General features: G+C 27.8%; 46 protein-coding genes, 3 pseudogenes and 2 riboswitches. Of the genes and pseudogenes, 9 read left to right on the top strand and 40 right to left on the bottom strand.

Going from position 1 to position 57,671, the window contains the following annotated elements; genetic code table 11:
- Positions 1 to 14 precede the first annotated feature (14 nt).
- The gene (locus tag BM027_RS13015; RefSeq protein WP_090092592.1) at positions 15 to 617 is read left to right on the top strand and encodes a hypothetical protein; all 603 of its coding nucleotides are present in this window, start codon (positions 15 to 17) and stop codon (positions 615 to 617) included.
- A gap of 253 nt (positions 618 to 870) precedes the next feature.
- On the opposite strand, the gene BM027_RS13010 is transcribed toward BM027_RS13015, so the two are convergent.
- The 11 genes and pseudogenes from BM027_RS13010 to BM027_RS12960 all read right to left on the bottom strand — a co-directional run bounded on the left by BM027_RS13010 (position 871) and on the right by BM027_RS12960 (position 16,710).
- Positions 871 to 1,101, bottom strand: coding sequence for a hypothetical protein (locus BM027_RS13010; RefSeq protein ID WP_090092590.1), 231 nt, complete (start codon positions 1,099 to 1,101; stop codon positions 871 to 873).
- Positions 1,102 to 1,293: 192 nt separating this feature from the next.
- Positions 1,294 to 2,331 (bottom strand): sensor histidine kinase, encoded by a 1,038-nt coding sequence (locus BM027_RS13005; RefSeq protein ID WP_090092588.1) that lies wholly within the window; start codon positions 2,329 to 2,331, stop codon positions 1,294 to 1,296.
- Complete coding sequence (locus BM027_RS13000) at positions 2,328 to 2,999, bottom strand: response regulator transcription factor (RefSeq protein ID WP_090092586.1); 672 nt, start codon at positions 2,997 to 2,999, stop codon at positions 2,328 to 2,330. The genes BM027_RS13005 and BM027_RS13000 overlap by 4 nt, the downstream gene beginning before the upstream one ends.
- A 345-nt stretch (positions 3,000 to 3,344) precedes the next feature.
- Positions 3,345 to 6,887 carry an SbcC/MukB-like Walker B domain-containing protein gene (locus tag BM027_RS12995; protein WP_090092582.1) on the bottom strand — a complete coding sequence of 1,181 codons (3,543 nt, stop codon included), beginning with the start codon at positions 6,885 to 6,887 and terminating at the stop codon, positions 3,345 to 3,347.
- Positions 6,874 to 8,097 carry an exonuclease SbcCD subunit D gene (locus BM027_RS12990; RefSeq protein WP_090092580.1) on the bottom strand — a complete coding sequence of 408 codons (1,224 nt, stop codon included), beginning with the start codon at positions 8,095 to 8,097 and terminating at the stop codon, positions 6,874 to 6,876. The genes BM027_RS12995 and BM027_RS12990 overlap by 14 nt, the downstream gene beginning before the upstream one ends.
- A 272-nt stretch (positions 8,098 to 8,369) precedes the next feature.
- A complete protein-coding gene (locus tag BM027_RS12985; protein WP_090092578.1) occupies positions 8,370 to 8,930 on the bottom strand; it encodes a GNAT family N-acetyltransferase in 561 nt (186 codons plus the stop codon).
- Between the two features lie 528 nt (positions 8,931 to 9,458).
- Positions 9,459 to 11,573: a methyl-accepting chemotaxis protein gene (locus BM027_RS12980; RefSeq protein ID WP_090092575.1), complete on the bottom strand. Its 2,115-nt coding sequence runs from the start codon at positions 11,571 to 11,573 to the stop codon at positions 9,459 to 9,461.
- Positions 11,574 to 12,034: 461 nt separating this feature from the next.
- On the bottom strand, positions 12,035 to 12,520 hold the full coding sequence (locus BM027_RS12975; RefSeq protein WP_090092573.1) for a flavodoxin family protein: 486 nt from the start codon (positions 12,518 to 12,520) through the stop codon (positions 12,035 to 12,037).
- A 404-nt stretch (positions 12,521 to 12,924) separates the two neighbouring features.
- Positions 12,925 to 13,767 carry a TraX family protein gene (locus BM027_RS12970; protein WP_090092571.1) on the bottom strand — a complete coding sequence of 281 codons (843 nt, stop codon included), beginning with the start codon at positions 13,765 to 13,767 and terminating at the stop codon, positions 12,925 to 12,927.
- 420 nt (positions 13,768 to 14,187) lie between these two features.
- Positions 14,188 to 14,346, bottom strand: coding sequence for a DUF1540 domain-containing protein (locus tag BM027_RS12965; protein ID WP_090092569.1), 159 nt, complete (start codon positions 14,344 to 14,346; stop codon positions 14,188 to 14,190).
- 349 nt (positions 14,347 to 14,695) lie between these two features.
- A pseudogene (locus BM027_RS12960) lies at positions 14,696 to 16,710 on the bottom strand (methyl-accepting chemotaxis protein).
- Between the two features lie 555 nt (positions 16,711 to 17,265).
- On the opposite strand from BM027_RS12960, the pseudogene BM027_RS19000 reads away from it, so the two are divergent.
- A pseudogene (locus BM027_RS19000) lies at positions 17,266 to 17,862 on the top strand (DUF2238 domain-containing protein).
- 209 nt (positions 17,863 to 18,071) lie between these two features.
- Here the strand turns inward: BM027_RS19000 and BM027_RS18010 are convergent.
- The 14 genes and pseudogenes from BM027_RS18010 to BM027_RS12890 all read right to left on the bottom strand — a co-directional run.
- Positions 18,072 to 18,173 (bottom strand): annotated as a pseudogene (locus BM027_RS18010) (sulfide/dihydroorotate dehydrogenase-like FAD/NAD-binding protein); the annotation flags it as partial.
- 249 nt (positions 18,174 to 18,422) lie between these two features.
- Positions 18,423 to 19,589: an iron-containing alcohol dehydrogenase gene (locus BM027_RS12950; RefSeq protein WP_090092567.1), complete on the bottom strand. Its 1,167-nt coding sequence runs from the start codon at positions 19,587 to 19,589 to the stop codon at positions 18,423 to 18,425.
- Positions 19,590 to 19,820: 231 nt separating this feature from the next.
- Positions 19,821 to 21,731: a sigma-54-dependent Fis family transcriptional regulator gene (locus BM027_RS12945; protein ID WP_090092565.1), complete on the bottom strand. Its 1,911-nt coding sequence runs from the start codon at positions 21,729 to 21,731 to the stop codon at positions 19,821 to 19,823.
- Between the two features lie 764 nt (positions 21,732 to 22,495).
- Positions 22,496 to 23,392 (bottom strand): N-acetylmuramoyl-L-alanine amidase, encoded by an 897-nt coding sequence (locus BM027_RS12940; RefSeq protein ID WP_090092562.1) that lies wholly within the window; start codon positions 23,390 to 23,392, stop codon positions 22,496 to 22,498.
- Between the two features lie 328 nt (positions 23,393 to 23,720).
- Complete coding sequence (locus BM027_RS12935) at positions 23,721 to 25,724, bottom strand: oxidoreductase (RefSeq protein WP_090092561.1); 2,004 nt, start codon at positions 25,722 to 25,724, stop codon at positions 23,721 to 23,723.
- A 704-nt stretch (positions 25,725 to 26,428) separates the two neighbouring features.
- On the bottom strand, positions 26,429 to 28,096 hold the full coding sequence (locus BM027_RS12930; RefSeq protein WP_090092559.1) for a family 14 glycosylhydrolase: 1,668 nt from the start codon (positions 28,094 to 28,096) through the stop codon (positions 26,429 to 26,431).
- A 647-nt stretch (positions 28,097 to 28,743) separates the two neighbouring features.
- Positions 28,744 to 29,712: a hypothetical protein gene (locus tag BM027_RS12925; RefSeq protein WP_175559989.1), complete on the bottom strand. Its 969-nt coding sequence runs from the start codon at positions 29,710 to 29,712 to the stop codon at positions 28,744 to 28,746.
- 132 nt (positions 29,713 to 29,844) lie between these two features.
- Positions 29,845 to 30,453, bottom strand: a complete 609-nt coding sequence (locus BM027_RS12920; RefSeq protein ID WP_090092552.1) for an HD domain-containing protein — start codon at positions 30,451 to 30,453, stop codon at positions 29,845 to 29,847.
- Positions 30,454 to 31,040: 587 nt separating this feature from the next.
- Positions 31,041 to 31,730, bottom strand: coding sequence for a radical SAM protein (locus BM027_RS12915; protein ID WP_090092549.1), 690 nt, complete (start codon positions 31,728 to 31,730; stop codon positions 31,041 to 31,043).
- A gap of 66 nt (positions 31,731 to 31,796) precedes the next feature.
- Positions 31,797 to 32,360: an ECF transporter S component gene (locus tag BM027_RS12910; RefSeq protein ID WP_090092542.1), complete on the bottom strand. Its 564-nt coding sequence runs from the start codon at positions 32,358 to 32,360 to the stop codon at positions 31,797 to 31,799.
- Positions 32,361 to 32,636: 276 nt separating this feature from the next.
- Positions 32,637 to 33,638: a nucleoside hydrolase gene (locus BM027_RS12905; protein ID WP_090092540.1), complete on the bottom strand. Its 1,002-nt coding sequence runs from the start codon at positions 33,636 to 33,638 to the stop codon at positions 32,637 to 32,639.
- Between the two features lie 364 nt (positions 33,639 to 34,002).
- A riboswitch (PreQ1 riboswitch) is annotated at positions 34,003 to 34,047 on the bottom strand.
- A gap of 120 nt (positions 34,048 to 34,167) precedes the next feature.
- Positions 34,168 to 34,341: a hypothetical protein gene (locus BM027_RS18270; protein WP_175559988.1), complete on the bottom strand. Its 174-nt coding sequence runs from the start codon at positions 34,339 to 34,341 to the stop codon at positions 34,168 to 34,170.
- 159 nt (positions 34,342 to 34,500) lie between these two features.
- The gene (locus BM027_RS12895; RefSeq protein WP_090092534.1) at positions 34,501 to 35,664 is read right to left on the bottom strand and encodes an RNA-guided endonuclease InsQ/TnpB family protein; all 1,164 of its coding nucleotides are present in this window, start codon (positions 35,662 to 35,664) and stop codon (positions 34,501 to 34,503) included.
- Positions 35,636 to 36,256 (bottom strand): IS607 family transposase, encoded by a 621-nt coding sequence (locus tag BM027_RS12890; protein WP_090092532.1) that lies wholly within the window; start codon positions 36,254 to 36,256, stop codon positions 35,636 to 35,638. Before BM027_RS12890 ends, BM027_RS12895 begins: the two co-directional genes overlap by 29 nt.
- 580 nt (positions 36,257 to 36,836) lie before the next feature.
- Here BM027_RS12890 and BM027_RS12885 point away from each other — a divergent pair.
- On the top strand, positions 36,837 to 37,283 hold the full coding sequence (locus BM027_RS12885; RefSeq protein WP_090092530.1) for an RrF2 family transcriptional regulator: 447 nt from the start codon (positions 36,837 to 36,839) through the stop codon (positions 37,281 to 37,283).
- Positions 37,284 to 37,676: 393 nt separating this feature from the next.
- Here BM027_RS12885 and BM027_RS12880 read toward each other — a convergent pair whose 3' ends face one another.
- The 6 genes from BM027_RS12880 to nadA all read right to left on the bottom strand — a co-directional run bounded on the left by BM027_RS12880 (position 37,677) and on the right by nadA (position 43,900).
- Complete coding sequence (locus BM027_RS12880) at positions 37,677 to 38,558, bottom strand: DMT family transporter (protein ID WP_090092529.1); 882 nt, start codon at positions 38,556 to 38,558, stop codon at positions 37,677 to 37,679.
- A 295-nt stretch (positions 38,559 to 38,853) separates the two neighbouring features.
- Positions 38,854 to 39,477, bottom strand: coding sequence for a DUF3793 family protein (locus BM027_RS12875; RefSeq protein ID WP_090092527.1), 624 nt, complete (start codon positions 39,475 to 39,477; stop codon positions 38,854 to 38,856).
- A 20-nt stretch (positions 39,478 to 39,497) separates the two neighbouring features.
- Positions 39,498 to 39,911 carry a flavodoxin gene (locus BM027_RS12870; RefSeq protein WP_090092526.1) on the bottom strand — a complete coding sequence of 138 codons (414 nt, stop codon included), beginning with the start codon at positions 39,909 to 39,911 and terminating at the stop codon, positions 39,498 to 39,500.
- Positions 39,912 to 40,698: 787 nt separating this feature from the next.
- Positions 40,699 to 41,538, bottom strand: coding sequence for a carboxylating nicotinate-nucleotide diphosphorylase (gene nadC / locus BM027_RS12865; RefSeq protein ID WP_090092524.1), 840 nt, complete (start codon positions 41,536 to 41,538; stop codon positions 40,699 to 40,701).
- 164 nt (positions 41,539 to 41,702) lie between these two features.
- On the bottom strand, positions 41,703 to 42,986 hold the full coding sequence (locus BM027_RS12860) for an L-aspartate oxidase (RefSeq protein WP_090092511.1): 1,284 nt from the start codon (positions 42,984 to 42,986) through the stop codon (positions 41,703 to 41,705).
- Between the two features lie 2 nt (positions 42,987 to 42,988).
- Complete coding sequence (nadA, locus tag BM027_RS12855) at positions 42,989 to 43,900, bottom strand: quinolinate synthase NadA (RefSeq protein ID WP_090092507.1); 912 nt, start codon at positions 43,898 to 43,900, stop codon at positions 42,989 to 42,991.
- A gap of 462 nt (positions 43,901 to 44,362) precedes the next feature.
- Between nadA and BM027_RS12850 the strand changes: the two genes are divergently transcribed.
- The 3 genes from BM027_RS12850 to BM027_RS12840 all read left to right on the top strand — a co-directional run bounded on the left by BM027_RS12850 (position 44,363) and on the right by BM027_RS12840 (position 46,537).
- Entirely contained in the window at positions 44,363 to 44,905 is a 543-nt protein-coding gene (locus tag BM027_RS12850; protein WP_090092505.1) for an NADH peroxidase, read from the top strand.
- Positions 44,906 to 45,050: 145 nt separating this feature from the next.
- Positions 45,051 to 45,374 carry a DUF1540 domain-containing protein gene (locus tag BM027_RS12845; RefSeq protein WP_090092503.1) on the top strand — a complete coding sequence of 108 codons (324 nt, stop codon included), beginning with the start codon at positions 45,051 to 45,053 and terminating at the stop codon, positions 45,372 to 45,374.
- Between the two features lie 536 nt (positions 45,375 to 45,910).
- Positions 45,911 to 46,537, top strand: coding sequence for a hypothetical protein (locus BM027_RS12840; RefSeq protein WP_090092629.1), 627 nt, complete (start codon positions 45,911 to 45,913; stop codon positions 46,535 to 46,537).
- 263 nt (positions 46,538 to 46,800) lie between these two features.
- Here the strand turns inward: BM027_RS12840 and BM027_RS12835 are convergent, their stop codons facing one another.
- The 4 genes from BM027_RS12835 to BM027_RS12820 form a co-directional block, all read right to left on the bottom strand.
- Positions 46,801 to 46,965 (bottom strand): FeoB-associated Cys-rich membrane protein, encoded by a 165-nt coding sequence (locus tag BM027_RS12835; protein WP_090092500.1) that lies wholly within the window; start codon positions 46,963 to 46,965, stop codon positions 46,801 to 46,803.
- Between the two features lie 118 nt (positions 46,966 to 47,083).
- Entirely contained in the window at positions 47,084 to 49,243 is a 2,160-nt protein-coding gene (gene feoB, locus BM027_RS12830; RefSeq protein ID WP_090092497.1) for a ferrous iron transport protein B, read from the bottom strand.
- Between the two features lie 88 nt (positions 49,244 to 49,331).
- Positions 49,332 to 49,553: a FeoA family protein gene (locus tag BM027_RS12825; RefSeq protein ID WP_090092494.1), complete on the bottom strand. Its 222-nt coding sequence runs from the start codon at positions 49,551 to 49,553 to the stop codon at positions 49,332 to 49,334.
- Positions 49,554 to 49,568: 15 nt separating this feature from the next.
- Positions 49,569 to 49,778 carry a FeoA family protein gene (locus BM027_RS12820; RefSeq protein ID WP_090092490.1) on the bottom strand — a complete coding sequence of 70 codons (210 nt, stop codon included), beginning with the start codon at positions 49,776 to 49,778 and terminating at the stop codon, positions 49,569 to 49,571.
- Between the two features lie 1,083 nt (positions 49,779 to 50,861).
- Between BM027_RS12820 and BM027_RS12815 the strand changes: the two genes are divergently transcribed.
- Genes BM027_RS12815 through BM027_RS12805 form a run of 3 tightly spaced genes read left to right on the top strand, consistent with a single transcriptional unit; the run spans position 50,862 to position 51,881 of the window.
- Entirely contained in the window at positions 50,862 to 51,029 is a 168-nt protein-coding gene (locus BM027_RS12815; RefSeq protein WP_090092488.1) for a spore coat associated protein CotJA, read from the top strand.
- A 12-nt stretch (positions 51,030 to 51,041) separates the two neighbouring features.
- A complete protein-coding gene (locus tag BM027_RS12810) occupies positions 51,042 to 51,302 on the top strand; it encodes a spore coat protein CotJB (protein ID WP_090092484.1) in 261 nt (86 codons plus the stop codon).
- 6 nt (positions 51,303 to 51,308) lie between these two features.
- The gene (locus BM027_RS12805; RefSeq protein ID WP_090092482.1) at positions 51,309 to 51,881 is read left to right on the top strand and encodes a manganese catalase family protein; all 573 of its coding nucleotides are present in this window, start codon (positions 51,309 to 51,311) and stop codon (positions 51,879 to 51,881) included.
- Between the two features lie 176 nt (positions 51,882 to 52,057).
- On the opposite strand, the gene BM027_RS12800 is transcribed toward BM027_RS12805, so the two are convergent.
- The 5 genes from BM027_RS12800 to BM027_RS12780 form a co-directional block, all read right to left on the bottom strand.
- Positions 52,058 to 52,525: a chemotaxis protein CheX gene (locus BM027_RS12800; protein ID WP_090092479.1), complete on the bottom strand. Its 468-nt coding sequence runs from the start codon at positions 52,523 to 52,525 to the stop codon at positions 52,058 to 52,060.
- Entirely contained in the window at positions 52,507 to 53,382 is an 876-nt protein-coding gene (locus BM027_RS12795; protein WP_090092476.1) for a response regulator, read from the bottom strand. The genes BM027_RS12800 and BM027_RS12795 overlap by 19 nt, the downstream gene beginning before the upstream one ends.
- A 297-nt stretch (positions 53,383 to 53,679) precedes the next feature.
- A complete protein-coding gene (locus tag BM027_RS12790; protein WP_090092473.1) occupies positions 53,680 to 54,438 on the bottom strand; it encodes an ABC transporter ATP-binding protein in 759 nt (252 codons plus the stop codon).
- Positions 54,439 to 54,443: 5 nt separating this feature from the next.
- Complete coding sequence (locus tag BM027_RS12785; protein ID WP_090092470.1) at positions 54,444 to 55,511, bottom strand: FecCD family ABC transporter permease; 1,068 nt, start codon at positions 55,509 to 55,511, stop codon at positions 54,444 to 54,446.
- A gap of 6 nt (positions 55,512 to 55,517) precedes the next feature.
- The gene (locus BM027_RS12780; RefSeq protein ID WP_090092467.1) at positions 55,518 to 56,561 is read right to left on the bottom strand and encodes an ABC transporter substrate-binding protein; all 1,044 of its coding nucleotides are present in this window, start codon (positions 56,559 to 56,561) and stop codon (positions 55,518 to 55,520) included.
- A 531-nt stretch (positions 56,562 to 57,092) separates the two neighbouring features.
- A riboswitch (cobalamin riboswitch) is annotated at positions 57,093 to 57,290 on the bottom strand.
- Positions 57,291 to 57,671: the final 381 nt, after the last annotated feature.

The following is a 57,671-nucleotide window of genomic DNA, read 5'->3' as shown; positions in this document are numbered from 1 at the left end:
GGGGAGAATTATATTTGGCAAATAAATATTCAGAATTTAATGAAATTAAGCCTATAATTTGTAGTGAGAATAATGTGAAAAATTTGTTAGAAGAAATGAGAGAAAAAAAGTCTGAAAAGAAATGTGAAAAATTGCATAATATCTCTATAGCTATCTTATTCATATTTTCAACAATTATTCTCTATATATGGAAAAGGGACATGCAACCATTAGAGTATGCTTCTTATGAAATAAATTATAACTATTCATTCCAACGCATTTTCATTCCAGGTTTTACTATGTCTCAATTACTACCTATTGGATTAATTAAGGCAATAAAATCAAAGACAGCATGCATTATATTTTCTTTAATTACCATTTTTGTATTGTATTTAAGTGGAAATTATCTATTCTTAACTTTAGGAAATTCTAAATTAACGCTTATATTCTATAGCATCTGTCTAGTAATGTATTTTTTGTTTGGACTTATTATTTTGTTTAACAAAGAATTATACAATTACATGAAAAACCTAAAATGGCCTAAATGGTTTATTTTATATTCATCTGATGAAGCAAAAGATAAAAAACTAATAATAGGAACTATAATATATTTTGCTATTTTTCTGATTTTGCTTTAGGCACATTCAAAAAAATAATATAGCAAAATATACTTTATGATTAAACTAATTATTAAATGATGCATACTTCTATAGAAATGTACACTTGTCTTATATTTCAATTTAAATTTTATTTCAAATATAAATATTATTAAAAAACATAGATAAAAACAGCATTAATAATTATAAATATTAACGCTGTTTTCATTATTATCTATGATATTTTATTGTTTTGTACCTCAAAACAGAACCCATTGATTATTACACGCCACCTTTAATTCTTTTTACTAAAATTAGTATTGTTTTTTATAAGTAATATTGAACAAATTAATATTACCATTAATCCTATAAATGATATTATAGCTACAATTACACTTATTATCATAAATGGTAACCCTGATTTTAAATCAGAAAGTACAATCATAACTGAACCACTGAAAAGTGGAATTAAATTAAGTAGTATCCCACCTAATAAGCAAAATAATAATCTGAAATTTTTCTCCACATTAATCCACCCCTTTTATTTTATACCATAATTTTACTATTTACTGTAGTTTAACGCAAATGAAAAACATTAAGTAAAATCTTTGAAGTATGTAGAGTCATTTAAAATCTAAGTGGCTGTTTCATATGCCTTAGCGAAATTTTTCTAGTCTTCTGGAATAAATGTTATTTCTATTTCTTTGTTATTACCATTTTATTCTGAGACAGACCCTTTACAATGCCTAAAACTTGTAAGATTACCTAGAGGAAAAATTATATTAACTTTTGTTCCTACACCTTCTGTTGATCTTAATGATATTCCAAGTCCTAATTTTTCACAAAGTTTTTTACAAAGATAAAGCCCTATTCCTGTAGATTTACCATACACCCTACCATTTTCTCCAGTAAAGCCTTTATCAAAGACTCTATTAACATCATTCTTAGAAATACCTATTCCATTATCTTCAATAGTGAGTATTATGTTGTCTGTGCCTTCAGTTGTATAAGCTTTTAAAACCCCACTTTTATCCTTACTATATTTTATTGAATTAATAACAATCTGATTCACTATAAATTTTGTCCATTTAATATCTGTTATTACTTTCCCAGATACCCCTTCAATATCAACTGAAATTTTCTTATTTATAAAGTCACGTCTATTATTTCTAATAGATTCTTGAATTGCTTCCTTTACTTCAAATTCTCTCACTATATAATCATTACTAACATCTGTACTCCTAGAATAATAAAGAGCCTGATTTATGTATTCTCCAATTTTTCTAAGCTCATCTCCTAAAGCATTTTTTTCCTTACTTTCACTGTTTTCTATAATTAACTTTGAAGATGATATTGGAGTTTTTATTTCATGAACCCAAGTTTCAATATATTCTCTATATTCTTTTTGAAGATTTTTATAGAAATTAACATGTTCATGCATATTTCTATTACATTCACTTAATACTTCATAAACAATCTTACCTTCATAATTATTAGGTGATTTTATAACTTCAGGTAATAAATATTTTTTATCTAATTTATCAATAATACCATTAATATCATCATAGAATTTTTTCTTTGTAATAAAGTCTATTATTATATAAATTGTCAAAGGAGAAAACCATACAAGAAAAATCATAAACAAAATTATAGGTGGCATTCTAGCTATACTCATTAGCACTAAACAAAATAAATATATTATAAAGTTCATTATCAAATAAGGTAATTTTGAAATAAAATATTCCTTCATATTCATAGTAATATGTACCCTAATCCCCTCTTTGTTTCTATTCCATCCTTAAACCCGATATCTTGTAATTTCTTTCTTAGTCTAGTGACATTCACAGATAATGTATTATCATCAACATAAAGATCTGAATTCCACAAATAATCCATTAAATCTTCCCTACTAACTATACATCCCTTATTTTTCATAAGACAAAGTAATATTTTAAATTCATTTTTAGTAAGATCACTACCACTTTCATTAAAGCTTACTCTTCCATTAGCAATATTAAGTTTTAATCCTTTATGTTCCACTATTTCGCAATCAGAATCATTTCCAGAAGTTCTTCTTAAAACAGCTGTTATTCTTGCAAGAAGTATCTGAGTATTATAAGGCTTTGTTACAAAGTCATCTGCCCCAAAATTCATACTCATAATCTCGTCCATTTCACTATCTCTACTTGTTACAATTATTATTGGAATATTTTTTTGCTTTCTAATTTCCTTACATATATAATACCCATCATAATAAGGAAGATTTATATCAAGCAAAATCAAATTAGGTTCATCTTTTAAAGCTATTGAAACAATATTTTCAAAATCACTTGGTGCATAAGCTTCATACCCATAGCGTGAAAGAAATTCTATAAGTTCCTTCTTAATATTTTCATTGTCCTCTATAATCATAATTTTTGGCATGTAACATCCCCCTAATTCATATTTAAAAGATAACAGACAAAATATACAACATATCCTTTGTCTGTTATCTTCTTTCATGTACCTAGCACTAAAATTTAATCATTGTTTTAATATTAGGCTATGTTTTAAGTGAGTGTTGATATTGTAATATAAGAGCGAATTGGCATTGGAATTTATTTTGTAGAACTCTTAATGGATATTTGTCCTATTAATTGCTTGTCACAATCTTTGATTGGGAACATGCGTTAATAGGACTAATATTCATTTTAGAGTTCTTAAAGTAAATTCCACAGTCCATGAGCTTTATATTACAATATCAACACGGTTTTTAAACAGATCCTAATATTAGCTTCTCTCTAATCTAACCTTACTTCCACCTTCTCCTGATTCTGCTGGTGTAAGTATTAATTTTACTGGTACTCTATTTTTTATTGCTTCAACGTGACTTATTATTCCAACTTTAAGTTTATCATTATGAAGTTTCTCTAATGAATTCATAACAACTTCTAATAAGTTATCATCTAATGTTCCAAACCCTTCATCTAAGAAGAATAGTTCTAATGGTGCTGTTCCTTTAAGCTGTATTTGAGATGATAATGCTAAAGCTAATGCAAGTGAAGTTAAGAAAGTCTCTCCCCCTGAAAGGGTTGAAGCATCTCTTTCTGCTCCTCCATTTTTATAATCTCTTATTATAAATTTTCCATTTTCATCAACTTCTAAGCCATAATTACCATTAGTTATTTCTTTTAACTTTTTTGAAGCTTGCTTTGAGATATATTTTAATTGTGTAATTGCTACGAACTCTACAAACTTTTTACCCTTAAACAACTTATCTAAATCATCTAATAATGCTAATTTATGATCAAGCTTTTCCTTTTTCTTTACTAAATCCTTAAGCTCTTTCAATTTATTTGAGATAAACTTTAATTCTTCGTCTAATTTAATTTTTGCTTCATTTAATATCTTAATTTCACTTTGTTTTTCTTCTAAATTACTTTGAACCTTTACCCATTGTTCTTCAGTAACCTCTCTATTATTTAATTTTTTAATTGAACCTTCAATTGCACCTTTAATCTTAGATAAATCTTCTTTATACTTTTCTATCTCTATTTTAAGTTCTTCTATATCTTTCTTAGAAATAATATTTTTCTTTACTTCTTCAATAGATTCAAAATCTTCTTCTTTTAAAATTGTATTTAAGTTGTCTTTTTCTAGCAGACTTCTCTTATTAAGTTCATTTTGTTTAGTTATTGCTGATATAACTTTTTCATTACATTCTTGATATTTACCATCAATTAATAATTTAAATTCATCATCTAATTTAAATTGTTTTTCTATTGATTCTATACCCTTTTGAACACTATGCAATAACTCAATTAACTTACCTTTTTTTATATTATTTGAAGCATCAAACAAATCACTTTCTTCTAAAAGCTTGTTCCTTATTAAATTAATTTTCTCATCTCTATTCTTTTTCTTCTCTTTTAAAGATGTACTAGCTTCAGTTCCCTCTTCTTTAACTTCATTTAACTCACTTTGAATCTTATCTTTTTCTTTACCTAAGCTTTCAAGTTCAAATCTAATTTCTTTTATTTGATTAGATAAACCATCTCTTTTTTTATCTGCATCTGATATATCATCACTTTTTTGTTTAAAATCATCAACCTTAGTTTCTTCTTTAATTAAAGTTAAATCTTCACTTATCTTATTAAACTCACCTAGATTATTCTTATGCTCATCATTTATTAATACTAATTGAGTTTCTTTTTCTTTTATTATTGTACTTATTTTGCTAACCTTGTTTTCTAAAACATGATTTTCATCTTTTAATTTATTAACCTTATCTTCTAAACTTTCTTTCTTTACTTTATAGTCTTCTAAATCTTTTTGAAGTTTATTAAAATTCATCTTTAAATCTTCAACTGAAGATTTTTTAAAGTCCTCACCTAAACTCTCTAATTCAGATTGCTTTTCTTTAATTTTCTCTTTCTCTGATGTAATCCTTGTTTTACCTACTGTTATCTCTTTATCAATTTCTTTTGCCTTATTTTCATTAAGGGAAATTTCTTTTTCTAATTCACCTAAATTTATATCTTTTAAAAAGTTATCTTCATTTTTATTTTTAATATGTTTTATATGGTGTTCTAAAGAGCCACATACAGGACATGCTTCTCCCTCTTTTAAATCCCTTCTGATTTTAAAAGCCAAGTTTTCCAGCTCAATTTTTTTATACTTTTCTTTTAATGAACTTAATTTACTTTCTACATTAATCTTTTCATTACTATTCTTCTCTAATAGCTCTTTAAATTCTTCAATTAATACTTGTGACTTTTTTACATCATCTGAATATAACTTAAACTTATCCCACTTATCTGTGCACTTTGACAATTCTTTTTGAAGCACTAATAAAACTTCTTGCTTTCCAGGTGAATTTTTAATTAACTCTTCTAAGTTATTTTTATCTTTATCTAATAAATTAGAGTTTTCCTTAAATAATTTTTCTAAATCTTTTTGTTGTAACTTTTCATTTTTAATATCGTTATTTATAGTAGTTATTTTTTCTTTATTAATTCTAATATTTTTATCTAATAAATTATATTTTTCACTAACTATGAGACCTTTTTGCACTTTTATCTTTAAGTTTTCATCTATCTTTAACTTATCAAAATCCTCTTCTAGACTTTTTATTTTTGATTTGGATAAGATAATCTTCTGTTCAATATCATCTTGTATGTTTTTATATTTTTTATATTTTGCTCTTAATTCAATTACTTTTATTTCAGTGTCTTTTATTTCACACTCTAAAATATCTAAATATTTCTTTTCTTCAATTCCATCATTAATCTTTTGCTCTTTTATCTTCAGCTCTGGTACTTCATTATCTTTTCTCTCTCTTGAAACAATTAATTTTTTTTCTGCATCTTCTTTTTGAGCCTTAAGAATCTTAAACTTTTCTTCTAATTCTTTTATTTGTGCTTGAACCTCAACACTTTCTTTTAATATATTCTCATAAGAAATAATATAAGGATTTACCTTTAATGCACATTCACCAAGCTTAAGTTTAAGCTTATTATCTTCTATTTCCTTTGACTTAATATTTAGCTTCTCTTCATGTTCTTTATATGAACTTAATTCAAGCTGTAAATCCCAAACTTCTTGACTGTCTTTATATGTTTTTTCTATGTTTTTAAGCTCATTACTTGCATTGTTTAAATTTATTTGAGCTAATTCTAACTCAGCATTTTTATCCTTAAATTTATCTTCACTAATATCTTCAAATCCTTTTAACTGTCCTATTAATACATTATTCTCTACCTTTTCTTTATTTGTCTCTCTTGCTAATTTAATTGAAAGATTATTACCATACTTTTGAAGGTTAAACAACCTCTCAAGCATTTCTCTTCTACTTTTACCTTCAAGCTTTAAAAACTCACTAAACTTTCCCTGAGGTAATACAACTGTTCTAGTGAAATCATCCAGTCCTAAACCAATTATTTCTTCACATTTTTTAGTTACTGCTTTTGACTTATCATCCAAAACCTCTTCCGTATTTGTAATATCCACTATTTTAGCTTTTGTAGTTTTTATATTTCCTTCTTTACCTCTTTTAAATTCTCTACTTACAACATATCTTCTAACCTCTGTACCAGATATTTGAAATTCAAAACTTACATTTAATCTATCACAATTAGTATTTATATAATTTGAACTTTTTCTCGATATCTCACCATATAAAGCTAAAGTTATTCCATCTAAAATTGTTGATTTTCCACTTCCAGTAGGTCCAAATATTCCAAAAAAGCCTCTATCTGTTAATTTATTAAAGTCTATAGTCTGTTCTTCTATAAAACTATTTAACCCCTTAATTTTTAACTTAATTGGTCTCATCATCTTCACCTACTTCTGACATTATATTTAGAAACAAATCTACTACTTCATCATCTGCTTCTACTCCTCTTTCCTTTTTATAAAATTCCTTAAATATTTCATCAAAAGATTTCTCTGAAATATCCCTTATTTCTTCTTCCTCTTCATCACTTGACTTAAGCTTTGGAATTATCTCTAAGATGTCCTTTTTGTATTCCTTCATTTGCTTTATTTCATCTTCTCTTATATATCTATCAGTCTCAACCTCAAGATAAACCCAGCATTCTCTTTCTGCATTTTGTGAACATTCTAATATAGCATCTTCTATATTAGAACATTTCCAAACCTCAATAGGCTTATATACCTTAAAATTAACTTCCTCTATATTAGCTTTTTCTCCACATTTCAAATCTACAACAAAACATTTCTTCTCAAAATTAATTTCTTTCCTATTATATTGTAGCGGTGATCCAGAATATCTAGCCCTTTTATCTGTACCTGGTACAACTTGAGGTTTATGAACATGTCCTAATGCTATATATTGAGCTTCACTTGGGAAACATCCTCCATCTATTATATAGCTTCCTCCTAGTTGTATACTTCTTTCAGAGCCACCCTCTTCACTACCCATCGCAAATAAATGAGATACAACTAAATTTATAGTATCTTCTCTATAATGTTCTTTAAGAGAATCAAACAATAAATGTATCCTATCACTATAAGATTTTACCCTATCTTCTTCCTCATCCATTTCACCATATAGTACCTCATTTAATCTCTTTTCACTTGGATAAGCAACTGTTAAAATAACAGCTCTCTCACCATTAATTTCAATCTCTATATACCCTTCTCCAGAATCCACAACCTTATGTTTACCATAATCACCACTTAAAACAACAGTCTTAGGTGTCCCAACCATAACAATTCCATGATCCCTAGCAAGTGGTCCTGCTGATACAAGTCTTTCTGGATTATCATGATTACCTGCTATAACTAAAGTAATCCTCTCTCCATTAGAAGACAGTTTTTTAAGCGTATCATAAAACATCTTTTCAGCCCTCGCTGGAGGGTTACTTGAATCATATATATCCCCTGCAATAATTATCAAATCAATATTATTTTTTTCTACTATATCCACAAAGTCATTCAAAAATAACTCTTGTTCATCCATCCTGCTCTTGCCCTCTAAGTTCTTACCCAAATGCCAATCAGCTGTATGCAATATCCTCATAACATCTTCCCCCTCATATCTATAAAGTGTATGTCTTAGGCATTCATCTTTTTTTTAATTAGACTATGCTTTAAACGAATGTTGATATTGTAATATAAGAGCGAACTGGCATTGGAATTTGCTTTTTAGAATACTTAATGAATATTTGTCCTATTAATTGCTTGTCACAATCTGTGATTGGGAGCATGCATTAATAGGACTAATATTTATTTTAGTATTGTTAAAGTAAATTCCACAGTCCATGAGCTTTATATTACAATATCAACATTACTTTATATGCCTAAATCCTTAACTAAAACATATCTTCTTAATCCACCATATTTTAATTTATCTTTTGCTATCTTATATCCAAGACACTTAAATGTATTTAAACTATGTTCATTATATGGTGATGCTGTTGCACACATAATAGGTGTTTTATTTTCTTTCCCAATCACCTCTAAATGCTCACAAAGAATTTTTTGAAGCCTATTTCCTCTAAAATCTTCTCTTACTACTGTCGCTTCAATTTGTCCAACCTTTAAAAGTTCATCTCCTTGAAGTTCTATATCATATCCGTAATTATCTTTCTTATATCCCAAATTTCTATATACTCCAACCGCGATTAATTCATCACTATCTTTGGTAACACAACCTATTACTTTTCCATTATTATTAATATAATCAATAAATTCCTCTTCGTTTGAAGGTACATATAATTGTTCATCTTTTATTCCATTCATAATACCTTCTTGTAATTCCATTATCTTATCAATATAACCTTCATCCAGAAATTTAAATTCTGCATCTATCTTAGCTCCATCTTGTCTTTTTAAATTTATTAATGTTTTCATGAAATTTCTCCTTTTTCTATGTCTTAGGCACATTAAAGAAAATAACAAGTCAAAGATGCGACGTATATTTTGTGTCAGACAAGGAGATGAAATCATCTCATAGTAAGCCTATGGGATGATTTTACCGACGCAGTATGACGCAAAATAGACTAGCATACTGACTTATTATTTATTTTAATGTGCCTTATGTTTATTATATTATAACTTTTTCTTTATTAAAATCATATCTTCTAGGCTATAAGGCATATAAAAAAACTATTATGAATCATAAACTCATAATAGTTTTTATATTTTATTTACATATGTTTTAATATAGTGTTGATATTGTTACATTTTTGTGAAGCGTGCATTAGAATTTGACTTGTAGAACTCTTAAGTGAGTATTGTCACATTAATTGTTTGTCCAAAACTTGCTTTTGGAACAAACTGGAATGGGACTATACTTATTTTAGATGTTCTTAAGTCAAATTCTTTAGCACACTGAACAATATGTAACAATATCAACACGGCTTTAAACTTATATATTCTCTATTTATATTTAAACTTATCTAATCCATTCTTCACATCAACTGCTATATGATTTAAATCTGTGGAAAGAGCATTCATTGTAATTGTTATATCTTCAAGTCCTTGAGAAAATGCTACTATTTCCTCACTAGACGCTGAAGTTTCCTCTGCTACAGACGCCACATCTTGAACTTTTTCAAGTATTAAATTTTTATTATTATTAATATTAGTCGCTTCTTTATTAATAGTAAATATTTTAGGAATTACCTCCTCTAGCTTTTCATTCATACTATAAAAAGCTTGTACTCCCATATTTGCTATATTAACTTGATTTGATACATTATCTCCAACTTCCTCTGAAGCATTCATTAATTCCTTCATAGACTGCAAATTATTAGTAATCAAATTATTTATTTCATATACTGCATTTTTACTACCTTCAGCAAGTTTTCTAATTTCATCTGCAACAACAGCAAAGCCTTTTCCAGCATCACCAACTCTAGATGCCTCTATAGCAGCATTTAAAGCTAATAAGTTAGTTTGTTCAGCTATACCATTTATAATACTAGTTATATCTCCAATTTTAGATATACTGTTGTTAAGATTCCTCATCATAACATCAAAATTCTTCACATTTTTATCAACTTTATTCGATGTATTTAACAAGTCAGTCATTATTTGTTTATTATTATCATTTATATCTTTTGCTGCTTTTGAATTTTCTTCAAGATTACTTATATTAGTAACTATATTATCTATTTGATCAGAAAATAAATTTAATTTATTATTTATATCCATCAAATCTTCAGCTTGATTTAAAGCCCCTTGAGAAACATCATTAATAGCTAACGATACTTGATTTGCTGAACTTTTTATTTCTTCAGAAGTATTATTAATTTCTTGCCCTTTAATTTGAATTTCATCAGAGCTAACCCCAACTACAGATAACATATCCTTTATTGAATCTTGCATGCTATTAGAAGACCTAGCTATTACTCCAATTTCATCCTTTAGATTTAACACTTCATTATCTAATTGTACTGTTAAATCTCCAGATCCTATTATCTCTAAGTTATTAGATATACTATTAATATGTATCAATAATTTCTGCATCATTTTTATAAAAACCAGGCTTATTATGATTATAAATGCAATTGCTATAACTCCAATTAAAAGCATCATATTATTTGCTGATTTAGTTATTTCACTTTTTTCAACAAATGATAAATATGTTAATGGTAAATTATCTTTAGTACTCTTTTCTATATACATTTTGTATTTATTTCCTGCTATAGTTATTTCTTTTTTTGTATTAGAATTTAAATCTTTTTCTTCAAAGCCCTCTATACCTAAATCTTTTACATTTTTAGATATAAGCTTTGAGTCCTTTCCATTAGAAATAACTGTACCTTGTTTATCTAATATTACTACGAATCCATTATCACCATTTTTATATTTTTGACTTAAATCAGCTAAATCCTTTAATGAAACATCTACGTTTAATACACCTATTACCTTGTCATCTACCTTAACTCTTTTTATGGCAGCCAAGCTAAAGTCACCATTAGTAGTTAGATTAGCATCTGTATAACTAATCTTATCTGTGGTTAATGCATCCTTATACCAAGGCCTTTCTCTAGGGTCATAGTTATTTTTTCTATCTATTGATGGATATCTCATGTAACCTCCATTATCCATCCCTGCAAATGCTATGCTTGAAACTTCTTTGTTGCTGTCCAAAAACATTTTAAAATAATTATATAAATTTGCTTCAAAATCACCATTTTCTAAAGGAGTCATTTTCAGACTTCCACTTTCATCACTCTTATCAACATATGTAGTTACATTATTATTTTTCAAACCTTTTATATCACTAGATCCTTCAAGTGTATTTATGCTACTTTCAACACCATCAAAATATTTAATTAAATATTGATCCAAATTATTCTGATTTTGTACCACTTTTTCATCGAAATTTTTGCTATTATAAGAAGTTATTATAAAAAACAAAAATACAGCTATTGATAAAAAAGCTATAGAATTTATAATTATTGTAGCTAATACCACTTTCTTCTTTATGCTCTCACTTTTATTGATTTTTTCATTAGTATTTTTTCTAAGTTTTCTATTCTGCATTCCTTACTTTTCCCCCTTAAAATAATATAGTAATTCTTACATTCAATATTTATTTTTGTAAATTATATTATAAAAAAATACTGGTAATTATATTACCTTTTTTGTGATAGTTCAAATTTCTTGCATGAAAACGTAATTGAAATCATTGATAATTGAACATTTAAAAGCATCTAGTATATAGTAAATTCCTATTAAGAATGATATTACATAAATAACAATAATCATGAAATTTATCAAATTCAGGGGAAATTACTCATATTAACAATATACCATAAAATCATATTAATGAAAATTATTTCATTAAATACAAAGTAAATATTATTAAGTAATTTAGACATATTAAAAAAATAACAAATCAAAGATGTATCTCATCTTTGACTTGTTATTTTCTTTATATATTTCTTAAATTAATTAGTGCTTTAAAAATAATTCTTAATATTTTACATGCCTAATTGATTGATTTATTCAAACAATTCCTTTGCTTTCTTACCGATTCTCTCTCCAAATACTCTTGCTACTTCATCCTCTTTTTCATTTCCATCTCCAATAGATACATGTCCTAAGTGAATATAAGGTTGACCAAGTGCTGAACCTCCTGAATACATTAACATACCTTTCACCATAAAGTGATTTATCATAGTTGTCATTGCCACATTAGCTCCTCCACCAATATATTGAGCAGTTGCAAAGACAGCCCCTAATTTTCCTTCTAAATTACAATTTCTAGATTCATCTATCCACTTCTTCATTTGCCATGTCATATTTGCATAATATGTTGGTGTACCAAAAATCACAGCTTTTGATTCATCTAAAAATTCATAATCTACCTTATCTAAATTCATTGCTTTTACTTCAATACCCTCAACTTTATTTATACCCTCTTCAATAACTTTTGCTGTTCTCTCAGTTTTTCCTGTTTTACTAAAATATAAAATTGCTATCTTCATATTGTTATCCCCCCATTATTTTGATTTAAGCATTCTCAAAAAATAACCAGTCAATACACTAGTCTTGCACAAAATATACATCGCATATTAAATCGTTATTGTATTTTTTAATGCCTTTTTTAATATAAGGCTTTGTTTTAAAACCGTGTTGATATTATTATATAATAGTATCAACACTTTTCTAAAACATAGCGTAATATAAACATAAAAAACGCACGATAATTAAAACTATTGTGCGTTTATTCTTTGTAATTATTTTATAATAAAAATTACTACTATACAATTTTATTTGTGAGCATAATCTAAAAGTTTGGCTATATTTTAAATTAAAGCTATATTTTAAGATAGTGTTTATATTTTAATACAAGGCTATGTTTTATGTATTAGAATCTATTTATAATATTCTATTTAACCATTCCATATATGACTCTAGATAATAACAACAATCCATAAACATGAGCTGGATAGTAAATATAAAACAGATACTTCATGCCCCTACCCTTTTGTCTATTATAAAGCAATATAAATGGAAGTGCTAATATCATTAACCATTGTTCATTTATAAGAAATAAATTTTCAATAGTTAATCCTGCTGGAAGAACCGCTACAACAAAATATAATATGCAAAGTGCTAAATAAAATATTGCAGTTTTCTTTTTACTATTTAGGCAGTAATAAAATCCTAGGCCAAGAATTATAAATATAATACTTCCCTCTACCATCAATGGAGTTGGTAAGAATATCATAGCTACCATTAATGCTATCCTAGATACTTCTAATGTAGGATTCATTAGTATAGAAAACATACCTATTTGTAAAACAATAACCATTATAAACAAAAGTATTGGCACTATAATATTTTTCTTGTTTTTCTCTTTAATTCCAGATTTCAATTTATCTATAAAATATAAGAAAAATACAATATAAAACATAGTCGCAAATATGTTGTTAATCACCATGGCTCCTTTTGGGTGAGGTATATAACTATTAGCTAAAGAATTAGCTATAGACATAAATACAGACCATAAATATAATCTCTTCATATATCCTGTTTTACTTTTAGTATAATAATATCCATTAGCTACCATAAATATAAATATAGGTGCTGCTATTCTTCCTATAATATTAAACCAAGAAGGAATCTCTATAATTCCTGTCATAAAATATGCAACGTGATCAAAAGTCATAAAAATAAGTGCTAAGATCTTCAACTCAAATGAGTCAAACCCCTTTTTAATAAAATCCATATAAAATCTCCTCCTTATTAAGGCATGTCCAATGAATATCTAGTAAGTCTTCTTATCTTTGACTAGTTATTTATTTTATGATGCCTAATCTATGACTCTAGTATACTTTCTCTAACTAAAATCACAAATCGATTTTAGTTACATTAACATTACATTATTGTCACATTAATATAAAAGATTTTATGGTTAAAACACTAATATATGTTTAAAATTTAGTCAATAACATCAAAATGAATGGCTATATATGTTGATTTTATTGATAATTTTACATATATATATCCATTCATTTCTCTGTTTTTTGTTATAGCGATATAACTCTTTTTTGCTTTATTTCTATATTAATTTAAAACTTTTATTTAGGAATTTCTGTCTCCCTAGTGGATTTGCAAGCCTTAATGCGTGCTTGCTAGATATTTTTAATTAGCATGTTTGGAAACTACCACAATCAGTACTCTCAGTGCTATTTGCAGTAGTAGTATGTTTTACAACTTGAATTTTGTTTAAAGTACAATAATCATCACTTTTACAATGAAATTTACATTCTGATACATTACAACCTATGCTTGAATTATGATCCATCTTTTATTCCTTCTTTCTATTATATCTATTTAAATTTGACACAAGTAGTTTGTGATTAAACAATTAAATTATTCATTACTTTATAATTTAATAAAAGACTATGTTTTAAGTAAATGTTGATATTATAATATAAAAACTATTTTAAAATATAGCTTAATAAAATAAAAACGAGGTTATCTCAAAACAAATCATTTTAAGATAATATCGTTTTCTATAATTCATATTTTAATGTTGCTTATTATTATTCTAAAAAATTTAGAATCCTATATTTCCACTATGTTTTAGAAGAGTGTTGATATTGTTATATTTTTGTAAAGTGGACATTGAAATTGGGCTTTTAGAACAAATCCTATATTTTAAATTTATCTACTGTATTCTTAAGATTTCCAACCAATTCTTCTAATTTATTAGTTGTCTCTCCAATTTGATGCATATAAGCTGTTTGTTGCTCATTTGATGCTGTTACTTCTTCTGTTGCTGCTGAATTTTCTTCACTTATAGCGGCGACATTGCTTATTACATCATTTGTAATGTTAGCTTTATTAGACATCTCATTTGTAGATTGTGATACTTCTGATACAATAGAACTTATCTCACTAAATACCTTCTCTATTTCTTTGAAATTTTCACCAACTAAAGTTGCAACATCAACTCCATGTCTTACATCATTTGTACCCTGTTCCATTTTCTCTGCTATATTTTTAATTTGATTTTGAACTCCATTTATAAGTTCTGCTATTTTCTTTGAAGCTATACTTGATTGTTCTGCCAATTTCTTCACTTCATCTGCAACTACGGCAAAGCCTTTTCCTTGTTCTCCAGCTCTAGCAGCTTCAATAGCAGCATTGAGTGCTAACAAATTAGTTTCTTCTGCTATATCACTTATCACATATACTATTTGTCCAATTTCTTTTGATTTTTCTAATAAATTTTGTGTTTCTTTAACATTATAGCTATTTGCTGTTTCTATAGTTTTTATACTCTCCACAGCTTCCTTAGCGCCTTCTGAACCAGAATTACTTACCATTTTAGATTTTTCTGCAACACTTATCATATAATTACATTTTTTATAAACACCATTTATATTCTCGACTAATTCATTTGTTATCATTGATGCTTTACTAGCACTTTCAGCTTGTGTAACAGCTCCCGCTGCTATTTCTTGCATGGTTCGTGAAACTTGGTCAGTTCCTATTAAAGATTCATCTGTAGCTGTAATCAAAGTATTTGATAATGTATCGATTTCATTAGCAGAATAACTTATAGCACTTATCATTTCTTTAAGCTTATAAACTGTATTATTTAGACTATGTCCTACTTTTCCAATTTCATCATCTGTATTAATTTCTAATTGTTTTGTTAAATCACCAGATGCAATTTCTTCTGAAAAAGCAGCTAACTTAATTAATGGGGATGTTATTTTCCTTGCTATTATAAGAATTATAGAGCCAATAATAACTACAATTAATAAAGTAATTAAAAGTAATGTATTCATTAATTTTGAGAAGAAGCAAATAATTCATCTTCTGACATTACACTTACTATGTTCCATCCTGATAAAGGTACTTGCTTATAAAATGCTATGAATTTATCTTTTCCTGAAGTAAATCTAACTGTACCTGATTGTTTGTCAAGCATGTCCTTTCCCAAGGATTGTATATTGGAATCTTCTACCTCTGAAATTTTACTTTTCATTACTAATGATTCATCTGGATGCACAAGAATAGTTCCATCTTTTCCGATTAATAAACTATATCCCTTTTCCCCAAATTTAAAAGCTTTAACTTTATCTTGTATGTAAGAAAGATTCACAGCAGATATCATTGTACCTATTGGTTGATCAGATGTATTTTTAATAGGTACACCTATTACTACTAAAGTTTTACCTGTTCCTTTTGATACTACTGGATTTGATATATTATAAGGCACACCACTCATTAATGTTTTATACCATGGTTTTTCAGAAACATCACCTACTACAAAATTTCCATTTGAATACTGAGCTCTAGATTTACCATCATTATTAAATAAAGTTGCTGCCGCATTATCATATTCACCTGGATAATTTTTCTCCAAAGATTTAATTCTTTCTGCATTGAAATTATCAATAGCACCAAGATCTGATTCAATTAATTTAGCTGTAGGAGTAATCGAAGAACTTCTTACTTCAAGAAGTTTACCATCTAGCCAAGTATTTACGTTTTCAGATAATTTATTTGTCTCTTCTACTTTGTTACTAATAATTTCATTTTGAATAGTTTTTCTAAATTGATAAAATGCTGTGTAACTTAAAGCTGACATTCCAATAATTAAAATAGGCAAAATACCAATTAACAATTTCATTTTAAACGACAATTTTTTCAACACTTTATATCCCTCCACAAAATTATTTTGTTTATCTAAATATTAATCTTCCTAACCAAATAAATATATTGAACATATAAAAGAAAATAAAAAGTCAAAGATATGACGTGTATTTCAATTCAGATAAGGTGGTAAGATTAGTTAACAGCTTATTTTGTGCACACGATATGACACAAAATAAATTAGTATACTGATTTGTTATTTTTTGAATATGTCTTAAACTTGATAAAAAAGATATCCTATTTAGATTATTATTTAATAATATTATATTTATAATTTAACTTCCTACAATTACTATAATAATAACATTAATAGACAAATTTCGATAACCATATATTTACTATTTAGTTGATATTCAATGAATATTATAGTAAATAAAGAATTTAATAGATTTTAGAGCTGTCTCTGAAGTTCATATGACTAAGAACTGATATTGCTGTTAATTATATTTTTTATAAAAGAAGGAAAAGATACAACTAAGTAAATAACAAATTTCTTATACAACTATACTTGTTTCTTTATAAATACAAATATCTAGAAAGGACTAGATTTTTAATGAATAATAAAAATAGTAAGATAGATATTGGAATAACAGTATTATTTGAAATAATCTTAATAACTAACGCTATTCTTAGTATTACATCAAGACAATGGAAGAATTTAGCTTTGTCACTCCTGGCTATTGTATGTATTATACTTCCTTTTATAATTACCCATATTGCTAATATAAAGAACTTAGTGCTACCTTCTAGTTTTAACTTAATATCATTATTATTTATTTTCCTTACATTATACTTTGGGGAAATCAAGAATTTTTATTCTATCTTTTGGTGGTGGGATTTACTTCTTCACGCTATATTTGGTAGCTATGCAGTTCTTATTGCATTACATTTAATACAAGGAATTATTGCAAAGGAAAAGAAAGTAACTAAACAGTGATTTACTATTTTCACTTTAATTTTTGCATTTAATTTTTCAATTACTTTAGGCACCATATAGGAAATATTTGAGTTTTTAGGAGATTATCTATTTAAAATAAATATGCTACAGAGTGGGCTTGAAGACACATTAACAGATCTTCTTATAAAAATTATATCTGCTTTTATTACTTCAATAATATGTTATTATCGTAAATTGAGGAAGCAAAAATAATAGCAACAGTTTCTTGGGCTTATGCCAATATATTGAACATAATAAGTTGAATGTTTTGTGTGAAATTCTCACATCCACTTAGGCTAGATATTAATAATAACAAATACCTATTCAAAGTCATAATGATTTATTTGTTTTTTACAATTTTTATTTACTCAACAACCTATTTAGCATAAAAAACGCACAATAATTAAAACTATTGCGCGTTATAATAATTGATCTGGTTTTGCAGATTTAGCAACTCTTGGTGCTTCTATATCTATTAAAAATATATTATTTGTAAGTTCTCTTTTACTAACTATCTTGTACATCTGGGTACCGCCTGTATTTTTTCTTACTTTGAAAAGTAGGCTATGTTTTAAAACCATGTTGATATTTTTACATATTATGCCTAAATATTTTCACAATAACAAAAGCTCTCTAAGCGAGAGCCATTGTTTAAGATTTTAAATTATACTGATATTGTTCAGTGTGCTAAAGAATTCCACTTAAGAACATCTAAATGTAACAATATCAACACTATATTAAAACAGAGCTAAATTTTATTGCTTTATATTATATTATAAATTAACCTTAGTTCCATAGTATGTGCATTCAAATAATTTTTCCATTGCCTTATCATCTATTTCTCTAGGATTTGATCCTGTACAAGCGTCTAATACTGCATTATGAGCAATAAATGTAAGATTAGCTTTAAAATCAGCTTCTTCAATTCCATATTCTTTCATTGAATGAGGGATACTTAATTTATCATTGTATTCATTAATCATTTTAATTAATGAATCAGTTAATTCTGCATCTGTATTTCCTTCTAATTTTAATGCTCTAGCTATATCAGCATATCTATCTTCACAGTTTACTCTATTATATTCAATTACATATGGTAAGAAGATTGCATTAGCACATCCATGAGGTATGTGGAATACAGCACCTACTTTATGAGCCATTGAGTGAACTATTCCAAGTAATGCATTTGAAAACGCCATTCCAGCTAAACATTGAGCTTCATGCATTAAGTTTCTAGCTTCCTTATCTCCTTCATATGATTTTATTAAAGTTTCTTTAATCATTTCTATTGCTTTAATAGCTAATGGATCTGAAAAATTTGATCTTAATGATGCAGTGTATGCTTCTATAGCATGAGTTAATGCATCCATTCCAGTATGAGCTACTAATTTAGCAGGCATAGTTTGAGCTAAAGCTGGATCAACTATAGCCACATCTGGAGTTAAATTAAAGTCAGCTAAAGGATACTTTATTTTTTCTGAATAATTTGTTATTACTGAGAATGCTGTAACTTCTGTAGCAGTACCACTTGTTGATGGAATAGCTACAAATTTAGCTTTTTGTCTAAGTTCTGGTAATCCAAATGGAACAACTGCTTGTTCAAAAGTAAAATCTGGGTATTCATAGAATATCCACATAGCCTTTGCTGCATCTATTGGTGATCCTCCACCCATCGCAACTATCCAATCTGGCTGGAAGTTTCTCATAGCTTCTGCACCCTTCATTACTGTTTCTACTGATGGGTCTGGTTCTACGCCTTCAAATAATTCTACTTCCATTCCTGCTTCTTTTAAATAATCCTCAACTTGTTTAAGAAAACCAAATCTTTTCATTGATCCACCGCCAACTACTACAAATGCTTTCTTACCCTTTAAAGTTTTAAGCGCTTCTAAAGATCCTTCTCCATGATATAAATCTCTTGGTAATGTAAAACGTGCCATATTCAATTCCTCCTAAAATTTATTCGTTTGTTATTAAATTCACAAACATTATTAAACTCATGAATATATTAAAGCAAGAAGCATGCCAAATTATTTTTATTCTATCAATCTCTTTATTTTAGGCACCTGAATGAAAATAACAAATATATAAAACTTTTAACCATAAATTAATGTCCTAAAATCACACATTTATTCAAATTAGCATGTATGATTTTAGGACACAGTGCAATTTTAGGACTCTTCTACACTATATTTCTTTATTTTTAAATATAAGGTATTTCTGCTTATTCCTAAAGCCTTAGCTACTTTAGTCATATTATGCTTATATGACTTTATAGCTTCTTTAATTGTTTTACTTTCTAATTGTTCTAAATTAAAATTATCTTTTTCAACTTCATAATTTTCACAATAGCTCTTTTCTATCATTTCCTTATGGATTACTTCACTTATTTTCTCATCACCATCTTCCCATAAATCAAATGATAAATTCCCATCTAAGTTAACTATATTTTCTATGTAATTTTCTAATTGTCTAATATTCCCTGGCCAATTATATGATAATAAGCTGTTGTATAAATCTTGTCTAATCCCTGGTATCGGCTTATTTAACTTAAACGATTTTATTCTTAAAAAATATTCTATAAGTTTTTCTATGTCACCTTTTCTCTCCCTTAAAGGTGGTAATGTTATTGGAATAACACATAATCTATAATATAAATCTTCTCTAAAATTTCCTTTTTTAACTTCATTTTTTAAGTTTTTGTTTGTAGCTGCAATTACTCTAACGTCTATAGAAATCTCTGTACTTCCCCCTAGTCTTGTTACCCTACTCTCCTGAAGTACTCTTAATAAATTAACTTGCATATCTAGTGGCATTTCTCCTATCTCATCTAAAAATAAAGTTCCACCACTCGCAATTTCAAACTTTCCTGGTTTTCCACCTTTTTTTCCACCAGTAAATGTACCATCTTCATATCCAAACAATTCACTTTCTATTATATTAGCAGGTATTGCTCCACAATTTATTGCTACAAATTTATTACCTCTTCTTAAACTATAATTATGCATAGCTTGCGCTAGAACTTCCTTTCCTGTCCCACTTTCTCCTTGAATTAAAATAGTGGATGGGCTATTAGAAATAATTTTACTGTTTGTTATTACATTAACAATAGCTGCACTTTCTCCTATAATATCATTAAAAGTCAAAAAAGCTCCAGTTGCATCTTTTACATCTTTTTCTTCCTTTTCATTACTCATAGTTACAACCATTCCAACTATCTTTTCTTTATGCCTAATTCCCTTAAAAACTAATTTAGTCTTGTATCTGCTTGTGTGTCTAAGTTTAACTTCTTTAATAATAGTACTTTTATCTGTATCCAATTCTTCTAATATATTACCTAAATTAGGTAATATATAATGTATTTCTTCTTTTAACAAAACATCTTTATCTCTATTAAATATTTCTGCTCCAAATTTATTAATATTAGTTATTTTTCCTTCTTTATTTACAATCATAATACCTTTATCTAAATTTTCTATAACACTTTCCATATAATTATAAGTTTCATTCAAGATGTTATTTATTTTTTTCTTATCCAATTCATTCTCAATTGCTTTTACTCCAAAAACTACCAATCCCAATGTATGTGGATGTTTCATATTGCTTCTACCACTTAAATTTAAAGTTCCTATAATCTCTCCACTAGTATTATGAATAGGTGCTGCTGAACAAGTTAGCCCTTGAAGTCCTACTATATAATGCTCATTAGCAGTTATTTGAACGCACTTATCTTCCTTAATAGCAGTTCCCATAGCATTAGTCCCTATATTTTGTTCATCCATATACGCTCCAACCTTAAGATTGATACAGTCTAGTTTACTGGCATTTTCTTCTGCTCCTTTAATATATAAAATACATCCATTGTTATCTGTTAATACTATAATAAACTCGTTATCCATAACAGCAGAAAAAACCATATCAATATATAATTTAGATACTTCTATTAAGTCTTTATTATTAATTAATATCTTTTCTAATTCTTCTCCAAAAAGAATCTTTTTAGAATAACTTGATTTTTTCTCAACTCCATAGCTTTCACTTCTCTTATGCGAGTTCTCAATTAATATTCTTTTACTTTCCATAGGACATCCCATCCTTTTTTATAGTTAAAAATCTTTCTAATCTCATCCACTTCAACTTCCTTTTAAATATCAAACATTCTACCATGTCTTATTTTTATACAAATTTCATATCTATTATTTTTTATAGGATAAAAATTCTTATGCTTGCTGATCATAATATAATACTTTTCATTGTGAAATTATTAAAGCACTTTTGCACTATTATAGTTATTAATATCTTATCATACAAATTCAGCATGGAATATTTAATTTAATTTATTAGTAATTATAAACTTAATATTCCTTATATACATTATTCTAATTTTTTTAGTTACTATAAATATCAATGGAATCTAAAAAAGTGGGTGTCTCATAATACAAATCATTTAATAATATGATGTATATTTTAAAAAAATAGAAATAACATTTGTGGAAGAAGCATTGAAAAATAAGCTTAGAGTTTCTTCATTTGAAGTTGTTCCATAAATGATTGTCCTAATGCATATTAGGAGCAATCTTTTATGGGTACAACTTTAAATGTTAGAAAGCCTTAGCGAAATTTTTCTAGTCTTCTTTAATAAATGTTATTTCTATTTCTTTGTTATTACTTCACTTGATAATTTTGAGATAGACCCTTACTAATTCAGCATAGTCTTTAAAATTAATCTTAATAAATAATACATTTTAATGTGTTTACTACCATTTTAATTTAGTTATATTATTATCTTATATAATTATGATTTTACTCTAAATAATTTAAATATAATTATGATTCAAGCATAAAATTACTTAACCCATGCTCCACTTTCATCAACTCTATATCCATCAAGAGTAACGCAATTACAATGCATTTGACCATGTTCATTAAATGAATAACAACCACTATCTATCCAAAGCCATAATGGCTTATCCTTAGTCCCTCTTACCATTTTGCAACTATGATCTAAGTAATACCAAAATTTATCACTACTATCATAATACCATGCAGATTCTAATGCATATCCATTTGAATCAAAGATATACCAATCTCCATCTATATTCTTCCAATCATTTTGTGATGTGTAATAATATTTATTAGTAACATCTGTACAATACCACCATCCAATATTATTTTTATTCCAACCTAACTTCAACACATTGTCACTTGAATTTTCAATACCCACTAATCCATTAACAATAGCCCTTGCAATTATTTCTGCATCATACTTATCAGCATCTGAGCTATCTGCAAATAAACACTCTACAAGTATTGCTGGCATGCTAGTTTTATTAAGAACAATAAAACTTTGTATCTTTACACCTCTATTAGTTAAATTCAAACTTGTAGCCAAAGAATTACTCACCTTTGTTGCATATTGATTTGCCAAAGCTGATTTTCCAGTAACACATACTTCAGGGCCAGTTCCTCCCCCTGCATTAATATGAATCTCCACATACAATTCTACATTTGAATTTTTTGCTATATCATTAGCTTTATTTGCTCTTATATAACAATCTTTATACTTATAACTGTTACTCTCATCCACCCTCAATAAATTAACAACATGACCTTTTTCCTCTAAATACTGAGCGACTAAAGCTCCTATTTCCCTAGTACAATTACTTTCATCAAGCCTTGAAACTACACCACACCCAGTATTACCACTAGCAGTATGACCTACAGCTATTACAAAATTACTCATTTTTCATACACCTTCCTTTTCATATTTTTACATATAAGATATATGGCTTTAACTTATATATACTAAATATGTGTTACTTTACTTCTATTTAAAAGAAGAGTGTTATCGAAAAAAATTCTTCATTATATAAGTATATGCAATAATACAACTAAATGTACAACATTTAGTTAAAACATAGCCAAATAAAAAGACAATTAATGGAGATATTTATTATCCACTAATTGTCCTTAAAATTTATGAATAGGCCTTACTGTTTAAGTGTAGCAATAGAAGTACCCACGCTCTATTGTTTATTAACTTTTTTCCTCAATTCATAAAAAAATTCACTTTATATATTTCTTGCTACTTCATAAGCATCCCATACAGCATTTAATATATTAGCTGCTTTTCTTGCATCACCTATTAAATAAAGTTCTGGAACTTTATCTCTAAGCTTATCATAAAGTTTAGTATCTGAAGCATAGCCAACTGCTAAAACAACATTTTCTGCATCAACCTCTGATTTCTTATGTTTATTATCTGCTACTACTATGCTCTTTTCTTTTATTTCATACACGTATTTGTTTGTCAAAACTTTTACTTTATGCATTTTCAAAAGATCTATAAGCATTATTCTATTAGCATGAGGAACTGGATTTCCTGCAATCATTAAATCCTCTAAAGATTCTAATATTGTTACTTCTTTACCTTGTTTAGCTAACCACAAAGCTGTTTCACAACCTACTAAGCCACCTCCTATAACAGTAACTTTATTATTCTTAACTGACTTTTCTCCTAAAAGAACTTCAGTAGCAGTTGCTACATTATCTCTATCTACTCCTTCAACATTTAATACAATTGAAGTTGAACCTGTTGCAGCTATTATAACTTCTGGTTTTTCCTTGTCTATTAATTCTTCAGTAACTTCTACTCCAAATTTGATATCAACATTTAATTCTTTTAACTCATTTTTATACCAATCCAATAAACGTCTATCATCTTCCTTAAAATCTGGAACACCTCCTGCAATAATGTGTCCTCCTAATTTATCAGTTTTTTCGTAAATAGTTACTTTATGACCTCTTATTGCTGCAACTCTAGCTGCTTCCATACCAGCAATTCCGCCACCAACTACCATAACATTTTTAGTTTTCAAAGCTGGTTTAAGAGCATATTGTTCTTCATGTCCTGTACTAGGATTTACTGCACAAGATATTGATTTTCCAGCAAAAATTCTTCCCAAACATGCTACTTGACATCCAATACATGGACGTATTCTTTCATTTTGACCTGCAAGAACCTTCTTAGGCCAATACGGATCAGCTAAAAGTTCTCTTCCGAGCTCTACCATATCAGCTTTATTTTCTTCTAATGCTTTTTCTGCAAGTTCTGGAATCTCCATTCTTCCAGCAACTAGCACTGGAACTTTAACCACTTTTTTAAGTTTTTCAGTTAATGATAAATAACATCCGTGCTTTTGATAAACAGGTGGATGAGCCCAATACCAAGCATCATATGTTCCACCATCAGCATTAAATTCGTCATATCCAGCTTCCTCTAAAATTTTAGCGGATTCAAGACCTTCTTCAAGATCTCTTCCAAGTTCTTTAAATTCTTCTTCTGGAAGTCCTCCTTGACACCAATCTTTTATAAAACTTTTTATACTATATCTAACTCCAACTGGGAAGTCTTGTCCAACTCTATTTTTTATTTCTTTTAATATCTCTATTGGTAATGTTAATCTTTCTTTTGAATTACCACCAAATTTATCAGTTCTTCTATTAAACAATGAAATAGTAAATTGATCTAATAAATATCCTTCATGAACTGCATGTACTTCTATTCCATCAAAGCCTGACTCTACAGCTATTTCAGCTGTATCTCCAAATTTTTTAATTATTGTTTCTACTTCATTTGTAGTAAGTTCTCTACAAGTTACACTTGGGTCCCAATAATTTGGTATTGCAGATGGTGCTACTGGCTGTCCATCAACAATTTTAGGATTGGCAGATCTTCCAAGTCCCATTGTTACTTGAAGGAATATTTTAGAACCATAAGCATGTACTCTTTCAGTTAACTCAGTTGCCACTTGAGCAAAATGTATAGGATTTGTTGTTGCACAAGGGAAGATAGGCATTTTAAGTTTTTCAATTTCATTTTCTGCCTTAACAATACCTGTTATTATAAGTCCTGTTCCACCTTTAGCTCTTTCAACATAATAATCTATTGCTCTTTGAGAAAAACATCCATCTGGAGTAACCAGTCCTACTGTTCCCATAGGTGCCATAGCAATCCTATTTTTAACCTCAACTTTTCCAATTTTAATTGGTTTAAAAATATTCTTTTTTTCCATACACTCACCCCATAATCTTAAATATTTGTTTACTAAATATTATCACTAATTACATTTATTGTAAAGCATTTCATTTGACAAAATATTGTAATATATTCTTCAATAAATTCATATTATCTGCACATTCTTCTAAACTAATTTTTCTATTTAATTTTTTTATTTAATTAATTCATAAAAATTAAAGTATCCAAGTCACTTTATAAATTTGTATTTCCCTTATATATAATAAAAAGTGTGGAAATTATAAAAATAACTAATCGATAATCATGACTATTTAGCATTTAAATAATTTGTATAAGATTTAAACATGAAAATTAAACCTAAAATAAATACCTATTAAGAAACAATAACAATTTTGCATTATTAAAGGCAATAAACATTGACGATAAAATATTTTAAAATAGTGTTGATATTTTAATATAAAGGCGAAATGGCATTGGAATTTGCTTTGTAGAACTCTTAAGTAAGAGTCCAAATTTTATATTTGGTATCTCGAACTTACTCAGCGAACGAATGTGAGTCGAGTTTCATTAAATCTTAGTACTATTAATTGCTTGTCACAATCTTTGATTGGGAGCATGCATTAATAGGACTAAGATTTATTTTAGAGTTCTTAAAGTGAATTCCACTGTCCATAAGCTTTATATTACAATATTAACATCCACTTAAAACATTAATGTAAAATGTTTATTGCCTTTTCATAGCTATTTGTTAAAATTCCAGGTATAAGAGCCTCCTCCTGTAGGAACAGTATAAGACTGATTATTACCACTTTCCCAGGTTACGTTTCCGCTAGCATCTTTTTTTATTGCTTTAAATTCATAGTTACGGCCTTCAGCAAGATATACTGTTGCTGTTGCTTTTCCACCTTTATAAGTAAGTTGTGAAGGATATAGTCCAGTGGTCCAATTAGCCATCTCCCATCCATTTCCTACTATATATATTTTTTCTCCATCTTTTACATTAACATTATTTAGTGTAAATGTAACAGGAACAGGCTTCTTTACTAAAATATCTGCAAAAGAATTAAGTTCTGAATTTGTTGGGTCATCACTTTTTAAAAGATCTCCAAATCTTAAAAGTGTAAATCCTGAAAAATCATAATTATATAACATTTCAGCACAATTTTGATATGATTGATTATTATTTGAAATAGTTAATGCATTTTCTCCAAATATTTTTATACCTTTTGATTTAGCTAAATTTGCAACGTTTATAACAAGGCTTTTTGGTGCTGAATAATTAGGTTTAGTATAAGCATTTGAGTCATCCATTTCAAGACATGTAAAAGTTAAATCTATATCTGATGCCTTAAATTGATCAAGTAAAGTATTATAATTGTAATAACCTGCACAATACTCTGTTGAATGTGGCATGCTAGGGCTATTTATCAACCAATGTACCCCAGATACTTTTGCACCTATTCTAGCATTAAAAACTGAATCAAAATGTTCATGTGCTTTAGACGCTATATTGGATAAGTGTTTTTCAATTACTTTTTGATACCAAGTTAAAAAATCTTTACCATATTTTGATTTATAACCATTTATAAAGAAATTATCTCCATCTGTTGGAGGAGTAATTTGGGTAAAGCTTGTTAAATTTGTATTCCATTCACTATTAAGTTTAGAAATATTATTATACTTAGTCTCCATAGCATTTTGAAAATCTGATATAGCTGCTTTACTGTAACATTGTAATTCTCCACGTTCAGGATAGTTCCATCCTAATGGTTTGTTATAAGAAGGAAATCTTAATTCACCAGAAGCACCACCTGAAAGATAAATTTTAGCTATAATATCTTTATATTGACTAAAGTTTGATGCAAATGAAGCATAAAGTTCATCATATTGCTTATCAATATCAGACCACCATGGGCTAAGACACTCCTTGTCCCACTTTCCTTTTTCATTTTTAAACTGCATATTATCAGCAGTATCTTTTGTCCATAACCATGAAGGTAGAGGTATATTTATTTCTTTATCTGAATTTGAATCACTATTGTTTACATTACCGCCACATTGATGTGTTGATAAAATAGGAACCCATTTTAATCCTGAAGCACGAACAGTCTCTGCATAAGTTTTATAATAACTCCAGTCAAATTGATTATCACCTTTACTTTCAACATCACCCCACCACACATCTGTGGTAATAGCATAAACTCCTTTATTCTTAAGAGTTATTAACTGCTTCTTGAATGTATTCCAATCTGTTATTTTTCCTAGTGGTGCCATTACATTTGCTTTATAATCTCTTTGAATAGATGATGCATATGTTGCACTCCCTGAAGACAAAATTAAAGTAAAAGATAATAGTAAAGCTAAAGCAAATCCCAGACATTTTTTTAATGGTTTATTTAAATATTTCATTTTCTTATCCCCCTTTTAATATTTTTTATATGAGCTAGTTAATAATACGCCCCTCCTTTCCTATTAATGTAATTGATATTGAACTAAAACTTTTATTAAATATATGTAACAATATCAACACAGTTTTAAACTTTGACTTAATTTATAAGACTTTATTAGATAAGAGAATACTCTACTTAAATGTTATTTATTTAATGTTAAAGATAAATTTGCACTATTTAAAAATATCCTTTATAATTTCATGCAAACGATTGCACAAAATAGCAAAAAAATATAACTGTTGTTAATTGCTTTTTATATCTTTAAATAAATTTTGTATGTTGAATTTAATTACATAAAACTTTTTTCAACACATTATTATAATTAGTAAATTCTATTCTGGATATTTATGTTATATTTAGGTATAAATTAATAATATACCTGAATATAACAGTTTTCAAGATGTAATATGAAATTTTTTCATTAAAAGTATAACTTTATATTTATTTTATGTTATTTGGTATTTTAAACTAAGGCTATGTTTTAAAAGAGTGTTGATATTGTTATATAACATAAGACCATGAATCGTAGGCTCTACTACATTCATAGTCTTATGTTTTCATATCCTGTTTAAGCAATATACTATATGCAGTTTACTTATAAGAATATTATTTATTTATAGTTACATCGAAAATTTGATCAACTGGAATATCTATTCCAGATTCACCTGAAGTTGGCTCAATCTTAACTATATCTCTTCCATATGAATTCATTAATTTTTCTAATTTACTTGTTGCATCTTTAAATGCACTAGGGTCTACCTTGTAATTTTCTACTAACTGATATCTTAAAATCACTTTATCTTCATTGCAAGGATTGTATGCTATATTTGTAGTGCTTTCAAAGCTTGACTTAATTTCACTACTATTTTTGAAAGTTTTTGATCTAGTTGCATTTACATCAGTATTTATTTTAGCTAGTGTTTTAGCTGATGCATATTTTATATCAATTCCCGCACTTGCACTTGATTCTGTTATGAATTTTAGTCCTAATGTTAATCCCATATCTAACTCTTCACTCTTAGTTATCCCTGCAGTATATCTTTTGTTAATAGTATGGCTTGAACCTGCTGGAAGATCTATAGTATCTATAAGTTTCCAGCTTGTTGTTCTTTCAACTGCATTGTCATGATAAAGGAATGCCATTTTAAATATAGTATCTTCTCTATAGAAATCTTTATCTAAAATCTCTTTCATAGCTATATCTGTTACTTTTTTATCTGAGAAGTTGTCCTTATTTATAACAAAGCCATTATTTAATATAATAGAGAAATCTCCATCTCTTAAAGATAGCTTATTTTCTACAAAATAACTAAACGCTCTTTTTAATGCTAATTCAGCATAATTAAATTTTCCTTGTTTGGATTTAGTTGCATCTAATTTTACATCTACATACAACCACGGATTAACACCCTTAATTTCTTTATCAATGTTAATTTGTGATTTTATTTTTCCATCAACAACTGCTAATTGTTTTGTTGGTATAGTAATATCTCTGTTATATGCAGCCTTTGCCATTGTTATTGGAGTGATTGACATTAAAACTGCTAGTCCCACTAAAATTATTATTTTCTTCATAATAACACCATCTTTCGTAAAATATTAATACTTGTCTATAATTTGTTAATATTTTATTTGTAAGTTTATTATATCAAAATAATTATAATTTTAACACCAATTCCAAAAGTACTATTTCAATTAATTAAAATATTATGCAAAAGTATTTTCTTTAACATTTGGAAGCACATCATAAATATAGCACTTCATTTTCTTTTCAAAATAATCTTTTATTTCCATTATCTTTTTCCATCTTGCAACAGTATATTCATGTATACCATACCTACAAGTAACATCAACAAATCTTTTTTCAAGTAAACAAAATCCTGTAGGTAAAGCTAAAGCATCACCTAATTGTACTAATAAGTCATAATCATCATAAATAACTGAGTTTATAATGCTTCTAGCAAGTTCAAATTCTTCTTTTGTAACATCCCATTTTCCTATTGCTGAATGAATATCTTGTATCATAAATGAATGTGTAACACAAATTTTAGCAACGTCATCCCAACCTTTTTCCATACAATATTGATATCCAGCAATTGTATGACGTTCTGAGACTATCCCTACCCGTCTACCTATATCATGTAACAAACCTAAGATATATGCTTTATTGCTATCAAGATTTATGCAATGTTCTGCAATATTTTTGCAAGCTAACGCTACAAATTCAGAATGTTGTTTCCACAATCCTAGATTTAACTTTTCTGCCTGTTCAAGAACCTTTATAGCTGTATTTTTATTAGGATACTTCTTACACATAACAATACTCCCTTTTATAATAAAAATTAATAATTCTATATTATATTTATCCACGACTTCACAATATCATTTCTAAAAATTATATATTTTTTTAAATACTAAACTTTAAAAAATAATTTCTCTTAATATTCTAAAATAAAAAGACTTTAATATATATTATACTATATATTAAAGGCTCCATGTAAAAATATTCCTGTTGAATTAATACTAATGCTACACGTTGTGCTAGTTAATTTTTGTTAATAAACGACATTAAAGAAAATAAATTACACTAAGAAATAGGACAAATAATTGCGAAATAAACATTAGAAAATTGTGCTTAGTATTTCTTTATTTGAAGTTGTTCCAAAATTGTTTGTTCAGAGCCTGTCTTTGGAGCAAACTGTTTTGGGCACAACTCTAAATATTAGAAATACTTAGTATAATTTTCCTAGTTTATAGAGCAATATTTGTCCTATTTCTGATTTTTACAATTTTCACTAGCATAATGTATTAAAGCGCATGAAAGAAAATAACAGGTCCAAGATGTGATGTATATTGACTTGTTATTTTTTTGAATGTGCCTACTATAAGATATTATAGTCCTTCTAATCTCCAACACCAAAATCAGTATTTTCAAATAGTATTTCTACTTTTTGAACATCTTTTAAAAATTGATATTCTCTTTCAAACCAACTTATTAATTCTTCATCTCTTTTTATTTCAGTAGTATTTTCAGTAAATATGTTTACTGTTCCATAATCAAAATGATTTAATACTATATCTATATCTCTCTTGATCATCTCTTTTGTTTGTCCTTTTATTCCAACTAATAAACAAACTGATTTAAAATGTTCTTTTACTTCTTCATAAGTTTTAAAATTAGCATTTTTATTTAAAAACTTATTTCTAAAATCATTATCAAAACTTTCTACTCCAATTTTAAAGACTATTTCTATATTAAAAAAGTCTCTCATCTCTTGTAGTCTATTTTTATAACACCAATGGCTTTCTAAAAACATTTTTTTTATACCATTTTTATCTATAACTTGTTTTATCATTTTTAATGTTTCTTTTGTTAATTCAAAACAACTTCCTGAATTTATTACCTCTAAAGTTTTATATACACCTTTTACATTCTCTAGAACTTCAAAATTCAACTTGTTTATTTCTTCTTCTTTGGTAGAGTTATCATCTATATAATCACAAAAACTACATTTCCCCCAGACGCATGGAAGCCCCTTTAATAAAACAATCTCTCTTTTATTTTTTTCATTTATAATATTATATCTATCCATTTATCTCATTCCTAACTAAATTTATCTATTAGCTAATTTTATCAACACAATATGACTCAAAATAAACTAGCATACTGACTTGTTATTTCTTTGAATGTGCCTTAACGGAATTGTTTTTACTACTGTAAATACAACTCCAAAGCTAGTTGCCTTATCTAATAAATCTGTGAATATTTGAGTTGAAAATACAGCTGTTATAGTACTTATTCCTAAGTTCTTAAATATAACTACTAATATGCTTGAACCTGATGACGTAACCCCACCAAATACAAATGAAGCAATAATTGATGCTGTTATTGAACCTAAAATCGTAATAATTATAATTGCAAATATAGATTTAAAACCTTCAAATTTAGACTTCTTAAAAAACAATCCTGTGCTTACTCCTATAATTAATTGAACTGGTAAAAAATAAAATGACATTGGATCAAACATTGCTCCATTTACTATAGCTGTTAATATTCCCACTATTCCCCCATTTATTGGTCCTAATACTACTGCACTTAAAATTGTTCCTATTGTATCAATATATACAGGCAACTTTAAACTCAAAGCCAAAAAACCTCCAACAATATTAATAACTATTGATAATGACATAAACATCATAATACTTAAATTAAATTTTCTCATAACTTACCTCCTGAATTAATTTTCCTAGTTTATAGAGCAATATTTATCATATTTCTGGTTTACTATTACCAATATAAGATATTGCTACAAATTATTATCCTCAAAGAAATTTGATGAATAATTGCGTAGTAAGCATTGAAAAATCGTGCTTACAGTTTCATCGTTTTAAGTTGTTCCATTAGAGATTGTCAAAAGCTTGTCTTTGGAACAATCTCTAATGGGTGCAACTTAAAATGATAGAAACTGTTGCACTATTTTTCTAGTCTTACATAGTAATTACTTATCAAATTTCTGATTTTGATAACTGTATTTAGGGTTATTCAATACATTTAAAATATCTTTTTTATGTTCTGGAATTAATCTTGTTAAGAACATTTCCATAAATGCTTTTGAATTTACCTCTGTTAATACTAAACAGTTTGCTTCTTTTCTATAAAAATCTCCCTCATCTACTAAGCTCATGCCAATTGCTTTTCCTTCTGTAACTATATCAACATAATATTCTTCTCCACTGCAAATACTAGAATCTATAAAATAAGCTATTGCTAGTGGATCATTTATAACACATCCTAATGTTCTTTCTTGCGCCCAATGAAAATCAACATAAAATTTTGTTATTTTTACAATTAAATCTGCTAGTGGATGTTTAAATTGTTTTAACATTTCAATATAATTAGGTGTTAATACAATTTCTCTTGTTACATCTAATCCAACCATTGTAATATTTCTATGAAGTTCATTAAAAACTTTTTCTGCTGCATGGGGATCTACCCAAAAATTAAATTCAGCAACTTGTGAACAGTTTCCAAAGCTTTTAAATGCTCCTCCCATAACAACTAATTCTTTTAATTTTCTCATAGTTTCTTTATCTGTCTCTAAAGCCTTTGCTATATTAGTTAAAGGACCTATAGCAATTATAGATAATTCATCTTCTTCCCTTAATGATTTTAATATAAAATCTACTGCACCTTCCTTATAATTAACACCTTCTACCCTTGGTAAAAATGTTTCTCCAAGTCCATCTTCTCCATGAGTATCTTCAGCTGTAATAAGCTCTCTTTCTAAAGGGCTTCCATCTCCTATATACACAGGAATATCTAATCTTCCAATTTCCTTAAGTATCCTTAAAGCATTTTCTGCTCCTTTACTTGCATGTACATTTCCCGAAACAATTGTTAATCCTTTTACATCTAATTCATCTGACTTTAATGCAAGCATAATTGCCAATGAATCATCAATACCTGGATCACAATCTATTATTATTTTTTTCTTATCCACTAATATATCTCCTTAATAATATTTATAATATTCCACTAAATAAATAAAAAACGCTCTGAGTATTCATCTCAAAGCGTAGAAAATAAGTCATTTTAAAAAATTAGCTAAAATTGTATTATACTCATTTAAACATTGTTAAGTGAATGTCCAAAAGTGATGTTCCAAATCTTGTATTTGGCTAACAGAACTTTCTCCGTAAGCATTTTATATTTGGAAACACAAACTTACTCAGCGAATGAATATGAATCGAGTTTCCTATATCAAGTTCTTAGCCCACTTTACAATATATAACAATATCAGTATAGTTTTAAAATAACACCAAATAAAAAAGGGCGCAATTATAACCATGCGACCTATTAAATCTTATTTCCTAGTTTTTTATAGAGGGATGGTTACGAACCTCTACCACAATATTACTTAATGGATTTAATATTTAATTTTCCTTATTAAGTATATCAAATGTTTTTCTTCATTTCAAGCACCTAAGAGGAATCCCCTAAGGTGCCTTAGAAAATCATTTTTCACCTTTTTAGCTTCTTGGTTCTTGAAACATATTTTTCATTTCAGTAGCTTTTTCTTTTATTTCATGACCTACTTTATTTGTTCTTTCTTTTAATCCAGAGCCAACTTCCTCAGCTTTTACTTTTAATAATTCAGTAAGATCCTGTGCTTTTTCCTTTATTTCTTGATTTAAAATACTCATTTTCATATCTGCTACTCAAAATATGGTCAAATATACTAATATTGAGATTGTTACTGTTTCATTGTACTCTGCCTTGCCTAAGCTACTACAGTTTGTATAGTACTCCACAGTCGTAAATTCCCCAAATAGCCTTGGGTACATATATAAGCGCTTGTTTAATTAAGCTATCTTATATTCTTTAGCATTAGCTAAATTTATTGAAGCATTTAAATCCCTATCTATACTCACTCCACAAGAACATTTATAAATTCTATCAGATAATTTTAAATCTTTCTTATATGCTCCACAGTAGCTACAAGTTTTGCTACTTGGATAGAATCTATCAACTATCCTTATTTCAATATTATTTTGTTTAGCTTTTGAGATAAGTTTAGTTCTAAATTCATAAAACTTTTGCCCAGCGACTGCTTTAGCTAAATGCTTATTCTTCATCATTCCTTTAATATTTAAATCTTCAATGGTTATAAAACTTGATTTTTGCTTTATTAACTCATTCACTGTTTTATTAATATAATCAGTTCTAATATTGGTAAGTCTTTGATGAAGTTTTTGTACCTTAACTATTTGTTTTTGGATATTTTGACAAGTAGCTCTCCCTTCTTTTATATTTTTATTTCTTATTTTCAAACTTTCATATTTCCTTGAAAGTTTTCTTTGTTCACGTTTTAGTTTCTTTTCTGACTTTTTAACTGTTTTAGTTTTATTAATATTCTTTTTGGTTATACCATTGCTACAAATTGCAAAATCTTTTAGACCTAAATCGACTCCTATTCCTTCTGAATATGCTTTATTGTTTATTTTAATATCTTCTTCAACTAAAATTGAAACGTAATATCTGTCAGCTTTTTGGCTTATTGTACCACTTTTAACTATTGAGTTAACTGGTATATAGCCAAATTCTTTTAATCTAATCCAACCTAAAGTTGGTACTTTAACTTTATGCCTTTCAATAACCCAATCAGTTTTATTATTTTTAGAAAAATACGCTTTAACATCTTGATTTTTCTTTTTCTTAAACTTTGGAAAACCACTTTCACCTTTAAAAAACTTTTTGAATGCTTTCTCACCATTCATAATAGCTTGCTTAGTAGCTTTTGAAGATACACTTTTAATCCAATCTTTATCTTGATTATTAGGAATATACTCATTGTTAAGCCACTTAGAAAAATCCATACCACTTACAAATCTTTGTTCTTTTACATAGATTTCTTTATTATGAGCAATGTAAAAATTATAAAGAAATCTACATACGCCAATAGTTTGATGGATTTTAACTATTTGCTCTTTAGTTGGTTTAATTTCTATTTTGTATGCTTTTTTCAACTTCTTTATCTTCCTTTATCTTTTTTTTATATTTTCTTAAACCATATATTCTGCAACTGAAAACATGAAGTATAGAAATTATATCTTGAACTAATTCTTCTGTTGGAGATAGACTTTCGTTGTTGACGACAACTATTTTGACATTGAACTTTTCTAAAAATCTTTCAAACCACTCAAATCCAAATCGTACAAATCTATCTTTATGGGTTATTATTATAGTGCTTATTTCAGAAGTCATACATTCATCTATAAGTTTATTCCATTTTTTACGATTATAATTCAACCCACTTCCATAATCCTCTATTACTTCATCTACGATAATTCCTTTTGCATTGGCATATTGCTTAAGGAACTCAACTTGATTATTTAAATCATCTTTTTGATTAGAAGTTGAAACTCTTGTATATATAACTATTTTCTTTTCAGAAGATGTTTCACCTTTAAATTCTTTGTATTGCTCATAAGTATAATATCTTCTATTTGTTGGTGTTCTAAATGCGTTTAATTTTCCTGCATTATCCCAACGCTGTAGTGTTAAAACTGATACATTTAATAATTCTGCAAATTCTTTAGGCTTATAATTCTTACTCAAATATAATCACTTCCTTTCAATGATTATATTTGTATATATTTTTGTTGACTATAGTATTCCTCCTTTTATCAAATATTCTAGTTTTTTATTTTACAATGCCTAAAGTAAGAAAATATCATATAAAATTGCAACTTAAAACAATAGAAACTGTTAGTGCAATTTTTCTAGTCCTAATGAATAATTATATATGATATTTTCAATTTTATAGCATCATTAAAAAATCAGCTTATTTTAACTAGCACAACACGTTAGGTTATATTTACTTTATTAGTTTGCTCAAATAAAAAAATATTATTACCCTATTTTCTCAAAATCATCTAATTCATTGCATCTTTGGTCTATTATTTTCTTTCATGTGCCTAAGATCAATAGCTTCTAAAATAGATTCCCCTTTAAACCAAGACATTTTATTTGATACTTTAAGTATATTTTCTACATAAAAATTAAATTGCGTATATACTTCTCTCGTAGGATCATAAGATACAGTATATTTGACTTGTTATTTTCTTTAATATGCCTAACATAGTTCTAAAAGATATAGTATAATCATATGTGAATACTATGTATTGGAGGATAACTTATGAGAATTTCATCTAAAGCGCGATATGGCCTTGCTGCTATGATAAGCATCGCACAAACTGGTAATAATGGAGATTATATAACTATTATAAGTATTGCTGAAAAGCTTGGTATTTCTAAAATATACTTAGAACAAGTATTTTCGCTTCTAAAACGAGCTAATCTTGTTGTATCAATAAAAGGTGCTCAAGGTGGGTATCATTTAGCTAGATCTGCAGAAAATATCAAGGTATACGATATATTAAATGCTATTGAAACTAGTTTATTTGAAAATACAGAAAAATCTGTTTCAAATGATGCTATTGAAATAGAAAAATCTATGAATAATTTAGTTTGGAATAAACTAGATGATGCTATACAATCAACACTTAGTTCTGCAACTTTGAATGATTTAGTAAAAGAATCTCAAAAATATATAAAAGATAATATAGCAATGTTTTATATTTAACTTAAGGCATATGAAATGGTGCTGTCTCAGAATTATCAAGTAAAGTAATAACAAAAAAATAGAAATAACATTTATTAAAGAAGACTAGAAAAATAAGCTAAAAGTTTCTAACATTTAAACTTGTACCCATAAAAGATTGCTCCTAATATGTATTAGGACAATCATTTATGGAACAACTTCAAATGAAGAAACTCTAAGCTTATTTTTCAATGCTTCTTCCACAAATGTTATTTCTATTTTTTTGAATATACATCATATCATTAAATAATTTGTATTATGAGACAGCCTCTTTTTTATTAGGATATGTTTTAAAATAATGTTGATATTGTAATATAACGCTAATTGACATTGGAATTTGCTTTGTAGAACTCTCAATAAATGTAATATATGATTTTACTTTTCTTCTAGTTTATCTAGTTTTTGATTGTAGCTAAACATATATAATGATGCACTAAATATAATTACATATCCTATAAAACTTAAATAATCTGGAAGTTCTCCAAATATAAATAAGCTGATTATAGCTGAAAAAAGTATATTAGAATAATCAAATATAGATATTTCCTTAGCTGGTGCATAATTATATGCTAAGGTTATTCCAAATTGTCCTACACTTGCAAATACTCCTGCTAATATTAAATAAATAAATTGAATTAAACTCATAGCTTTATATGAAATCATCATAAATGGAAATAACACTACTGTTGAAAATAAAGAAAAATAAAATACTATTGTATAATGCTTTTCTTTTCCACTTAATGCTCTAACGCATGTATAAGCCGCTGCTGCAAATATAGCTCCACCCACCCCTGCTAAAGATGGTATTATGGCAAGATTAAATGATGGTTTTATAATAAATAATGCTCCAAAAAATGCAATTCCTAAGGCTATTATTTGTTTCATATTTATCTTTTCACTTAAAAATAAAGCTGAAAATATGATAACAAAGAAAGGACTAAGCTTATTTAACATATTTGCATCTGATAATACTAATATATCTATTGTATAGTAATTTAAAACTATCCCTAATGTTCCAAATAAAGACCGTAATATAAGTTTCTTTTGATTTTCTCTTTTTCCAAAGAATATTTCTTTATGTTTCACAATTAATAAAAATGCTACTATTGTTGAAACTAAATTTCTGAAAAAAGCTTTTTCAAAAGATGGTAAATTTCCAGAAAGTTTAACAAATGCTGACATCATTGCAAATCCAAATGCTGATAGTATTATATATATTATTCCCTTTGTTCTATTACTTAAATTATTAAAATTCATAATCTCCTCACTTTCTTAACCTAGACATTAGACACATTTTTTTAAATATAATCCAAATATTATTATATGCAAAACATAAAAATATTAGCTTATTATTCCTAATGCCTCCTTTAATATATCACTAGAAATAAGCATTTTCTAGTCTTCTGGAATAAATGTTATTTGTATTTTGATTTATTGAGAGATTCTTTCATATACATAAAGAATCTCTCAATAAATCAAAAACTGCTGATACAAATACTATCAGCAGTTCTTGATTCTAATATAATTTATATGAATTTGTGAAATGTACATCTTAGGGAGAACAGAAAAAATTTTTTATACTAAATGCAAGGTCACGCGAATTACTTCCATCTAGTATTTGAGAGAGTGTATGCTCTTTTATTTCATCATATTGACAAAATATCTTTTTAGCTTTGTTGCAATCGTTATATACTTTCCAATAACCACAAAGCAAACATTTTTTCTTTGTACATTCCATAAAATCTTTAACATCTCTAATTGGTATTCCTAAAAATAACCCAAGTTCATGTGGACAATGATATAAATCATATCTCACTTTTAACTTATCTAGGTATATGTATATATCATCATTTTCATCATATCCTAGCTTAGTTAAGAACATCTTATGTTCTTTTTTGAAAATAGAACTTTCTAGTAGTTCCTTATTATAAAGCATTATTATTATAGATTCATCACTTTCTCTTAGCTCAATAAACTCTAAATCTATACTTTTTACAAATGCTCTACCAAATTTATTCCACTTATAGCATAAGTTTTCTCCAGTCTTTTTTAATGTCATTGTTGATGCAGGTTTTACGCCAGCAATAACTTGAGACGCATTATATACTATTAAGCTTTCTATACATTGCTTATCTTCCATAGAGTTTAATTTGTTATAAAAATCTAAATACTTCATAATAATTCCCTACCTCATAACTATATTGCAGCTATCTTTTTTCCAAAATCTATACACATTCCATCATCTTCTGGTTCATTTTGAATAATTAATGGATCTATTACTGATTGACATCCATAACCTATCATTCTTTCTTCCCAATCTCTCATCCATTGACCATCACCCCAGCCGTAAGATCCAAATAATACAACTTTCTTTCCAGAAATTTTACTTGATATTTCTTCTATAAAAGGTTCAAATTCGCCTTCTTCAAGTACCTCATCACCCATAGCTGAACACCCTAAAATAACTATATCTTCATCATCAAACATATTACTGACTGCATCAGAAACATTTATTACACTTGCCTCTGTACCTTCTTTGCTTATACCTTCGCTGATTAAATTTGCCATTTTTTCTGTGTTACCTGTTCCTGACCAATAAACTATTTTCATCCCATTTCCTCCTCAATTAAAATTTATTTACTATTGAGATTAATTATCATTTACAATTACTATAATATAATTAATATCATCCATTGTCAATACTATATTGGAAAATAAATTCATTTGGAGTATAAAATTTCCCCTTAAAAAGTTTCACTTTAGGCATATTAAAGAAAATAACAAGTCAAAGATGCGACGTATATTTTGTGTGCCAGACAAGGAGGTGAAATCATCTCATAGCAAGCTATGGGCTGATTTTGCCAACATGAGTAGACAAGCAAAATCTATGATTTTGTGTAAATCACTTACTCAGCGAATGTATACAAGTCTAGCTTCCTTATGATGCAAAATAGACGAGCTTACTGGTCTATTATTTTTTTGAATGTGCCTTAATGTGCCTAATTATATAAGACAAAAAGAAATAGAAATAACATTTATAGAAGAAACATTGAAAAACAAGCTTAGAGTTTATTCATTTGAAGTTGTTCCATAAATGATTGTCCCAATCTTGTATTGAGAACAATCTTTTATGGGCACAACTTTCAAATGTTAGGCACATGAAAGAAAATAATAGACCAAAGATGCGTGGTATATTTTATATCAGACAAGGAGGCAAGTTCAGTTAATAGCGGGCTATTAGCTGAATTTGCCAACGCAGTATGACGTGAAATAGACAAGCATACTGGTCTATTATTTTTTGAATGCGCCTTAGAAACTGTTAGCGAAATTTTTCTAGTCTTCTGAAATAAATGTTATTTCTATTTCTTTTAATTCATATGCATTTCTTCTTATTGATTCACTTTATTATCTTTAAATTTTTCATACTTAAATCTAATATTTTAGCAGAATGAGTTAATTCCCCTACTGATATATAATCTACTCCTATCTTAGCTATGTCTTTAATATTATTTAAACTTACATTTCCTGAAAACTCTATTAACGCACTCTTATTTATAAGCTTTACTGCTTTTTTTGCTAAATCTAAATCCATGTTATCAAGCATTATTATATCCACTTTCGTCTCTAGTGCTTCTTTTACCATTTCTATATTTTCAGTTTCTACTTCTATTTTTCTAACAAATGAAGTATTTTTTCTAGCTAACTCTACAGCTTTTTTTATTCCACCAGCTGCACTTATATGATTGTCCTTAAGCATAACTCCATCTGATAAATTAAATCTATGATTACATCCTCCGCCAATTTTCACTGAGTATTTTTCTAAAATCCTTAAGTTTGGAGTTGTTTTTCTAGTATCTAATAATTTAGCATTTGTGTTTTCTATTTCTTTTATAAATTTATTAGTTAATGTAGCTATTCCACTCATTCTTTGTAGCAAATTTAATGCTACTCTTTCTCCTAGTAAAATATTTCTAGTATTACCTTTTAATAATGCTATCTTATCTTTTATATATACTTTGTCCCCATCACATTTATATATTTCAACCTCTACATTACCTAATATATCAAATACTCTTTTAAAAACTCCTAACCCTGCAATTATTCCCTCTTCTTTACACAAAAGATCTATTGTAGAAATACTTTTTTCATCTACTACTGAATTGGTTGTTATATCTTCATTAGGTATATCTTCTATAAGAGCCTGTTTTATTATTTTATCTAAAACCAAGTAATTCATAATCTAAAATTCCCCCTTTTGATTTTAGGCATCTTACAAATAAATAACTAGTCAGTCTTCTTGTCTTTTTTGTACCTATACTGCGTCAAAAAATGCACCTAATAACAGCAGTATTAACTGCATTATCTTGCTTGTCTAGTTTGAAAAATCCCACGAATCTTTGACTAGTTATTTATTTTACAATGCCTTATAGTTTTTATAGCTAATTTTTTATTTTCATCAGTTAATTCCTTTAAAGATTTATTTAAATTATTTACAGCAACTACTGGATTATTTATCTTATCTATACTGTCATTTATCATGTTAGCTGCTCTTCTTGAAAACACAAGTCCTTCAAGTAAAGAATTGCTTGCTAACCTATTTGCACCATGTATTCCTGTACAGCTTGTTTCACCCACTGCATATAAATTTTCCATAGATGTTTTTGAATTTAAGTCTACCTTTATTCCTCCCATAAAAAAGTGTTGTGCTGGCGAAACTTTAATATATTCTTTAGTAATATCCGTTCCTCTTTTTAAACATTCATTATATATAGACGAAAATCTGTTAATTATATAGTCTTTTCCTAAAAATCTTATGTCTAAATTTACATAAGATACTTCTGTTTCTTTTATCTCTTTATACACAGCTTCTGAAACTACATCCCTTGGTAAAAGCTCATTTATAAATCTTTCTCCATTTATATTTGTAAGCTTTCCACCTTCCCCTCTTAATGATTCAGATATTAAAAATCTTCTTTCATTTTTTTCTTCTTCATAAAATGCAGTTGGGTGAATTTGAATATAATTTATATCTTTTAAATCTATATTGTGCTTTACTGCGATTCCAATTCCATCACCTTTTAATATTCTTTGATTTGTTGAATTATTAAATAATCCTCCAATTCCACCACTAGCAAAAACTACAGATTTTGCATATATATTTATTTGCTCATTCTCTTTTATTAATATAGCTCCAATACACATTTCTTTATCTTCTATAATATCTATCAAATATGTATCTTCATAGATTGTTATATTTTCACTTTGTTTTGCTTTACTAATAAGTGCTTTTGCAGTGCTTTCCCCTGTATTATCCTTAGTATGCACTATTCTATTTATAGAATGAGCTCCCTCTTTAGTAAAATCTAACTCTCCTTGGTCGTCTCTATCAAATTCTACTCCAATTGACATTAATCTTTTGATATTATACATAGACTCAGAAACTAACACTTTAACAGCTTCTAAATCATTTTTATATTGTCCTGCTCTTAAAGTATCCTCTGTAAATAAATCAACATCATTTTTATCTCTAGCAACTGATATTCCACCTTGTGCTAAATAAGTATTAGTACAACTTACTTTTGATTTTGATACAACTAAAATGTTTAAATCTTTTCTTAAATTTAATGCACAATAAAGCCCTGATACCCCTGAACCTACTATTAATACATCTACAAACTTATTCATGTTTATTTTCCTAACTTATGCATATTTTCTAAAGATCTTAGAGCTTTTTTTCTAATATCTTCATTTAAAATTATTTCATTCTTCATATTTAATAAGGTATCATATAAATTTCCAAGGGTTGTCTTTTTCATATCTTGACAACATATTCTGTCTCCAGGAATAATAAATTTCTTATTAGGATTTTTATTTTTAAGCTCATGCAAAATCCCTTCTTCGGTTCCTATAATAAACTCATTACAACTATCATTAGTTGCATAATCTATTATTCCACTAGTACTTCCTATATAATCTGCCATATATCTAATTTCTTTTGGACATTCTGGATGAACTAAAACTTTAGCATCTTTATATTCCTCTTTTGCTTTTAATATATCTTCTCTACTTATTTTATTATGGCATCTACAAAATCCATCCCATAATATAAATTCTTTTCCAGGAAAAAATTCTGATATATATCCTCCTAAATTTCTATCTGGTAAAAATATTATTTGCTCATTAGGTACATTCTTTAATATTTTTAATGCACTTGACGATGTTACTGTAACATCACAATGAGCCTTTACATCATAAGTAGAATTTATATAACAAACTACATATGCATTTGGATATTTTTCTTTTAATTCTACGACCGCCTTACTACTTGCCATATCAGCCATAGTACATCCAGCATCTTCACAAGGCATTAAAACTGTTTTATTGGGAGACAACACCTTTGCACTTTCTCCCATAAATTTAACTCCACAAAATACTATAATCTCTTCTTTGCACTCTCTTGCTATTTCACTCAAATAATAAGAATCTCCCACAAAATCAGCTAAATCTTGTATCTCTGCTGGTTGATAATAATGGGCAAGAATAATTATGTTTTTTTCTTTTTTTAATTTCAATATTTTTTCTATTAAGTTTTCCCCCATATTTACACCACTTTCTAATTATGTTTTGTGTGTATATACACCTGTAAATATAATTATATCACCACCACTTTTTATCTTCAACGATAAAATAAATATTAAAGAAAACAACAAGTTAAATATGCAACCTATATTTTGTCTTAAGACGAGGTACTCCTTGAGGGTATAAGTTCAACTAAATTTATCTAGAGTAGAAACCTCCACCTGAAAAGTTTCACTTTATGTAAGAGCAAGGAGATAATGTTAGCTCATAGCTTATCTATTAGCTAAATAAGTTCTAATAATAAAATCATAAATTTCTTTAACTTGGGAATACTTTTATTGTGTGGTAATTGTATATTAATGCATTTCAAATAATTAAATTCATATTAAATTTAATTATTTGAAATACATTTATTTAAACTAAATATTCAAGGAAGTTATATAAAATTATTAGATAACTAAAATTTAGGAGGAACATATATAATGAAAAAATTTGTTTGCACAGTATGTGGTTATATTCATGAGGGTGATACTCCACCTGAAATTTGTCCTGTATGCAAAGTAGGCGCTGATAAATTCATAGAAATGAAGGATGATATGAATTGGGCTGATGAACATAGAATTGGAATATCAAGTAATGTGTCCCCTGAAGTTATAGAAGCTTTAAGAGCTAACTTTACAGGTGAATGTACTGAAGTTGGTATGTATTTAGCTATGTCTCGTCAAGCAGACAGAGAGGGTTATCCTGAAGTAGCTGAGGCTTATAAAAGAATTGCCTATGAAGAAGCTGAGCATGCATCTAAATTTGCTGAAATATTAGGTGAAGTAGTTGTTCCTGATACAAAAGCTAACCTTAAAGCAAGAGTAGACGCAGAATTTGGAGCTTGCGATGGTAAAAAGAAATTAGCTACTTTAGCTAAAAAAGATAATTTAGATGCTATTCATGATACTGTTCATGAAATGTGTAAAGATGAAGCTAGACATGGAAGAGCCTTTAAGGGCTTATTAGATAGATATTTTAGCTAAAAGTATACTCTCATAAAATAAGCATTTACTTTAATATTCTGATCTTTGTCTACATAGATAATACAAAAATATTTTAATTAAAGAATATTAAAATGTACAATATATAATTGTTATTTTAAATTTTATATGAAACGGAGTGTAATTAATGCAAAAAATTAATTGTAACGTAAATAATTGTTCACATAACAATTCTGGTACTTGTTATGCTAATCGTGTTGATATCGGTGGAAAATCTGCTCAAAAAGATTGTGATACTTGTTGTGGTTCTTTCTTAGATGAAAAGAATTATGGTGATTTAACTAATAATACTAATAATCCTGGTGAATGCGATTGTCTTGTTTGCAATGTTGAGACTTGTACTCACAATTGCAATAAGCTTTGTAACCTTAGTTCCATAAATGTTAATGGTGCTAATCCAAATATGTATACAGAAACTAACTGCAAAAGCTTTTCCTGTAAAGTATCTTAAAAAATAATATTCCAATATGCGATATATCCTAACTAGTTATTTTTTAAAATATTTAAATAATCACATATTATATTTATTATGTATACATAATAAATATAATATTGGGTAAAAATAAAATGTTCTCACAATTTTTGATTTAAGCATATAAAACAACAAGTAAATAAGGTATTTCAACATTAGATTTGATGTTGAAATACCTTATTTTACTATTTTATCTATCCTCAAATTATAAAATATACATAAGCACTAAAAATACACCTAAAAAATCATTACCTTTTATATATTAAAGGATTATTTTTTTTAAATTAAGGCCATATTTTAAAAGAGTGTTGTTATTGTTTTAAAACAGCACCAAAATTAAATTTCATTAGAGATTTCGCTTTTCTTTCTTTAATATATGCTTAAATCTATTAACCATAGTAATGTAAAAGGTTAGTATTACAAATAAAGTTTTAAAATTACTTCTACTCTGTTATACTTATTAGTGTTATATAAGATTGAAAGAGGTGTTCATTATAAAAATAAATTATAAAAATATAGAAAATAAATATGAAATTAAAGAGGATATTGCTTTAATTACTATTTTAAAAAAAACTGGTGAAGAACTTATAGCTAAAATAGATCTTTTTGATCTTGATAGGATTAAATCTACAGGTACTTGGTTTGCTGAATGGAATAAAGATTTTAACAACTATATAGTTCAAAACATAAGTTCAACTGAAGTAAACAAAAAGTCTAAACCATTAAAACAAAGTTTACAATCTGTAGTTTTAAATACTAATCCTAAGACTCCAATTAGACACATTAATGGAGACACTTTAGATAACAGAAAGTGTAACTTAGAAATAGTTGAAAGAAATACTAAAAATGATTATAAGATAATTGATGAAAATACAGTTGCTGTAATTTTAAGAGATAAATATGGAAAAGCTCAAAATAAAGCATTAATATCTAAAGAAGATTTGAAAAAAGTAGTTACTGATACATATAGTTGGGTGCTTTATAAAAATTTCGATAACCTATGTGTTGTTGCAAATACTCCTAATGGTAGAATTCATTTAGATAGAGTAATAATGAATCCTGCTGAGGGTGAAACTATTCATCATATTAATCTTAATCCATTAGATAATAGAAGACATAATTTAGAAAAAGTAGGCGTTTAATGCAAAAAAAATCCTATTATTTGTTTAATAAACAAGTAATAGGATTTTTTTATTTGGTGCTGTTTTAAAACCGTGTTAATATTGTTATATATTGTGAAGTGGGCTAAGAAATTGAACTTAACCTTTTATTTAAGGAATACAAAAGAAAAAAACTGTCTATGTTTTACTTTATAAATTAATCTTTTAAAAAAAGCTGACTAAAACTATTTTACTAGTATTTAAGTCAACTTTTTTCTGTATAGTTAATATTATATTTTAAAAACCTATCGTTTTTTAATGTTAATTCCATGACAAGTATTAGCTGAAGAACATCCCGAACAACCACAACCACAACCACTTTCACCATTTTTAGCTTTTTTAACTTGCTTTACTACTACTAAAGCCATTAGACCTAATATAATAACTCCTATTACAATTGTTGCTAACATAAATACCACTCCCTTATTTTTAAATTTAAGCAGATAGCTTGTCCAGGCTACCTGCTTATTTTTTTGAATATGCCTTAGGCACATGAAATAAAATAATGAGCTAAAGATGTACTTTATTTTATTTTGTGCAGCTTAATTCTATATCAACTTTGTTTTGCACCGAACTCTTAGAAAACATTAAAACTAATGATACTATTCCAACTACTATTACAACAGACATTACTGCGCTTACAACACTTCCACCATATAAGATTGCATTTCCAATTTGATTAATAAGGAGAGCAACCATATAAGCAGTACATGTTTGGAAGCCAAGTGTAATCCAAGTCCATTTCCATGAACCCATTTCTCTTTTAATTGCTCCTATTGCTGCAAAGCAAGGAGCACAAAGCATATTAAATGCTATGAATGAAAATGCACTAACTACAGTAAACATAGCTGCAACATTTTGAATAAGTGCTGGATCTTCCTCTGTTGCATCCGCAATTCCAAATAAGATACCAAATGTTGCAACAACATTTTCCTTTGCAACAAGACCAGTAACTGTTGCAACAGCTGATTGCCAATTACCAAATCCTAGAGGTATAAATATAGGTGCTATTACATTACCAATACTAGCTAATATACTGTCTCCAGCATCTACCATTTCTAGTGACCAATTAAATGATTGTAAGAACCATATTACACCACAAGCAACAAAAATAATTGTACCTGCTTTTATTATAAATGCTTTTCCCCTATCCCACATATGAATCATAACACCTTTAAAGCTTGGAATATGATATTGTGGAAGTTCCATAACAAATGGTGAAGGATCTCCAGAAAATAATTTAGTTTTCTTTAATATAATACCGCAAATTATAATCATTATTATTCCTAAAAAGTAAGCTGATGGTGCTACCCAAGATGCTCCACCAAAAAGTGCCCCTGCGATTAATGCTATAATCGGTAATTTAGCACTACATGGAATAAATGTAGTTAACATAATTGTCATCTTTCTATCTCTGTCATTTTCCATAGTACGAGTTGCCATGATACCTGGAACACCACAACCTGAACTAATTAACATAGGTATAAATGACTTACCTGAAAGCCCAAACTTACGGAAAACTCTATCCATAATAAACGCTACACGGGCCATATATCCACAATCTTCGAGAACTGATAATAATAAGAATAAAACCATAATTTGTGGTACGAATCCAAGTACTGAACCAACACCAGCAATTATTCCATCTACTATTAATCCTTGTAGCCAATTAGCAACATCTGCATTTGCTAACCAATCTGAAACATTACCTTGAATAATTTCTGCAAATAATGTATCATTCACCCAATCAGTCATCATAGTTCCAATTGTACTTATTGCTATGTAATACACACCATACATGATAGCTGCAAAAATTGGAAGTGCTAAGAAACGATTTGTAACTATTTTATCAATTTTATCTGATGTTGTTTCATGTCCCTTACCGCTACCTTTAACCTTCTTAACAGTACTTGATATAATATCACTAATAAATGTATAACGGTCACTAGTAATAATACTTTCACTATCATCATCAAGTTCTGATTCACATTTTTCAGTAAGTACTTTAATTTTAGCTAAAGTAGCTGATGAAATTTTAAGTTTATTAATAACATTTTCGTCACGTTCAAAAAGCTTAATTGCAAGCCATCTAGTTTCCATACCATCATGTGGAATACTCTTTGTAATAATTTCTTCAATACCTTCAATAACTTTTTTACATTCATCAGAAACAGATAACTTAAAATCTACCTTTTTCTTTATCTTAGCAACTTGAATTGCTTTTTCAGCAGCTTCCTTAATACCATTACCTTTAATCGCTGAAGTTTCAACTACCGGACAACCAAGTAACTTTGATAGCTTGGCAACATCAATCTTATCACCATTTTTATTAACAATATCCATCATATTTAATGCTACAACTGTTGGAATACCAAGCTCTAAAATTTGAGTTGTTAAATATAAATTTCTCTCAATATTAGATGCATCAACTATATTAATTACTGCATCGGGTTTATCATTAAGCATGAAATCACGTGTTACAACTTCTTCAAGAGTATATGGTGATAAAGAATAAATACCAGGCAAATCAACAATTTCAACATCCTTATTTCCCTTTAATTTACCACCTTTTTTTTCAACTGTTACACCTGGCCAGTTACCAACATATTGTGATGAACCTGTAAGTTCATTAAACATAGTTGTCTTTCCACAATTAGGGTTACCTGCAAGTCCTATTTTTATTGACATTTATATTCCTCCTTGTTGTTAGCTTACGCTAACTTCATTCTGAAAAATTAAGGCAAACATTAGTCTGCCAACAAGTGCTTATTAAAAATTATTCTACAATAATCATTTTTGCATCTGCTTTACGAAGTGATAATTCATATCCTCTAATCGTTACCTCAATCGGATCTCCAAGTGGCGCAACTTTACGTACAAAAACTTCACATCCTCTTGTAATACCCATATCCATGATACGTCTTCTTACTGCACCTTCACCGTCAATTTTCTTAACATTAACAGTTTCTCCACATTTTGTATCTTTTAATGTATCCATTTTTTTAGTTTCCTCCTATACTATGATTCGACTTGCCATAGATTTATCTAGTGCAACTCTAGTATCCTTTACATTTATTATCATATTACCTCCAATTTCAGAAATAATTGTAATTGTCTCACCTACAATAAAACCTAAGCTGGATAAAAACCTTCTTGTTTGATCATTCCCACTAATTCTTTTAATAAACATATTTTGTCCCCTATTTGCTAATATTAACGGCATATCTTTTCCCCCTTTAACTCTAATAAGTATCCAAAACGATATTTTAGACCCTAGTTATAAGTCAACTAATAATAATTCTAATATCTTAGGCACATGAAAGAAAATAATAGACCAAAGATGTGCCTTATATAAAGTTCTTCTTAAGTTTAGGCATAGTTTGCTTATGAGAAATACTTCCTTCATCTCAATCTCTAAAGAACTTACTCTCATTACTGATAATCATTATCACAATTACTATGATATCACTTTTGTCTTGATTTGAAAATGATTTTCAGTAATGTTTGAAAAATATTATCTTTTTATCAATGTCATCGTTTTATTTTTAACATTTATTAAATATATTCCTTTAATTTTCCTGATTTAATAATACCTCAAAGTTATATTTTTTATTTCGCTTGCTCCTTTATCTAAAACTCCTTACAGAACTTTATTAATTGCAAACAATTACATAGTATTACTTAAGATATTATGGTAAAATATTCTATGTACATAATATTTTAAGAAAGAGGTGTTTTTCATTATGGAACATATGAAATCAATGTTACTTACTGTTGCTCTTATCTTGGTATATTCAGTAGTTATTGCATTAATTTATAAATTTTTTGGTAAATATTTTCACAAGAAAAAGAAGTAATATTCCCTCCTATTAATGGAGGATTATCACTTCTTTTTCATCTTCTCTACGGTTTCATCTATCAAAGGATAAATCTTTTTATCTAATAAGCCTATCTTATCTCCTATTTCAAAAAACATATTTATATTTATTTACTTAATATTAATATAATATTAAGTAAGGCATATTAAAATAAATAACAAGTCAGTACGCTAGTATATTTGACTTGTTATTTTCTTTAATATGTCTAATTTAAAAAATTAAGGGTTTGTCTCACCTTATAAATCATTTAATTGTATGATGTATATTCAAAAAAGAAATAGAAATAACATTTATGGAAGAATCACTGAAAAATAAGCTTAGAGTTTCTTCACATCACATTTTAACTTATTTTTATACAAATTATCACATTAAATATATTACTTGCATAATATACTTATTAACCAATCAAATGAAGGGATGACAATTTTATGTACAGACACGATGACTATTTATGTAAACCGAAAGAATATGCGCGCGCATATATATTACCTCAAATATACGAAAACTTATTTTCTTGTAAGGAAGGCTTCGATAAAGGAACACTATTTAAAGATCTTTATCAACCTTATCATCAAAATAAGAAAAATAAATGTTAGAGGTGGTATATTATGTATTCAGATGATTTATTAGATAGTATAAGAATTTATCAATTTTGTGCTGTAGAACTTAACCTATTCCTTGATAATTTTCCTGATAATGAAAATGCTAAGGACGATTATAAGACCGTATCCGGTAAATTAACTTGTTTAATTAATGAGTACGAAGAAAATTACGGTCCGCTTACAAGTTTTGGTTCTTCTTTCATAGAAGATCCAAGAGCTTGGACAGAACAAGCATGGCCTTGGGAAAATTATGAAAAGGAGGAATAGTAGCTTATGTGGTATTATGTAAAAACACTCGAATATCCAATAAATTTAAAATCTAAAGACCTTAATATGGCAAAATATCTTGTCTCTCAATATGGTGGACCTGATGGTGAATTAGGTGCTGCACTTAGATATCTAAATCAACGTTATACAATGCCCACAGGAAAATCTAAAGCATTACTCACTGATATAGGTACAGAAGAAATGGCTCATGTTGAAATGCTTGCAACTATGATGTATCAACTTATGGACAATGCAAGTTTAGATGATCTTAAAGATGCTGGTCTTGCTGAACACTATGTTGACCATGGAAAAGCATTATTTTATACAGATGCTTCTGGTAACCCATGGACAGCAACTTATATACAAGCTAAAGGTGATGTAATTGCTGATTTACATGAAGATATGGCTGCTGAACAAAAAGCTAGAGCAACTTATGAACATTTAATACACTTAACAGATGATCATGATATTAAAGATATACTAAAATTTTTAAGAGAAAGAGAAGTAGTTCATTATCAAAGATTTGGTGAAGCTTTAGATAATGTTCAAGAATTTATATGCAATAAAAATAAAGATTAGATTAATTTTAATAATGCACATGAAAGAAAATAACAAGACAAAATAGAATAGCTGATTTATTTGTTGTTTTTTTTAATATGACTAATATTAATCTAAAAATTTAACCAAGGGAAAATTCCCTTGGTTAATTTAATGCTTCTTTTTGTACTTTTAATATTAGACATATTACTAATTTGTTAAATTGTATTTTTTTCCATAGAAACATTGACTTCAACAGTCATTCCATTAATAAGCATTTCTATACAAACAACCTTATCAGAACTAGCATTTGCTGTAAATTCTCCATGAATAAGAGTTGGTGTAGATATATTTATATTAATATTTTCCTTTGAAAAATTAATTGATGCATTTGCTGTTAACATATTGGTAAGCTCTGAAATAGCACTTTGAGCTAATTCATCAAAATTATTTACTGGCATTCCCATCATCATTGTTGATGCAATTTGCTTAGCATCATCCATACTTATTCCATAAATAATATTTCCTTTAATATCTCCAATAATACCAAGGATAATCATAACTCCTGGGCTTTTTATAAATCTCCCTTTCAAACTGATTCCTTTTTTTTGAACATCTGTTAAACCTAGTTGAGGCATAACATTTGTAAAAGAATCCAAAATAGGGTTTATATGATTGACATCCATTCCCCATCACCTCTTCTAAAACCTATATTTATTGACAAATCTCCAAATTGAGTTTTTACATTTGCAGAGAAATTTGCTTCTAATTCTGCTTTTGATATACTAATTGATTCTCCATGAAATATAGTTGGAGGAGCAACTCTTAATCCAAATAGTTTATTTTTCTTATTTATCATTGAACATGCATTTCCTGCAGCCATATTTGATATTTCAGACATTACATTTAAAATTTCATCATTATTTTTAGGCTCTCTTTTAAGTAATACTTTTGAAATACTCTCGGCAGCTTCAAATGACATATCAAAAATTATTCTTCCTGAATATTTACCTATAATACCCATAACAATAGAAATACCTTTACTAGATTTTTCTACATTAATATTACTTTCATCACTAATCATTGGAATTGTCTTTGTAGTTTTATTAAAAACATCTAATAACGCTTCCTTAAATATTCCAGAATATATTCCTTCTAGTTCTAAATATAATTCTTCATCCGCCATAACTCTATTTATTGATAAAGTTAATTCTTCCGCATCAACTGGCTTCTGAACATATCCAGATACCTGAGTTTTTTTAGCTTTTTTTACAATTTCATCATCCATCATAGAACTAACAATTATCACTTTAATATTAGGATCTATTTTATGTATTTCTCTTGTACATTCAAAGCCATCTGTTCCTGGAATAGTCATATCCATAGTTACTAAGTCTGGTTTTAATCTAGTAACTACATCGATTGTTTCTTCTAACGAACTAGCATCTCCAACAACATTAAATCCATTTTCTGTTAACAAATCACTTAATAAAGAAATTTGAAAAGGTGAATCATCAACTATTACAATATTTATATTTTTCATATTTCCACCTACCCCCTTTAGTTATATTACTATTATATTTTAAAATCTATCAATACTCAACAATATTCGTCATATTGTGACCATCAATCTATTAATACAGTTTAAATCTTGATATTATACCTTTGTTTTCTAATTAGATTTATTTATATTATAACTTATCTATACTATTAATAACATGCTAATGTGTTCCATGAACTACTTTAGGCACATTCAATCTCTATACAAAGTGCTATATGAATAGTATTTACATTACTATTTATTAAATTTCAAAAATAATTTATTCAATAAAATTATTCTTTAATTTGTCTTAAACGTTATATACATAGGATATAACTCTTTATGTATAGTACAATCTACCTCATACACCTTTTTTATAAGAGTTTGCGTTAAAACTTCCTCTGGCTTTCCATGCCCAACAATTTTTCCATCATCCATTACATATAACCTATCACAATATGCAACTGCTAAATTTAAATCATGGAGTGCTACAACAACTGTAATGCCAAGTGATTTAACCACACTTAATATTTGTATTTGATACTTTATATCTAAATGATTTGTTGGCTCATCTAATATAAGCAAATCTACTTTTTGAGCTAAGGCTCTAGCTAGAAGAACTCTTTGCTTCTCTCCTCCTGATAATGTAGCAAAACTTCTGTCTGCATATTTTAACATATTAACTTTCTCTAGTGAGTCGGTCACTATTTCATAATCCTCTTTAGTATCAATATCAAATAAATTTTTATGAGGACTTCTGCCCATAAGTACCATATGCTTCACCTTCATATCAAAAGCAATATTATTAAATTGTCCTAACACTCCCATTTGTTTTGCTACTTCCTTAATTGGAATATCTGCTAAGTTTTTATCATTAAGATATATAATACCTTTCTTTTGCTTATTAACTCCGTAAACTGTTTTTAGAAGAGAGGACTTTCCACTACCATTAGGTCCAATTATCCCAACAAATTCTCCTTCTTTTATTTCAAGAGAAGTATCTTTTACAATTATCTTTTTATCTAATTCTACATTTAAATCCCTTATCTTTAATTTCATATTAACTACCTCTCTCCAAAGCTATAAGCACGTTTTAACATTATATATATAAAGAATGGTGCTCCTATGACAGATGTTATAATTCCTATAGGCATTTCCATATTATTCAAAACTATACGTGCTAAAATATCTGTGCTAGTTAAAAATATTCCTCCAATAAGCATGGCTACAGGTAAATTTATTCTGTGGTCTGTTCCAACTAAGCTTCTGGTTATATGTGGTATTACAAGCCCTATAAATCCAATAAGACCGCAACTTGATACAATGATTCCTGTTAATATTGCACTTGTAATAAGATAAACTCTTCTATATTTATGAAGGTCTACGCCAAGTGTTATAGCTGCCTCATCACCTAAAAGCATAGTATTCATCACTCTACATTGAGTTAAAAAGAATATTATCATTATAAATACAACTGCTGTTGGTATTAATAAGTTGCTCCATTTAGCACTTGTTAAACTTCCCATTGTCCATTCTGAAGCTGAACGAACTGCACTATCATCATTTGTTAAATAAATCATAAGATTAGAAAAAGCTAAGCATACTAAATTTACAATCATACCAGATAAAACTAATTTAACAGGTGTTATTCTTCCTCCAATTGATGAAAGCTTAAATACTAAAATTGAAGCTAATAAAGCTCCTAAAAATGCAAAAAAAGATACTGTTGTAAATCTACTTGCAATATGTATAAATCTACTTCCAATTAATAAAATGAATGTAGCACCTAGTGTTCCCCCAGATGAAATCCCTAGTATATATGGGTCTGCTAATGGATTTTCAACTGTTGCTTGCATTACAACTCCACCTAATGCAAGTCCCACTCCTGTCACTACCCCAAGTAAAACCCTTGGTAATCTAATCTGCCAAACTATGTCTACTGCTGAAGCCTTTATTGAAGGATCTAAAGAAAATCCTAAAATTTTATGCGATATCACATTGTATACTACTCTAAGATCCAATTTAACTGATCCTAGAGATACTGCTATTATTATAGTAAAAATCAACAATATAACTAAGCCTATTATCAATGAAAAAACTTTACTTTTCGATTTAGATTTTATATTCTTCATCTATAATCAATCCTTATCTATATTAGGATATAATTCTTTAAAATAACGTTCTACTGCATCTACAACACGAATTCCACCTGCCCATGTTTCAGCTAGACCTGTGACTATAAAATCGTTGTTTTTAACTGCAGTTACATTTGCAAATGCTGGATTTCCTGTATATATTTCAAATATTGACTTGTCATCTATATTTTTTCCATCTTCAAAATGGACAACTACTATAACATCTGGATTAGCTGCTACAATGTCTTCTGCACTCATTTCTCCAGATTTTACTCCTAGATTTTCTCCTCCTGCTTTTGCTATCATATCACCCACTAAATCATTCTTACCATATGCTCTATATTGTCCTTCTGATTCTTGTTCAAGAATTAAAACATTTTTCTTTTTGTCTATCTTAGATGTTTTATCTTCTACAACACTTAATCTATCTTTCATGTTATTAACATAAGAATTTGTTTTATCTTGAATATTAAATATATTACCTAAATCATTTATATCATTAATTACATTATCAATTGTATAATCTCCTATTTGTTTAACTGTATTTCTTTGAACAAAAGTATTTATTCCCCTTGAAGTCCAATCAGTTACATCTCCCAATTTTTTATCACTAAATATGCTCTTCCATGTAACAATCATATCAGGATTCATATCTAATATTTGTTCTTTTGTGAATGTTTTATCAGATATTTGTGGTATTTTATCATATTGATCTTTTAGTGTATCTAATACTGGATTATCCATACCACAAGCCCCTATTATCTTATCTCCTAATCCTAAATCTAGCATAAGTTCAACTGTTGTTTGATAAATAGGTAAAACCCTTTCTGGTGCTTTATCATATGTAACCTTTATTTCTTCTCCAGCATAATTATAGTTTGTTATTGTAACTGGATAATGTGAATCAGCTTTTGTACTACTTTCACTAATATTTTTATTTTTTGTATTAGCTGGGCTATTATTCGAGCTTCCACATGCTAATAATGATGTAGCCATTGTTAAACATACTAATCCCATGGTTAACTTCTTTAATAATTTAATTTTCATGTTTTTACATCCCCTTATTTTACTTTTTATTATTACTTGTCCTTTTTAATCATTAAGCATTTTTTATAAATTATTACATAATAAAAAAATCGTCAAGGCGACTGTTGAGCCGTCGATTTTTTTACGCATCTGCCTTTTCGAACGTATGTGAGAAAAATCTGGCAGGCGAATATATTTTCTTTTTATTCTTTAGTTTTTATTTCTTAGGCATATTAAAGAAAATAACAAGTCAAAGATACGACGTATATTTTGTGTCAGACAAGGAGATAAACTCATCTCATAGCAGGCTATGGGATGAGTTTACCGATGCAGTATGACGCAAAATAGACTAGCATACTGACTTGTTATTTATTTTAATGTGCCTTAACCTTTAAACAAAAATATAATCTGCGTTATCCACAACTTCTTAAATAATATAATTTCCTAAAGAATAAAAAAACTCTTTAACTACAAATTAGTTAAAGAGTCAGGAATATACATATAAATATGCTAAATACACCATCATGACACCTCCCTATTCTCCGTAGGATAACTGGTTCAAAAAAATAGGCAGGTCTTCTGGCTTAAGCATCAACACTTCTTTCTACCTTCCCATTTTCACAGTGGCATTTACGAAAGAAACTACTCTATTACAGCGGCGGGACCGCGTGGGATTTACACCCATAACTTCCCTTTTAATTAATAATATATTGCATCAAATATTATTAAACCTATTTTTAATAAATTTAGAATAATTTTTTAAAATGATTATATCCTAAATTTTATTTATTTTTAATCTTTTCCATTTTATACTAGCATAGGTATTTTTTAGAGTCAAATCGACGTTAACTAATCAACATTCCTAATTTTATACTTTAGTCGCACAAGGTCAAAAAAATATAAGTTAAAAAAACCATCTTTACTCATTTGATTATATTTCAAATCAATTTCATGATAAAGATGGTTTTTATATCATTATAAACAGAATGAGCTACTGCAAGTCCATCCTTATTTAATAATTAAATTTATATTTTATTTAGTTAAATATTCATCTATAGCTTGTGCAGCTTTTTTACCAGCACCCATAGCAAGTATTACTGTGGCTGCCCCTGTAACTGCATCTCCACCAGC

It is taken from the genome of Clostridium uliginosum (genome assembly GCF_900112485.1).
Classification (GTDB): domain Bacteria; phylum Bacillota; class Clostridia; order Clostridiales; family Clostridiaceae; genus Clostridium; species Clostridium uliginosum.
The sequence above is the reverse complement of the archived record's forward strand: the minus strand, read 5'-3'. Positions and strand labels throughout refer to the sequence as shown.

Excerpts from the sequence above, each read along its gene's own strand:
- BM027_RS13005 (WP_090092588.1), bottom strand. The coding sequence starts at position 2,331 with ATGAATATGAAGGAATATTTTATTTCAAAATTACCTTATTTGATAATG.
- BM027_RS13000 (WP_090092586.1), bottom strand. The coding sequence starts at position 2,999 with ATGCCAAAAATTATGATTATAGAGGACAATGAAAATATTAAGAAGGAA.
- BM027_RS12995 (WP_090092582.1), bottom strand. The coding sequence starts at position 6,887 with ATGAGACCAATTAAGTTAAAAATTAAGGGGTTAAATAGTTTTATAGAA.
- BM027_RS12990 (WP_090092580.1), bottom strand. The coding sequence starts at position 8,097 with ATGAGGATATTGCATACAGCTGATTGGCATTTGGGTAAGAACTTAGAG.
- BM027_RS12985 (WP_090092578.1), bottom strand. The coding sequence starts at position 8,930 with ATGAAAACATTAATAAATTTAAAAAGACAAGATGGAGCTAAGATAGAT.
- BM027_RS12980 (WP_090092575.1), bottom strand. The coding sequence starts at position 11,573 with ATGCAGAATAGAAAACTTAGAAAAAATACTAATGAAAAAATCAATAAA.
- BM027_RS12975 (WP_090092573.1), bottom strand. The coding sequence starts at position 12,520 with ATGAAGATAGCAATTTTATATTTTAGTAAAACAGGAAAAACTGAGAGA.
- BM027_RS12970 (WP_090092571.1), bottom strand. The coding sequence starts at position 13,767 with ATGGATTTTATTAAAAAGGGGTTTGACTCATTTGAGTTGAAGATCTTA.
- BM027_RS12965 (WP_090092569.1), bottom strand. The coding sequence starts at position 14,346 with ATGGATCATAATTCAAGCATAGGTTGTAATGTATCAGAATGTAAATTT.
- BM027_RS12950 (WP_090092567.1), bottom strand. The coding sequence starts at position 19,589 with ATGGCACGTTTTACATTACCAAGAGATTTATATCATGGAGAAGGATCT.
- BM027_RS12945 (WP_090092565.1), bottom strand. The coding sequence starts at position 21,731 with ATGGAAAGTAAAAGAATATTAATTGAGAACTCGCATAAGAGAAGTGAA.
- BM027_RS12940 (WP_090092562.1), bottom strand. The coding sequence starts at position 23,392 with ATGAGTAATTTTGTAATAGCTGTAGGTCATACTGCTAGTGGTAATACT.
- BM027_RS12935 (WP_090092561.1), bottom strand. The coding sequence starts at position 25,724 with ATGGAAAAAAAGAATATTTTTAAACCAATTAAAATTGGAAAAGTTGAG.
- BM027_RS12930 (WP_090092559.1), bottom strand. The coding sequence starts at position 28,096 with ATGAAATATTTAAATAAACCATTAAAAAAATGTCTGGGATTTGCTTTA.
- BM027_RS12925 (WP_175559989.1), bottom strand. The coding sequence starts at position 29,712 with ATGAAGAAAATAATAATTTTAGTGGGACTAGCAGTTTTAATGTCAATC.
- BM027_RS12920 (WP_090092552.1), bottom strand. The coding sequence starts at position 30,453 with ATGTGTAAGAAGTATCCTAATAAAAATACAGCTATAAAGGTTCTTGAA.
- BM027_RS12915 (WP_090092549.1), bottom strand. The coding sequence starts at position 31,730 with ATGGATAGATATAATATTATAAATGAAAAAAATAAAAGAGAGATTGTT.
- BM027_RS12910 (WP_090092542.1), bottom strand. The coding sequence starts at position 32,360 with ATGAGAAAATTTAATTTAAGTATTATGATGTTTATGTCATTATCAATA.
- BM027_RS18270 (WP_175559988.1), bottom strand. The coding sequence starts at position 34,341 with ATGAGTATTTTAAATCAAGAAATAAAGGAAAAAGCACAGGATCTTACT.
- BM027_RS12885 (WP_090092530.1), top strand. The coding sequence starts at position 36,837 with ATGAGAATTTCATCTAAAGCGCGATATGGCCTTGCTGCTATGATAAGC.
- BM027_RS12880 (WP_090092529.1), bottom strand. The coding sequence starts at position 38,558 with ATGAATTTTAATAATTTAAGTAATAGAACAAAGGGAATAATATATATA.
- BM027_RS12875 (WP_090092527.1), bottom strand. The coding sequence starts at position 39,477 with ATGAAGTATTTAGATTTTTATAACAAATTAAACTCTATGGAAGATAAG.
- BM027_RS12870 (WP_090092526.1), bottom strand. The coding sequence starts at position 39,911 with ATGAAAATAGTTTATTGGTCAGGAACAGGTAACACAGAAAAAATGGCA.
- nadC (WP_090092524.1), bottom strand. The coding sequence starts at position 41,538 with ATGAATTACTTGGTTTTAGATAAAATAATAAAACAGGCTCTTATAGAA.
- BM027_RS12860 (WP_090092511.1), bottom strand. The coding sequence starts at position 42,986 with ATGAATAAGTTTGTAGATGTATTAATAGTAGGTTCAGGGGTATCAGGG.
- nadA (WP_090092507.1), bottom strand. The coding sequence starts at position 43,900 with ATGGGGGAAAACTTAATAGAAAAAATATTGAAATTAAAAAAAGAAAAA.
- BM027_RS12850 (WP_090092505.1), top strand. The coding sequence starts at position 44,363 with ATGAAAAAATTTGTTTGCACAGTATGTGGTTATATTCATGAGGGTGAT.
- BM027_RS12845 (WP_090092503.1), top strand. The coding sequence starts at position 45,051 with ATGCAAAAAATTAATTGTAACGTAAATAATTGTTCACATAACAATTCT.
- BM027_RS12835 (WP_090092500.1), bottom strand. The coding sequence starts at position 46,965 with ATGTTAGCAACAATTGTAATAGGAGTTATTATATTAGGTCTAATGGCT.
- feoB (WP_090092497.1), bottom strand. The coding sequence starts at position 49,243 with ATGTCAATAAAAATAGGACTTGCAGGTAACCCTAATTGTGGAAAGACA.
- BM027_RS12825 (WP_090092494.1), bottom strand. The coding sequence starts at position 49,553 with ATGGATACATTAAAAGATACAAAATGTGGAGAAACTGTTAATGTTAAG.
- BM027_RS12820 (WP_090092490.1), bottom strand. The coding sequence starts at position 49,778 with ATGCCGTTAATATTAGCAAATAGGGGACAAAATATGTTTATTAAAAGA.
- BM027_RS12815 (WP_090092488.1), top strand. The coding sequence starts at position 50,862 with ATGTACAGACACGATGACTATTTATGTAAACCGAAAGAATATGCGCGC.
- BM027_RS12810 (WP_090092484.1), top strand. The coding sequence starts at position 51,042 with ATGTATTCAGATGATTTATTAGATAGTATAAGAATTTATCAATTTTGT.
- BM027_RS12805 (WP_090092482.1), top strand. The coding sequence starts at position 51,309 with ATGTGGTATTATGTAAAAACACTCGAATATCCAATAAATTTAAAATCT.
- BM027_RS12800 (WP_090092479.1), bottom strand. The coding sequence starts at position 52,525 with ATGGATGTCAATCATATAAACCCTATTTTGGATTCTTTTACAAATGTT.
- BM027_RS12795 (WP_090092476.1), bottom strand. The coding sequence starts at position 53,382 with ATGAAAAATATAAATATTGTAATAGTTGATGATTCACCTTTTCAAATT.
- BM027_RS12790 (WP_090092473.1), bottom strand. The coding sequence starts at position 54,438 with ATGAAATTAAAGATAAGGGATTTAAATGTAGAATTAGATAAAAAGATA.
- BM027_RS12785 (WP_090092470.1), bottom strand. The coding sequence starts at position 55,511 with ATGAAGAATATAAAATCTAAATCGAAAAGTAAAGTTTTTTCATTGATA.
- BM027_RS12780 (WP_090092467.1), bottom strand. The coding sequence starts at position 56,561 with ATGAAAATTAAATTATTAAAGAAGTTAACCATGGGATTAGTATGTTTA.